General features: G+C 60.5%; 44 protein-coding genes (1 of these 44 running past the window's edge). 22 read left to right on the top strand and 22 right to left on the bottom strand.

What is annotated here, in order from left to right:
- A protein-coding gene (locus tag J4E42_RS00215; RefSeq protein ID WP_207284257.1) for a fused MFS/spermidine synthase crosses the window boundary here: on the top strand, positions 1-2,098 show its 3' portion. Its footprint begins 416 nt before the window's first position; only the last 2,098 of its 2,514 coding nucleotides appear in the window; its start codon lies beyond the left edge, outside the window; its stop codon occupies positions 2,096-2,098.
- A gap of 117 nt (positions 2,099-2,215) precedes the next feature.
- Here the strand turns inward: J4E42_RS00215 and J4E42_RS00210 are convergent, their stop codons facing one another.
- Positions 2,216-2,887, bottom strand: coding sequence for a DUF3313 domain-containing protein (locus J4E42_RS00210; protein WP_008030171.1), 672 nt, complete (start codon positions 2,885-2,887; stop codon positions 2,216-2,218).
- A 213-nt stretch (positions 2,888-3,100) separates the two neighbouring features.
- On the opposite strand from J4E42_RS00210, the gene J4E42_RS00205 reads away from it, so the two are divergent.
- Entirely contained in the window at positions 3,101-5,455 is a 2,355-nt protein-coding gene (locus J4E42_RS00205; RefSeq protein WP_207284256.1) for a tetratricopeptide repeat protein, read from the top strand.
- Positions 5,456-5,571: 116 nt separating this feature from the next.
- On the opposite strand, the gene J4E42_RS00200 is transcribed toward J4E42_RS00205, so the two are convergent.
- From J4E42_RS00200 to J4E42_RS00185, 4 genes are all read right to left on the bottom strand, one after another.
- Positions 5,572-6,540, bottom strand: coding sequence for a hypothetical protein (locus tag J4E42_RS00200; protein WP_207284255.1), 969 nt, complete (start codon positions 6,538-6,540; stop codon positions 5,572-5,574).
- Positions 6,541-6,629: 89 nt separating this feature from the next.
- Positions 6,630-7,109, bottom strand: coding sequence for a DUF934 domain-containing protein (locus J4E42_RS00195; protein WP_207284254.1), 480 nt, complete (start codon positions 7,107-7,109; stop codon positions 6,630-6,632).
- The gene (locus J4E42_RS00190) at positions 7,106-8,779 is read right to left on the bottom strand and encodes a nitrite/sulfite reductase (protein ID WP_207284253.1); all 1,674 of its coding nucleotides are present in this window, start codon (positions 8,777-8,779) and stop codon (positions 7,106-7,108) included. The genes J4E42_RS00195 and J4E42_RS00190 overlap by 4 nt, the downstream gene beginning before the upstream one ends.
- A 125-nt stretch (positions 8,780-8,904) precedes the next feature.
- Positions 8,905-9,966 carry a glycosyl hydrolase family 18 protein gene (locus J4E42_RS00185; RefSeq protein ID WP_207284252.1) on the bottom strand — a complete coding sequence of 354 codons (1,062 nt, stop codon included), beginning with the start codon at positions 9,964-9,966 and terminating at the stop codon, positions 8,905-8,907.
- 303 nt (positions 9,967-10,269) lie between these two features.
- On the opposite strand from J4E42_RS00185, the gene ccoN reads away from it, so the two are divergent.
- Positions 10,270-11,697, top strand: coding sequence for a cytochrome-c oxidase, cbb3-type subunit I (gene ccoN, locus J4E42_RS00180; RefSeq protein WP_207284251.1), 1,428 nt, complete (start codon positions 10,270-10,272; stop codon positions 11,695-11,697).
- A 14-nt stretch (positions 11,698-11,711) separates the two neighbouring features.
- Entirely contained in the window at positions 11,712-11,933 is a 222-nt protein-coding gene (locus J4E42_RS00175; protein ID WP_192416470.1) for a cbb3-type cytochrome c oxidase subunit 3, read from the top strand.
- 94 nt (positions 11,934-12,027) lie between these two features.
- Here the strand turns inward: J4E42_RS00175 and J4E42_RS00170 are convergent, their stop codons facing one another.
- Together J4E42_RS00170 and J4E42_RS00165 are read right to left on the bottom strand one after the other, a co-directional pair.
- Positions 12,028-12,522 (bottom strand): hypothetical protein, encoded by a 495-nt coding sequence (locus J4E42_RS00170; protein WP_008042914.1) that lies wholly within the window; start codon positions 12,520-12,522, stop codon positions 12,028-12,030.
- A 69-nt stretch (positions 12,523-12,591) separates the two neighbouring features.
- The gene (locus tag J4E42_RS00165) at positions 12,592-13,359 is read right to left on the bottom strand and encodes a helix-turn-helix domain-containing protein (RefSeq protein WP_207284250.1); all 768 of its coding nucleotides are present in this window, start codon (positions 13,357-13,359) and stop codon (positions 12,592-12,594) included.
- Between the two features lie 78 nt (positions 13,360-13,437).
- Between J4E42_RS00165 and J4E42_RS00160 the strand changes: the two genes are divergently transcribed.
- On the top strand, positions 13,438-14,130 hold the full coding sequence (locus J4E42_RS00160; RefSeq protein ID WP_207284249.1) for an aspartate/glutamate racemase family protein: 693 nt from the start codon (positions 13,438-13,440) through the stop codon (positions 14,128-14,130).
- 1 nt (position 14,131) lies between these two features.
- Here the strand turns inward: J4E42_RS00160 and J4E42_RS00155 are convergent, their stop codons facing one another.
- From J4E42_RS00155 to J4E42_RS00145, 3 genes are all read right to left on the bottom strand, one after another.
- Positions 14,132-14,653, bottom strand: a complete 522-nt coding sequence (locus J4E42_RS00155; RefSeq protein WP_207284248.1) for a GNAT family N-acetyltransferase — start codon at positions 14,651-14,653, stop codon at positions 14,132-14,134.
- Positions 14,654-14,826: 173 nt separating this feature from the next.
- A complete protein-coding gene (locus J4E42_RS00150; protein WP_207284247.1) occupies positions 14,827-15,807 on the bottom strand; it encodes a LysR family transcriptional regulator in 981 nt (326 codons plus the stop codon).
- Between the two features lie 75 nt (positions 15,808-15,882).
- Entirely contained in the window at positions 15,883-16,323 is a 441-nt protein-coding gene (locus tag J4E42_RS00145) for a carboxymuconolactone decarboxylase family protein (RefSeq protein WP_008030139.1), read from the bottom strand.
- Between the two features lie 201 nt (positions 16,324-16,524).
- On the opposite strand from J4E42_RS00145, the gene J4E42_RS00140 reads away from it, so the two are divergent.
- The 4 genes from J4E42_RS00140 (at position 16,525) to J4E42_RS00125 (ending at position 20,021) form a co-directional block, all read left to right on the top strand.
- A complete protein-coding gene (locus tag J4E42_RS00140) occupies positions 16,525-17,958 on the top strand; it encodes a PLP-dependent aminotransferase family protein (protein ID WP_207284246.1) in 1,434 nt (477 codons plus the stop codon).
- A gap of 122 nt (positions 17,959-18,080) precedes the next feature.
- A complete protein-coding gene (locus J4E42_RS00135) occupies positions 18,081-18,374 on the top strand; it encodes a putative quinol monooxygenase (RefSeq protein ID WP_008042903.1) in 294 nt (97 codons plus the stop codon).
- A 300-nt stretch (positions 18,375-18,674) separates the two neighbouring features.
- Complete coding sequence (locus J4E42_RS00130; protein WP_008030133.1) at positions 18,675-19,085, top strand: cupin domain-containing protein; 411 nt, start codon at positions 18,675-18,677, stop codon at positions 19,083-19,085.
- Positions 19,086-19,310: 225 nt separating this feature from the next.
- Positions 19,311-20,021, top strand: a complete 711-nt coding sequence (locus J4E42_RS00125) for an ATPase (protein WP_207284245.1) — start codon at positions 19,311-19,313, stop codon at positions 20,019-20,021.
- Between the two features lie 162 nt (positions 20,022-20,183).
- Here the strand turns inward: J4E42_RS00125 and J4E42_RS00120 are convergent, their stop codons facing one another.
- Positions 20,184-25,088: an NAD-glutamate dehydrogenase gene (locus J4E42_RS00120; protein WP_207284244.1), complete on the bottom strand. Its 4,905-nt coding sequence runs from the start codon at positions 25,086-25,088 to the stop codon at positions 20,184-20,186.
- Positions 25,089-25,591: 503 nt separating this feature from the next.
- Here J4E42_RS00120 and J4E42_RS00115 point away from each other — a divergent pair.
- From J4E42_RS00115 to J4E42_RS00070, 10 genes are all read left to right on the top strand, one after another.
- Positions 25,592-25,945 (top strand): hypothetical protein, encoded by a 354-nt coding sequence (locus tag J4E42_RS00115; protein WP_207284243.1) that lies wholly within the window; start codon positions 25,592-25,594, stop codon positions 25,943-25,945.
- 276 nt (positions 25,946-26,221) lie between these two features.
- Positions 26,222-27,181 carry a MoxR family ATPase gene (locus tag J4E42_RS00110; RefSeq protein WP_008030123.1) on the top strand — a complete coding sequence of 320 codons (960 nt, stop codon included), beginning with the start codon at positions 26,222-26,224 and terminating at the stop codon, positions 27,179-27,181.
- 5 nt (positions 27,182-27,186) lie between these two features.
- Positions 27,187-28,131 (top strand): DUF58 domain-containing protein, encoded by a 945-nt coding sequence (locus tag J4E42_RS00105; RefSeq protein ID WP_008042897.1) that lies wholly within the window; start codon positions 27,187-27,189, stop codon positions 28,129-28,131.
- Positions 28,128-28,622, top strand: coding sequence for a DUF4381 domain-containing protein (locus J4E42_RS00100; RefSeq protein ID WP_008030120.1), 495 nt, complete (start codon positions 28,128-28,130; stop codon positions 28,620-28,622). Before J4E42_RS00105 ends, J4E42_RS00100 begins: the two co-directional genes overlap by 4 nt.
- Positions 28,615-29,694, top strand: a complete 1,080-nt coding sequence (locus J4E42_RS00095) for a VWA domain-containing protein (protein ID WP_008042895.1) — start codon at positions 28,615-28,617, stop codon at positions 29,692-29,694. The genes J4E42_RS00100 and J4E42_RS00095 overlap by 8 nt, the downstream gene beginning before the upstream one ends.
- Positions 29,691-31,427: a VWA domain-containing protein gene (locus J4E42_RS00090; protein WP_207284242.1), complete on the top strand. Its 1,737-nt coding sequence runs from the start codon at positions 29,691-29,693 to the stop codon at positions 31,425-31,427. Before J4E42_RS00095 ends, J4E42_RS00090 begins: the two co-directional genes overlap by 4 nt.
- Positions 31,424-33,064 (top strand): BatD family protein, encoded by a 1,641-nt coding sequence (locus J4E42_RS00085; protein WP_207284241.1) that lies wholly within the window; start codon positions 31,424-31,426, stop codon positions 33,062-33,064. The genes J4E42_RS00090 and J4E42_RS00085 overlap by 4 nt, the downstream gene beginning before the upstream one ends.
- A 268-nt stretch (positions 33,065-33,332) precedes the next feature.
- Positions 33,333-34,577, top strand: coding sequence for an exonuclease SbcCD subunit D C-terminal domain-containing protein (locus J4E42_RS00080; RefSeq protein WP_207284240.1), 1,245 nt, complete (start codon positions 33,333-33,335; stop codon positions 34,575-34,577).
- Positions 34,574-38,215, top strand: a complete 3,642-nt coding sequence (locus tag J4E42_RS00075; protein WP_207284239.1) for an SbcC/MukB-like Walker B domain-containing protein — start codon at positions 34,574-34,576, stop codon at positions 38,213-38,215. The genes J4E42_RS00080 and J4E42_RS00075 overlap by 4 nt, the downstream gene beginning before the upstream one ends.
- Positions 38,212-38,808, top strand: a complete 597-nt coding sequence (locus tag J4E42_RS00070; RefSeq protein ID WP_207284238.1) for a glutathione S-transferase — start codon at positions 38,212-38,214, stop codon at positions 38,806-38,808. Before J4E42_RS00075 ends, J4E42_RS00070 begins: the two co-directional genes overlap by 4 nt.
- A gap of 99 nt (positions 38,809-38,907) precedes the next feature.
- On the opposite strand, the gene J4E42_RS00065 is transcribed toward J4E42_RS00070, so the two are convergent.
- The 9 genes from J4E42_RS00065 to J4E42_RS00030 form a co-directional block, all read right to left on the bottom strand.
- A complete protein-coding gene (locus J4E42_RS00065) occupies positions 38,908-39,165 on the bottom strand; it encodes a hypothetical protein (RefSeq protein WP_008030107.1) in 258 nt (85 codons plus the stop codon).
- Positions 39,162-39,374, bottom strand: coding sequence for a hypothetical protein (locus tag J4E42_RS00060; RefSeq protein WP_008030105.1), 213 nt, complete (start codon positions 39,372-39,374; stop codon positions 39,162-39,164). Before J4E42_RS00060 ends, J4E42_RS00065 begins: the two co-directional genes overlap by 4 nt.
- 115 nt (positions 39,375-39,489) lie before the next feature.
- Positions 39,490-39,615, bottom strand: a complete 126-nt coding sequence (locus J4E42_RS29370; protein WP_008030104.1) for a hypothetical protein — start codon at positions 39,613-39,615, stop codon at positions 39,490-39,492.
- A 211-nt stretch (positions 39,616-39,826) separates the two neighbouring features.
- Complete coding sequence (locus J4E42_RS00055; protein ID WP_008030101.1) at positions 39,827-40,006, bottom strand: hypothetical protein; 180 nt, start codon at positions 40,004-40,006, stop codon at positions 39,827-39,829.
- A gap of 155 nt (positions 40,007-40,161) precedes the next feature.
- A complete protein-coding gene (locus tag J4E42_RS00050; protein ID WP_207284237.1) occupies positions 40,162-41,331 on the bottom strand; it encodes a lactonase family protein in 1,170 nt (389 codons plus the stop codon).
- Complete coding sequence (locus J4E42_RS00045; protein WP_207284236.1) at positions 41,324-41,620, bottom strand: DUF5629 family protein; 297 nt, start codon at positions 41,618-41,620, stop codon at positions 41,324-41,326. The genes J4E42_RS00050 and J4E42_RS00045 overlap by 8 nt, the downstream gene beginning before the upstream one ends.
- A 201-nt stretch (positions 41,621-41,821) precedes the next feature.
- The gene (locus J4E42_RS00040; protein ID WP_207284235.1) at positions 41,822-43,396 is read right to left on the bottom strand and encodes an aldehyde dehydrogenase (NADP(+)); all 1,575 of its coding nucleotides are present in this window, start codon (positions 43,394-43,396) and stop codon (positions 41,822-41,824) included.
- Positions 43,397-43,406: 10 nt separating this feature from the next.
- On the bottom strand, positions 43,407-44,399 hold the full coding sequence (araD1, locus tag J4E42_RS00035; RefSeq protein ID WP_207284234.1) for an AraD1 family protein: 993 nt from the start codon (positions 44,397-44,399) through the stop codon (positions 43,407-43,409).
- Between the two features lie 142 nt (positions 44,400-44,541).
- Complete coding sequence (locus J4E42_RS00030) at positions 44,542-45,864, bottom strand: MFS transporter (protein ID WP_008042870.1); 1,323 nt, start codon at positions 45,862-45,864, stop codon at positions 44,542-44,544.
- 193 nt (positions 45,865-46,057) lie between these two features.
- Here J4E42_RS00030 and J4E42_RS00025 point away from each other — a divergent pair, with 193 nt between their 5' ends.
- The 3 genes from J4E42_RS00025 (at position 46,058) to J4E42_RS00015 (ending at position 53,675) form a co-directional block, all read left to right on the top strand.
- Positions 46,058-47,794 carry an IlvD/Edd family dehydratase gene (locus J4E42_RS00025; RefSeq protein ID WP_207284233.1) on the top strand — a complete coding sequence of 579 codons (1,737 nt, stop codon included), beginning with the start codon at positions 46,058-46,060 and terminating at the stop codon, positions 47,792-47,794.
- A 185-nt stretch (positions 47,795-47,979) separates the two neighbouring features.
- Entirely contained in the window at positions 47,980-48,699 is a 720-nt protein-coding gene (locus tag J4E42_RS00020; RefSeq protein WP_008030085.1) for a FadR/GntR family transcriptional regulator, read from the top strand.
- Positions 48,700-48,977: 278 nt separating this feature from the next.
- On the top strand, positions 48,978-53,675 hold the full coding sequence (locus J4E42_RS00015; RefSeq protein WP_207284232.1) for a dermonecrotic toxin domain-containing protein: 4,698 nt from the start codon (positions 48,978-48,980) through the stop codon (positions 53,673-53,675).
- 64 nt (positions 53,676-53,739) lie between these two features.
- Here the strand turns inward: J4E42_RS00015 and J4E42_RS00010 are convergent, their stop codons facing one another.
- Positions 53,740-56,124, bottom strand: coding sequence for an RND family transporter (locus J4E42_RS00010; protein ID WP_008042857.1), 2,385 nt, complete (start codon positions 56,122-56,124; stop codon positions 53,740-53,742).
- Between the two features lie 28 nt (positions 56,125-56,152).
- A complete protein-coding gene (locus J4E42_RS00005) occupies positions 56,153-57,226 on the bottom strand; it encodes a YCF48-related protein (protein WP_207284231.1) in 1,074 nt (357 codons plus the stop codon).
- Between the last annotated feature and the right edge of the window lie 445 nt (positions 57,227-57,671).

Raw genomic sequence — 57,671 nt, 5'->3', positions numbered from 1 at the left:
GTTGATGGGCGGCACCTTGCCGGTGCTGGTGCGCTCGCTGGCCACTGACCCGCTAAATCTGGGCAAGGCTGGCGGCCAGCTTTACGCGGCGAACACCGCCGGGGCCATCGCCGGCACCTTGCTTGCCGCGTTCGTGCTGATTGCCACCCTCGGCGTGCGCGGCAGTGCCCTGGCCGCCGCGATGCTGAACCTGCTGGCCGCCGCCGGCGCCTTGTGGTTTCAGCGTCACCGTTCACTGCCGGCCGTTGCGCCGGCGAAACACACGTCGAGCAAAGCGCCCGACCGACTGGCCTTATGGCTGTACTCGATTGCCGGCGGCGTGGCCCTCGGTTATGAGTTGGTCTGGTCGCAATCGATCGTGCAGTTCATGAGCACCCGCACCTACGCCTTTGCCGTGGTGCTGGCGACGTACCTCACCGGGCTGTTTCTCGGCAGTGTGCTGCTGGCCCGTCGGGTGGAGCGCATTCGTGATCCCTGGGGAGTATTCGGTTTGCTGATCGCCGGCGCCGGGCTGGTCGCGTTGCTGGAAATCGCCCTGCTCGGTCGCTGGTTGGTGGTCGCGCAAAGCCTCGCCGAAGCCTGGGTGTTGTCGCTGGGTGCGAGTGAGTTGCCGGGCATGAGCGCGCGGTTTGCGGTGGCGGCGTTAAGCATCGTGTTTGTGCCGACGCTGTTGTTGGGCGCGGCGTTTCCCCTGGCCCTGCGCCTGAGCGTTGGCCGCGAGCGGATCGGCCAGGATGTCGGCGCTGTCGTGGCGTTCAATACGCTGGGCGGGATTGTCGGGGTGATGCTCTGCGGGTTTGTGCTGATTCCGTGGCTGGGCCTGGTACGCACATTGGGGCTGTTGGCCATCGTCGCCGCCGGGATCGGGTACTTCGCGGTGCGCAAGGGTCACGGGGTCAAGAAAGGTCGGCGCCAAGCGGTGGTGGCTATCGGCTTGTTGTCGGTGGCGGTGGCGGTATTTACCCCGGTGAACAAACTCGCCAGCCTGCTCCCCGGTGCTCGCAACGCCACGCTGGCCTTCTATGAAGAAGGCCGCGGCGGGACCGTGGCGGTGGTCACCCAGGGCAAGGGGCAGAAAGCCTTCCAGCGCTTGTACATTCAAGGCGTGTCCAACACCGGCGACGCCATGCCGTCCCTGCGTTACATGCGCATTCAGGCGCTGCTGCCGCTGCTGATCCACAACGGCGAACCGCGCTCGGCGCTGGTGATCGGCTTTGGCACCGGCATCACCGCGGGCGCATTGACCCGTTATCCGGGGCTGGAACACCGGGTGGTGGCCGAGTTGCTGCCTTCGGTGGTCAAGGCTGCGCCGCTGTTCAAAGGCAACTTCAATGCCGCCGCCGATCCCGGCGTTGACGTACGCCTGCGCGACGGGCGCCAGGAGCTGCTGCGCAACCCGCAGCGCTATGACTTGATCACCCTTGAACCGCCACCGCCCTCCGCGGCCGGCGTGGTCAATCTTTACTCCAGGGACTTCTACCAACTGGCTGCCAGTCGCCTTGAGAAACAGGGGCTGGTCGCGCAGTGGCTGCCGCTGCCCACGCAGAACATCGACGATTCACGCGCCCTGGTGCGCAGCTTTCTCGATGTTTTCCCGTACGCCAACGTGTGGACCAGCGAGTTCCACGAAATGCTGCTGGTGGGTTCGATGGAGCCGATTGCGCTGGATGCGGCGAAAATCAGCGAGCGTTTCCAGCAGGACAGCGTGCGCAGCACGTTACAGGACGTGGGCATCGGTTCCGCCAACGCCTTGCTCGCCACGTGGGTCACCGATCGCACAGGGCTGGAGCGTTTCGCCGCCGATGCCCCGCCGGTGACCGACGACCAGCCGCGTATCGAATATGCGCCGTGGGTGCGGGCCAAAGAGATCAGTCGGGTGCTCCCCGCCCTGCTGGACTTGCACGTCGCGCCACCGTTAGTGAATGCCGATGCGGGATTCATCGAGCGGATGAATGCGCACCAGCAGCGCTTGATGCAGTTCTATCGGGCGAGCCTGCATGCCTATGACGGCGACCGTGATGCGTGGGCCAGGGATATTCGCGAGGTGATGCGCGGGGATGGGGGGAATCCGTATTACCGGTGGTTTGTCGGGGAGTGATGCGGCGTGTGTGAGTCCGCCATCGCGAGCAGGCTCGCTCCCACATGGATTGTGTGTCGATCACAAATCCAATGTGGGAGCGAGCCTGCTCGCGATGAGGCCCTCAGCCCCGATACATTATTTGGATTTGAGCTTCAGATACGACTGATGCATATCCGCAGCCCAGCCATCGATCACGCCTTTCACGTCATCGGCCTTCATCACCTGCGATTCGTTTTCCAGCGGTTTGCCGGTGCCCTTGCGCACGACCTGGGCCACAACTTTATTGCTGCCGCCGTCCAGGAACACCGCTTCGGTGGCCAGGTCGGTCTGTTGATCACGAATACCGCTGGCCGTACTCACCGCCGCTGCCACCAGCGCAATCGGGATCACTTCATAAGGCTTCAGCCCTTCGGTCTTGCTGCTCACGGCAGTGATCGCGGCGCGCACCACAATCACACCCGGGCCAGGGCCTGAGGCCAGCGGCAGGGATTTGCCGATTTCGCGTTTGAGCGCCTGATCGTAATAACTGGTGATTCCGTTCAGGGTGGTCTGAGGGATTTTTGCCGTCGGCTGAGGCTTGGGATACAGCTGGGTCGGCTCGATGTACACGCTTTGGAATTTCTTGATGTCAACTTTCGGATCGATCCAGCGCATCACTACGGCACCCGAAGGTGACTTGGCTTCCTGGAGTTGGCTGTAATTTTTGAGGAAGCCTGAATACTCGTCTGGCTCGACCTTTTTGCTGGCGCAGCCAACTACGCCGATCGAGGCAATACACAATGTACTCATCATCAATGCAAGCTTCATGCGGTAACTCCTGTAGGGCGGTCGACTACGGTTTGGAAACGGTTTAACAGGTATAGCTAATGCAGCGCGTTTTGTTGTGCAGAATCACAACATTCATCTATCGCCGCGCAGAGGATCACACCTGTCATTTGACAGACGCCCGGCATCCGTCAAAGCTGCATCGAGCTAGAACGCGCGCCTGACGGCAAACGCACCCGGACTATGGAAGTCGCAATGCCGAAACATAAAAATAAAGCAGCCGCCCCAAACCCTGATTCGTCACCGACTTCGTTTTCTCGTTATCTGTTTCCCGTTCTCATCAGCGTGCTGCTCCTGGCGATCGCGGGCATTGGCTGGTTTCTGTTCAGCAGCCAACCGGCCCCGGTGACCTATGCGCCGCCGCTCAGTACACCGGTCATTGCTCCTGAAAAACCCGTGGTCGCCGCGCCGGCGAAGATGGTCGATGAGCAACAGTGCCAGGCTTGCCACAGCGAACAAGTGAAGGACTGGCAAGGCTCGCATCACCAATTGGCGATGCAGGAAGCCAGCGCCGGGACGATGCTCGGCGACTTCAACAACGTTACCTTCAAGGCCGAAAACGAGACGACCCGGTTTTCGCGCAAGAACGACGAATTCTGGGTCAACACACCGGGCATTGATGGCAACAACGCTGACTTCAAGGTCGCCTACACCTTTGGCATCGCGCCGTTGCAGCAGTATTTGATTGAAGTCGGTGACGGTCGGTTGCAGGCGTTGGGCGTCGCCTGGGATACCGAGAAACACCGCTGGTTTCACCTCTATCCGGGCCAGGGTGTGAATTTCAAGAACCCGTTGCACTGGAGCAAGCCGAGCCAGAACGCCAATTTCATGTGCGTCGAGTGCCATACCACCGGCTACAAACGCAACTTCGACGCGGCTAAAAACACCTTTGACAGTCAGTGGAACAGCCTTGGCGTGGGTTGTCAGGCGTGCCACGGCCCGGCGTCCAGCCACCTGGAATGGACCGCGAAAAAGACTGATCTGATCCACGCCGGTTTCGCCGTCGACCTCAAAGACAAGGACGCGACCGTCGAGATCGAAACCTGCGCCCGCTGCCACTCACGGCGCGCGCCGCTGGGCGATGGCTTCACCGTTGGCAAGCGGCTGATGGATGACTATCTGCCCAGCCCCCTGACCCGCGAGTTGTATGCGCTGGATGGCAAGATCAAGGACGAAGTGTTCGAACACGGCTCCTTCGCCCAGAGCAAAATGTTCGACAAGGGCGTGCGCTGCAGCAACTGCCACAACCCCCACAGCAACGAACTCAAGGCACCGGGCAACGGCGTCTGCCTGCAATGCCACAACAGCGCCGGCAAAACCTCGGTGGCCGGTGTCGAGGGCAAGGGCTTGCAGGCGAAAAACTACGATTCTGTCGAGCACACCCGCCACGTCATGGGGCAACCGGGTTCGCAGTGCGTGGATTGCCACATGCCCGGCAAGTTCTACATGGGCAATGACTTTCGGCATGACCACAGCTTCAGCATTCCCAACCCTGAGCGGGCGAAAAAACTCGGCACGCCGGACGCCTGCCTGACCTGCCATCAGGGCAAGGCCGGTGACAAAATCACTGAACAATTCAAGCTCTGGAACACCGCAGCCACCGCCCCCCAGGCGCCGCGTTACGACGAAAGCCTGTGGCTGATTCGCAACGGTCAGCCCGGCGCGGCGCAAGCCTTGTACGAACAGCTGCAACGCAGCAACCTGCCGGCGATCCAGCGCGCAACGCTGCTGGCCGAGTTGCCGCTGTACCCCAGCGAACAGGCGTTGAAACTGGCGACTCAGGACTTGCGCAACCCGGCACCGCAAGTGCGTGAAAGCGCCGTTCGGGCGATCAGCGCGTTCCTCCCGCCGCCGGAGCGCGCACCACTGCTGACACCGTTACTGGGTGACCCGGTCAAAGCGGTACGCATCGCTGCCGCCCGGGATCTGCTCAGCGTCGCCCGCGACGGTTTGGGCAGCGCTCAGGCGAACTGGAACGCCGCCATCGCCGAGTATGAGGCTGTGCAAAAGAGCCTGGCCGAACGTGCAGAAGCCAACCTCAACCTCGCCATGCTGTATCAGGCCAGCGGTCGCAGCGCTGAAGTTGAAGCGCTGCTGCGCACGGCGCTCCAGCGCGATCCGGACTTTTACCCGGCGCTGGTGACGCTGGTGCAGTGGCTCGAAGCCAGTGGGCGTAGTCAGGAGGCACAGGCCCTGCTGGAACAGGGCATCAAGGAGCATCCGGACGCCGCTTTGCTGCTGCATACCCAAGGGTTGTCGCTGATACGAGCGGGCAAAACGGCCCAGGCCATGCCAGTGCTGCGCAAAGCCGCCGGGCTGGAACCCCAGAGCGCGCAGTTCGGCTACGTGCTGGCGGTGGCGCTGCATGACAGCGGCAAGGTCGATGAGGCCTGCGAGGAACTGGAACGGTTGTTGAAGGTACAACCGGCGAACCGCAATGCGCGGTTATCGTTGATCCAGTACTACCTGGAAAACGGACAGGAGCCCAAGGCCCAGGTGCTGTTGCAGGGCTGGAAGAAGATGAACATGGGGGATCCGGCGTTGAAGTGATCCGAGGGTTGATTCGAGGGCCCCTTCGCGGGCAAGCCTCGCTCCTACAAGGATTACGCAATACCTGTAGGAGCGAGGCTTGCCCGCGAAAGCGTCGCCACGGTCTTAACCTTGCGTCACCACGAAGAACCACTCTTCAACGCCAACTCCCGCCGACTGTTCGCCCGCATCGCCTTGATCAACGACACCGTGCCCACCAACAGAATCGCGGCGCCGAACAGGAAGTCGATGTTGTACAACTGGAAGTCCTCCAGCGGTCCCACCAACAGCACGCGGATCGCGCCGATACTCACCAGTGTCGCGAGAAAATCGATGCCCGGTTCGTCACGATAAAACACGTGCATCAGCGGCAGGCAGATCACCAGCAACAACAGCAGCACAATCACCTTGAACGAGCCTTTGCGCTCGACACTGAAGGCGCACTCATTGGCCGCGTAGGGCTTGTAATCGTCCTCGCGAACCAATGAATTTTTCTCGTTGATGTACTCGACCCGGTTGTACTTTTGAATCGGTGTGAAGGTATTGGACATCTCCATGAGGGTGGTGATGCGTTTGAACTTCAGGTCGATCCGTTCATTGCCCTTGAGGATGTACAGCACCGGTTTGTAGCCGTAGCGCCAGGTGTCGAACGGAAACGCCGCCGCCCGACCCTGCACACCGATGGGCCGGGATTCAAGCTCGGCGTAGGCGCTTTTGTCGAGCGAAGAGAGGTTGCGACTCAGCGGTTTGATCCTGACCTGCTCAAGGAAGATCGGCGTGACGCCGTAGGACCATTGAAGAGGTTCCAGGCGCAGGCGCAACTCGTTGCGGCCGAGGTCATACCGATCGAAAGTGCGCTCGGAGACGATGACCGCGCCCGAGAGCATGAAATCGCCCCGTACGTTGTTGGTGATGCGCAGGGTCAGGTGATCCTTGCCCAGCGCCGCCGCATCGCTGGCTGGTGGCGTACCGCACCAGGCGGAACTGTCGGCTGACGCCCCGAGTTGCCCGTCACGGTTCTCCTGGAACAGGTACACATAACTGCCCCACAGGGCCGCCATCAGCAACACTGCGACCAGCCCTAAAACTTTCTTGCCCGCGCTCAAACCAGACTCCTTTCTTTGACCCGCTTCCTTATGAGGCGCGGACTCTATCAAAACGAGGTCCCCGGCCAAAGCAAAAACTCGTGTGGTTTTCAGCGGCGCCGAAACAACGGTCGAGGCTCGATCACCGAGCGGCCATACAACACGCTCATGCCGGCGAGGCCCTTGAGCGCGTCCTCGGCGGACTTGTCCTCGCGCACCGCAAAGCTGTCGAACCCGCATTGGCGCATGTGGCTGAGTTGATCGCGCAGGACATCGCCGACCGCGCGCAGTTCGCCGGTCCAGCCCAATCGGGTGCGCAGCAAATACGCCTGGCTGTAACCACGACCGTCGCGAAAACTCGGGAAGTCCAGCGCAATCAGCGGCAGTTGGTCGAACCACGGTTTGAGGCTTTCCACCTCATCGTCCGGCCCCAGCCACACGCCCTGCTGCCCGGGTTCCTCCAGCCAGCAGGCCAGCGGCACTATCACCGGACCTGAAGGTAATCCGGTGGCTGGATCCCTGACCAGGGTCCACGGATCGGCGCTATCGATCCGCGCCACACCGGCCTCCAGTCGTAGCAGATTGTTCATGCCGACACCTCCAGCAACTTCGGATAGACCGCCTCTTTGAACGGCTCCAGACCAAGGCGCTGCAACGTGTCGACGAACAGTTCCTCACTCTCGCGGTAACGCACGAACGTGGCGATGATCCGCTCGATCACCTCGGGCACCTCAGCCGCGCTGAAGGACGGGCCGATGACTTTGCCCAACGCGCTGTTCTTGCCCTGAGCGCCGCCGAGGGTGATCTGGTACCACTCGCTGCCGTTCTTGTCGACGCCAAGAATGCCGATATTGCCGATGTGGTGATGACCGCAGGCGTTCATGCAACCGGAAATGTTGAGGCTGATGTCGCCCAGATCGTGCAGATAATCCAGGTCGTCAAAACGCGCCTGAATGCCTTGCGCAATGGGGATCGACTTGGCGTTGGCCAACGCACAGAAGTCGCCGCCGGGGCACGCGATGATGTCGGTCAGCAAACCGACATTGGCACTGCCCAACCCGTGCTCGCAGGCCACACGCCAGAGCGCGAACAGGTCCGACTTCGGTACGTCCGGCAGGACGATGTTCTGTTCATGGGCAATTCGGATTTCGCCGAAACCGAATTGCTCGGACCACGCGGCCACGGCATCCATTTGTTCGCCGGTGACATCTCCCGGCGGCGAAGCACTGCCCGGTTTGGTCGACAGCACCACACTGGCGTAGCCCGGCACCTTGTGCGGCTGGACGTTGCGCGAGACCCAGCGGGCGAATGCACTGTTTTCGGCCAGGCGGGTGCCGAACTCCAGGTCGGTACTGGACAGCGAACGGTAATCCGGCGGCACGAAGGCACTGGCGACACGCGCATATTCATCGCCGGTCAACTGCGCCGGACCGTCTTTGAGATGCTGCCACTCCTCCTCCACTTCCCTGGCGAAAGCGTCGATCCCGAGTGCCTTGACCAGAATCTTGATCCGCGCCTTGTACTTGTTGTCCCGCCGACCGTGGCGGTTGTAGACCCGCAGCACCGCTTCGACATACGACAGCAAATGCTGCCACGGCAAGCCTTCGCGAATCTGCAGGCCAAGAATCGGCGTGCGTCCCAAACCACCGCCAACGATCACCCGCAGGAGCATTTGTCCGTCGGCGCCGGGGTAAAGATAAAGACCGATGTCGTGCATCATGATCGCCGCGCGGTCCTGTACGGCCGAGCAGATGGCGATCTTGAATTTGCGTGGCAGGAACAGGAACTCCGGGTTGATCGTCGACCATTGGCGCAGGATTTCCGCCAGCGGTCGCGGGTCGATCAACTCGTCCGCCGCAACTCCGGCGAAGGCTTCGGTGGTGATGTTGCGCACGCAGTTGCCGGACGTCTGGATCGCGTGCATTTCTACCTGGGCCAGGCGTTCGAGGATTTCCGGCACCTGGGCCAGTTCGATCCAGTTGAACTGCATGTTCTGGCGGGTGGTGAAGTGGCCGTAGCCACGGTCGTAATCCCGGGCGATGCTCGCCAGCGTACGCATCTGTTGCGCACTGAGCGTGCCGTAGGGAATGGCCACGCGCAGCATGTACGCGTGTTTTTGCATGTACAGGCCGTTCTGCAAGCGCAACGGCAGGAATTCCTCTTCGCTCAACTCGCCTGCCGTAAAGCGTTCGACCTGATCACGAAACTGCGCAACCCGCTCGAAGACCAGCGCCCGGTCATAGTCGTCGTACTGATACATGTGGCTACCTCATCAGGATGGGACGGGCTCTGTGGCTCGTTTTCGATGAGGCGACTATGAGGGGCACCGGAAAAACATTACAGATTCAGGAGACTTCAAAAAAACCATATCAGTTTTATGGATCACTACAGAGGTTGTTTCGACATCTCATCAACGATGGGTGCGTAAATCCTTTTGAAGCGCCAATCGTACGAATCACCGGCCTTGTTGGTGCCACACTCCCAACTGCACGACCACGTCATCAAGCCTCTGATCCCGTTGCCGTCTTTTACCAGTCGCTTGAGTGCATTTTTCACAAAAGCGGGATCAACTACATACCCGTTGGCGGCGGCATCGATACTGCTGGGCAAGCCGATAACGAATTTGTCGGCAGGGATTTTGGTGAACCCATAAGTACCTGTTACCAATGCGGTGGTCAGGTAGTAGAGGAACTCTTCCTTGCGCACGCCATCGTTTTGCGCCAGCCAGGGTGGATTAAGGCCTGGCACATAAAGCCCATCACCGTTCTGGTTGTAGTATTGCGGGGCAATGAAGTCGTAATGGTCCTTCAGCGCAGTCAGATACGGTATGTATTTCCCGTCCGCAAGCAATTCGATAAATTCGCCTTCGGCCTGCCCTCGAACGTTCCTGCCGCTTTGTGTCAAGTGCGGGAACTCTGGCGCCATGCTGATGATGAAGTGTTTACCCTCTTTCCCGTAGTGTTCCCTGACCAGTTTAAGCGCCGCCGGAATCACCTTATTGTTATCGGCAAAGTCGATAGCAGTCTGCTCCAGATCGATGTCCAACCCATCAAAACCATAGACTTCCGCCAATCGGATAATTTCAGCGGCAAACGCCTGTTCCTGACCATTACGCAGCTCAATGTGGGCATCGGCGCCCCCCAGTGAAATCAGCACCGCGCGACCTTGCTTGTTGAGTACGCCGACCTGACGCCGAAACTCCGCATCGGTTTGATTGTATGGCTTGAATGTCGGGATACCGGCCCCCTTCATGAACGCGACGGCCACAACGTTGTATTCGACGGGGATGTCTTCCAGTTGCACTTCCCCCGTCAATCCGCCTTGATACCCGGCACTCGGCCCCCAGTTATGCCAAAAACCCATGAATATCTTTTTACCGCGAACATCGGGCATCACAGACGCGTCATCGGCAGGCGCCTTGGGGCCTGTATAAGTGAAAGTTGTCATTGGTTCACCCTTGAGTTCAGAACATCCTGTATGAAAGTGCCCTCCTGATCGCCATGACCGGCAGGGCTGACTTGCCTTGAACGCAACCACTGGAACTCACCACTACCCAATGCGTCAGCGGGTTTATTAAACCGCTGGATTCAATCCGCCGATACTGTCAACTCTGACAGGTACGGCGCCTTTATCTGATCCGTATTAATTGCGCTTTCCTGAATCTGTTTTGTTTTCGATGAGGTTTCTACAGTTCACGGCATGCCAGTCCGGGTGGCCTGGCAAGACTTTGCAACCGTGGAAGCATTGACCATGAGCACAGCAACAATCGGACAGGCCTATAACTACAAGGTCGTCCGCCAATTCGTCGTGGCGACCATTTTCTGGGGCGTCGTGGGGATGGCGATGGGGGTGTGGATCGCCTCGCAACTGGTGTGGCCCGAGATGAACCTCGACCTGCCTTGGACCTCGTTCGGGCGTTTGCGTCCGCTGCACACCAGCCTGGTGATTTTCGGCTTTGCCGGCAGCGCGCAGTTCGCCGCCAGTTATTACGCAGTGCAGCGTACCTGCCAGGTGCGGCTGTACTCGGACACCCTCGCCGCCTTCACCTTCTGGGGTTGGCAATCGGTCATCGTGGTGATGCTGATCACCCTTCCGCTGGGCTACACCACTACCAAGGAATACGCCGAGATCGAGTTCTCCGGCGCGGTGTGGATGACCGTGGTCTGGGTGGCGTACGCCATCGTATTTTTCACGACGGTGGTGCAACGCAAGACCCATCACATTTACGTCGGCAACTGGTTTTTCGGCGCGTTCATCGTGGTGATCGCCATGCTGCACGTGGTCAATCACCTGTCGATTCCGGTGGACTGGTTCAAGTCCTACCCGGTGTATTCCGGCGCCACCGACGCCATGGTGCAGTGGTGGTACGGGCACAACGCGGTGGGGTTTTTCCTGACGACCGGGTTCCTCGGGATGATGTATTACTTCGTGCCGAAACAGGTCGGGCGGCCGGTGTACTCCTATCGCTTGTCCATCGTGCATTTCTGGGCGTTGATCACCCTGTACATCTGGGCCGGCCCGCACCATTTGCACTACACCGCGTTGCCGGACTGGGCGCAGTCGTTGGGCATGGCCATGTCGTTGATCCTGCTGGCGCCGAGCTGGGGCGGGATGATCAACGGCATGATGACGCTCTCGGGCGCCTGGCATAAATTGCGCACCGATCCGATTTTGCGTTTTCTGGTGCTGTCGCTGGCCTTCTACGGCATGTCGACCTTCGAGGGGCCGATGATGGCGATCAAAACCGTGAACGCCCTCTCCCACTACACCGACTGGACCATCGGCCACGTGCACGCCGGCGCCCTCGGTTGGGTGGCGATGATCACCTTCGGCGCGGTCTACCACATGATTCCGAAAGTCTTCGGCCGCGAGCAGATGTACAGCACGCCGCTGATCAACCTGCATTTCTGGCTGGCGACCATCGGCACTGTGCTGTACATCGCCTCGATGTGGGTCAACGGCATCACCCAGGGCCTGATGTGGCGCGCGATCAACGACGACGGCACGCTGACCTATTCCTTCGTCGAAGCCTTGCAGGCCAGTCATCCCGGATTTGTAGTGCGGTTTGCCGGCGGTGTGTTCTTCCTCAGCGGCATGCTGTTGATGGCGTACAACGCCTGGCGCACCGTGCGGGTTTCCGACGTGGCGATGGCTGAACGTGATGCACGGATTGCCTGAGGCGAGGAGCTGAGATGTTCGAGATCGTGTTGAATATCGTGGGTGTTGCGGGGCTTTGGCTGGCGGTCGAGTACTGCCTGAAGCAGCAGACGGCAGAAAGTCTGGAGGAAGCGAGCCTGATCCCGTTTGCCGATGACCCGGAGGTGGCACGACGGGTGGAGTTGGCGACGGGGAAAGTGGTGAAGGCGGTTGCGCCGGAAGTGGCAAAACCGGGATGGGTGAATCTGGATATGTGATTCGAAGCTGATGACCCCATCGCTGGCAAGCCAGCTCCTACAAGTGCGACGCATCCCCTGTAGGAGCTGGCTTGCCAGCGATGGCGGTCTCGGATCAGCCGCGATCTCTAGGGATCAGATTCTGCAACTGCTGCGCCAGAAAATTCGCGTCGAAGGCAAAGGTGTCCGGGTCCTTCAAACCATTGGTCTTGCGCCATTGCCAGTTGTTGGACGGCGGCAGGCACACCAGCGAAATGCTGCCATACCGCGCGGCGGTCAAACCCATCACCGCCAGGGAAATCTGCCCACCGGTACCCATCACATCCGGCACGAACTCCACGGGTTTGCCGGCGATCACGATGCCCAGTTTCTCGGTCTTGAACGTTGACGTCTCGACCGGAACACTCGGCCCCGAAGCGACATACGCCTCACGGCTGACTTCCAGCAGGTTCGGCGCCCGGACCGGTTCCAGCCATTGCTGGATCTGATCAAACAGCTCGCCAATGCGCGTCGCCCACACGGCCGATTGCGACTCGAATAGTTGTTTTTTGTGCGCTTCGCTGTCTGCGTAGTGGCGAAGCATCTCGCCCAGTTGTTGTACGTCGTCCATTGCGGTGTTCCTTTGTTGAAACAGTGCTGCGGACTTTGAGCATGGCAGATGCACGCGGCGGGCGTACGACTAAAAGCGTGAGCGGTATTGGCTGGGGGTCATGGCGAGGAATTTGCGGAAGGCGCTGCCCATGTGCGACTGGTGGGCGAAACCGGCATCAAGGGCGATGTCAGCCAGGCTCAGCCGGGTGTGCTCGATCATCCGCCGTGCCGCCTGAAGTCGTACTTCAACGAGGTAAGCGTGCGGTGTCAGGCCGATGGCCCGGGTAAAGTCGCGCAGAAAGCGCAGCTCGTTCTGGCCGTAGGCCGCCGCCAGTTGTTGCAGCGTGAGGGGCAGATGGAATTGTTCTGCGATCAGGTCCAGCACTTGGGCGAGTGCGGCTGGCGCGGGCCGATGAGCCATTTCGACCTGCGGTTGCGCCAACCCCACAAATCCCAGGGCACATTGCTCCAGTGCCAGTAGGTCGGGTTTTGGCGCCAGCAACAAACGCCGCACTTCGCGCGCCAGGCTCAGCGCCTGTCGATTGCCGCAAGACTGTACGCGATGGCCAATGGCGGGCAATTGCTCATCGGCAAATGATTCGTCCAGCTGCATCAGCAAGTATTCGCCACCGCTGGACGATTCGGAAAACACTTCGACGCCCACCGGGGTATACGCCAGAACACCGGGCAACGTATCGAAATCCACCCGCCGATCCGAGTCAATCGCGTGCACACCCTGCTGGCGCTCCAGCGTCACCCCAAGGGTTCGCGACTGCGCCGGATCGCGGGCGCTGTATGCGGCACGGGGCAGAAGTTGCAAGCTGACTTTAGCGCCCGGCAGCCTTTGGCTCAGCATGTGAAATTTCCTGATAGAAAGCCGTGAAGCGCCACAGGATACTCCCAGACAAAGGGTTGCCATCAACAGGAGCACGCCATGCGCACCATCGGCCTTATCGGCGGCATGAGCTGGGAGTCCAGCGCCGAGTATTACCGCCTCATCAACCAACAGGTACGCGACCGGCTCGGGCCGTTGCGTTCGGCGAAACTGCTAATGTACAGCGTCGACTTCGGGCCTGTCGAACAGGCCCAGCATGCCGGTCGCTGGGATGATGCGGCGCTGATTCTGGTGGATGCCGCGCGGCGGCTGGAGGCTGGCGGCGCCGATTGCGTGGTGCTGTGCACCAACACCATGCACAAGGTCGCCGGGCAGATTCAGGCGGCGATCAACATTCCGTTCCTGCACATCGCCGACCCGGCCGGACAGGCGGCGGTGGATGCCGGTGCGCTGAACGTCGGGTTGCTGGGGACTGCGTTCACCATGGAACAGGACTTTCTCAAGGAACGCCTGACGTCGATGGGGTTGACCGTACTGGTGCCGGACGCCGGGGAGCGTCAAGCCGTGCACCGGATCATCTACGACGAGTTGTGCGTCGGGGTGATCAGTGAGGTGTCACGCCGGATTTATCAGCAGGTGATCGAATCCCTGAGCCAGCGCGGCGCCCAGGTCATCATCCTCGGCTGCACCGAAATCGGCCTGCTGATCAAACCCGAACACAGCACCCTGCCCCTGCTCGACACCACCGAATTGCATGCGCAGGCGGCGGTGACGTTCGCACTGGGCGAGTGAATCAACCGGCCTTGGGCGTGCGGCGCAGACGCGCCATGCTCAAGGTGTCCACCAACACTCCGTCACGCACGGCGTAGTCCCGAAACAAGCCTTCGGTTTCAAAACCAAACTTGCGGTACAAACCGATGGCTGCTTCGTTGTCGGCGTACACCGACAGCTCGACCCGTTGCAGATTCATCCAGTTGTCGGAGATGTCCAGCGCGGTGGCCAGCAGCTTCGAGCCAACACCCTTGCCCTGCCACGCCTCAGAGACACCCATGCCGAAATTGGCAGCATGACTGCGGCGGATGCGCGAAAACTGCTCAAGACCGATGTTGCCGATCACCCTCCCCTGACTCAGCGCCACCAGTTGCACATGCCGTTCGTTGCCCGGATCCAGGCGTTTGCGCCAGACCTCGATGGACTGAAACGGCATTTGCAGCACTTGCCGGGTAATCGCTGGCTCGTTGTAAAGCGCGGTGATGCCTTCGAGGTGGGATTCGTTGAAGCGTTCAAGCGTAATGACAGCGTCAGTGACGGGCATGGGTGATTCATCCTTGATACAGACATGGCCGCTCACTCTACAACGCAATCTTCCAGCATGGCGAATACCAAATGTAGGAGTGAGCCTGCTCGCGATAGGGCCATAACATTCAACATCGATGTTGACTGTCCGGACGCTATCGCGAGCAGGCTCGCTCCTACAGTTGGTATTGGTCAGGCTTCGAACCACTCCCGGCGCTCATTGAAGGTGTTTTGAACCAGTTCGACGATCATCTGCACCTGCGCCTCATCCTGCGACTGCGCATTGACCGCCATCCACACCTGGCGCTGCATCGGCGGGCCAAACAACCCCGGCAGAGCGATCAGACCACGGTCGAAATGGCTCATGTAACCAGGCAGCAAACCGATACAGGCGCTGCAACGGATCATCTCCAGCATCAGCTCATAGGCATGCAACTGCACCACCCCGGCGAGGCGCTGATCCACCAGCGCATTCCACGGCACAAAGCTCTCGACCTGACGATGAGGCTGCCATTGCACCAGCAGGAAATCAGCGAGGTCATCGAGGTTGTCCGGGCGTGACGCAGTGCGTGAATAACGCTTGGCAATGTGCGGCAGGTAGTCGAGCCGCGCCAGACGTCGCGGCTCGCCGACGGCAAAACTCGGGCCCGGCAGCGGTGAATCGGTGCCCGCCAGCCACACCACCACATCGGCGCTGACGGCGCGCAGGGCCAGCTCGCTGTCGAGGGAGATGATCTCCAGACGCACACTGGCGTTGCGGCGCAGCAAGGCCACCAGGTCGCGACCGAGGATGTCATGCAGGATCGATTCGGCGACGGCCAAACGCACCAAGGGCTGTTCGATCACCGGCAAGTCGCGTTCATGGGCCAAGGCAATCAACTGCGCCTGAAGTTGCAAGCCTTCACGACTGAGGGCGACCCCATTGTCGCCATGGCTGAACAGCGAGCACTGCAGGTGCGCTTCGAGTTGCGCCAACTGCTTGCGCAGCAACGTCGCCTTGATGTTGAGACTGCGCGACGCCTGCATGAAACAACCGCAGCGGGCACTGACCATGAACGCTTGCGCCAGTTGCGGGTCAAGCGCGGCGGCCTGCGCATGTATGGATGACGAGGTGTTTACCGGCGAGCGGTATTCGGCAGGGCTCTGGCGCCCGGCGGTTTCCATGAATGACATCAATGACTCCCTGTCGATCTGTCCTTTAAAAACCTCATCCTGCGCAACGTTCATGAACCTGATGTGACAGCGTCATCACGCGCTGGGGGACTGGCGGAAACTCACCGCCAGGCGATTCCAGCTGTTGATGGTGGTGACGGCGATGGTCAGGTCGACCATTTCGCTCTCGCTGAACTGTTCCCGGGCCTGGGCGTAGACGTCGTCCGGCACATGGCTTTGCGAGAGCAAGGTGACCGCTTCGGTCCAGGCCAGCGCCGCGCGCTCGCGTGGGTTGAAAAAGCCGCTGTCGCGCCAGACCACAATCGAATACAGACGCCGGTCGGTCTCGCCGAGGCGTCGCGCGTCCACCGAGTGCATGTCGGTGCAGAAGGCGCAGCCGTTGAGCTGCGAGGCGCGGATCTTGATCAGGTGCAGCAGCGCCGGCTCGATGCTCAGGTTGCTGGTCAGCGCCTCCATGGCGATCATCGCTTTCATCGCTTTGGGCGACGCGCTGTAGTAATCCAGACGGGAAGTCATGGCGTGCCTCGTGGATTGATAGATGTTTTCACGGTAAGCGCTGATGCGCCGGCGTTACAGATCCAATTGCGCGAAATACCGGTGGACCACTCCGAGCAGACCAATCCGCGCTTTTTCCCCCACGCAACTTCTGCACGGCGGCGCTTGCGCGTAATCTGGCGCGACGCACACGCGCCTTAACCGCCCAGGAGCCCCGCCGGTATGGAACTTCATGTTGTCATCAACGGCCGCAAGGACCTGGCAGGCCAGTTGTACAACCAACTGCGCAGCGCCATCGAATCCGGTCGCCTGGCAGCCGGGACGCAACTGCCGCCCAGCCGTCTGCTGGCCGAACAGCTGGGCATCTCGCGCAAGACCATTTCCGACACGTACGCGCAACTGACCTATGAAAACTTCCTGACCGGGGTGATCGGCAAAGGCACCTACGTCAATGCCCGGACGGCCAAAGCGCAGCCCAAGCAAAGCCATTCGCAGTTGGCAAGCGCCGAGGTCATCGAGTCGTGGCGCAATTTACCGGTGTTTTTGCGTCACCCGACGCTGGAAGGCTCGCTGCGTTATGACTTCATCGGTGGCGCCACCAGCAAGGGCCAGTTTCCGCAGGACGATTGGCGGCGCTGTACCTCCCACGCGCTGCGTCAGATGTCCGGTTCCAAAGGCTTCTACAGCTTGCCTGAAGGCCTGCCGGCGCTGCGCAATGCGATCGCCCGGCACATCGCGTTTTCCCGTGGGGTGAATTGCCAGGACGAAGACGTGGTGGTGTGCAACGGTGCGCAACAAGCGCTGGACCTGATCTCCCGCGTGATCACGCGCCCCGGCAGCATCGTCGCCATGGAAGACCCCGGTTACCCGCCCGCGCGCCTGCTGTTCGGCAGCCACGGCGCCACGGTGATCGGCGTACCGGTCGACGCAGACGGCATCCAGGTCGACCAAATCCCCCTTGGCACCCGGCTGATTTATGTCACGCCGTCCCACCAGTTTCCGCTCGGCATGCCGATGAGCCAGGCACGTCGCGTGGCGCTGCTGGAGCGCGCCTACGAGTTGGGCGCGATCATCATCGAGGACGATTACGACAGTGAATTCCGGTACGAAGGCCGGCCCACTGACTCGCTGCAAAGCATGGATGAGCGCGGGATCGTCGCCTACGTCGGGACCTTTTCGAAAACCCTGCTGCCGGAACTGCGCCTCGGCTACGCGATTTTGCCGCCGGCGATTCTCGAAGCGGTGATCCGCGCCAAGCAACTCACCGACCTGCACACCTCCACCCTGCCCCAATGGGCGCTGGCCAAATTCATTGCCGAAGGTTGCCTGCTCAAGCACATCCGGCGCTGTCATACGATCTACGCCGGGCGTCGCGAACGCATCCTCGCGCGTATCGCCGGTGACCTGTCTCCCTGGCTCGAAGCGATCCCGAGCACGGCGGGTTTCCACATGGTGCTTATGTGCAAAGTGCCTATCGATATGCCATTGCTGATCGAACTGGCGAAAAAGGTCGAAGTCGGGCTGTATTCCATCGATACCTTTTACTACCAGCGGGCCCCGCAGGCTGGGCTTCTCATGGGGTTTGGCGCCATCGAAACCCTGGACATCGACACCGCGCTGGACCGTTTGCGCGACATTTTTCAGCAAATCGCCTGAGCGATTGGTCTGGGTTTTTATCCGGCAATTGGCTATTGGCGGTCCGCAAGCGCAGGCCTATCCTCGTAAGCGTTATCCCTCAATGAGCAGGATTCGTCCGGCCTGATTCAGGAGTGTGAGCAATGTCCAACGAAGTGATCAACACCGTAAAGGTGCAGGCCGCAGCCGGCCGCTCGGACGAACTGGGTAAGCAACTGCAAAAGATTGTCGAAACCCTGCGTGAACAACCGGGCTGCGAATCCTATATGGTCGACCGCTGCCCCGAGGACAGCAACCGCTGGAACGTCAGCGCCCGCTGGCAATCGGAAGCGGCCATGCAATCGCATTTCAACACCCCACAGGCGCAAGGTTTCATCGACCTGATCGATTGCCAATTGGCGAACGCCGTGGACTTCAACAGCTTCCCGATCCGTTAACCCCCCCCCTGTAGGAGCCGGCAAGCCGGCTCCTACAGGCGATCCATTCACCGCGGTGTACCTGATGCACTGCGGTGATGCGATCGCCGGCAAGCCGGCTCCTACAGGCGATCCATTCACCTCGGTGTGCCTGATGCACTGCGGTGATGCGATCGCCAGCAAGCCGGCTCCTACAGGTTTTGCATTGCCTTGCGTAAATCCGGATTGGTCCCCTGACCTTCTGCCGAATTGGCTGTTTGATTGCGGTCACTGGCGGACTAACGTTGTTTGCGACAACTAACCCCCCGCAGGTGATGAATCATGAAAGTTTTGCGTTTATTGGCCACCCCGCTTGCCGTCCTCGCCCTGAGCGTTTCTGCCTCGGCATTCGCCCATGATCCTTCGGAAAAAGTCACGATTCTGCAAGATGAAGTACTGAAGAACGTCCCGGGCAAAAAGGCGCTGATGATCGAAGTCGACTACAAGCCGGGCCAGTCCTCCATCGCCCACAAGCACGAAGGCACCGCAATGGCGTATGTGATTTCGGGCTCGATCACTTCCCAGGTGAAAGGCGAGCAACCGAAAACCTACAAGGCTGGCGAGTACTGGTATGAAGCCGCCGGTTCGGAGCATCTGGTCTCGAAAAATGCCAGCGCAACCAAGCCGGCCAAACTCCTGGTGTTCATGGTGTTGTCCCCCGACGAGAAAGTGCTGATCCCATTGGAAAACTGATAGCTGAACGTACAGCCATAAATAAACAGGCCCGAATCGAAAGTTCGGGCCTTTTTATTGCCCGACGCAATTAACCGGCAACTTTTAAACCAAACAATACTATTGGTCACCTGACAAGCTCATGAATTGGCTATTTCATTCAGCCGCCACAGGTTTAGTCTGAAGTCACTGCCGACACCGGCAACTTTAACTTCCGACTCAAGTTGTTTCACTGGAGAAACACCCATGAAACTTGCACTTGTCAGCACCTTGTCGTTTGCCGCTGTTTTAACCGGTTGCTCAATTCCCACTGCACCGACGGCAGTTTCTTCACTCGACGGTCTCTTCAGCGCACCCGTCGGCCGCAGCAACGCCACCCATGTCGCCAACGGCGGTCAGGTCTCGCTGGGCATCGTCTACAGCCGCAACACCCAGACTAACCGCGCCTACCTGCAGGACTATCAGGCCAATGCCGGCACCGGTTTTGGCCAGAGCCTGCTGGTGCAACCGATACATGATGCCTATGTCGCCACCTCCAAACCCGATCTGGCGGTGGATTGGGTCAAGGCCTCGTTGCAGCGCCAGTTCGGCTCGGTCACGGTGTACCCGGACATGCAAAGCCTCAGGGCGGCGAAACCGGACGTGGTCGCGATTGTCGACACCCGCAGTCAATTGATCACCTCGCGCAGTTCGGATATCAAGGCCGATGTAAGTGCAGACTTTTATGATGCCAACTTCAATTACATCGGGACTGCGCAAGGGCATGACGCCAAAGCATTGAGCCCGGTGTGGGCGGACTATAAACGCAGCGAAGAGATCGTGGCGGATATTAATGAACAGCAGAATGTGCAAGTTCGGGCATTGCAGAAGTTTGACCAGTCGCTCAGTAATTTATTGACCAGGCCGACAGATAAAGTGTCGATGATTGATAACACATCAGTTCAGAAGTTGTATTGAGACGGATGGCCCCATCGCCGGCAAGCCGGCTCCTACGGTAGAAATGCGAAACTTTGTAGGAGCCGGCTTGCCGGCGATGGGGCCCGCCAAAACACCACAAAACATTCAGACAAAAAAAAGCCCCGCATCTCTCAATGCGGGGCTTTTTCATTCAGCGACTGATCAGGCCGCCGGTTCCAGCTCGGCACTGGCAGTGACAGCAGCGGCAGGCACCACCGCTTGGCCGCTCAACGCCAGGTCCAGCAACTCACGGTTGGCTACCGCATACATCGCGTAGTCAGTGCCGCTCGCTGCACGGATTTCCACCAGCATGGCGCGCCAGCGTTCGATCATGCCTTCGTTCTCTTCCATCCACAGCGCCAGGCGTGTTTCCACATCCTGAGTGCCGCCGCCCTGTTGCAGGACAGAGATGGTGATCGCACGTTGCTGCCAGTCGACGTCATCGCGGAACGCTTCACGGGCCAGGGCCTGCCAGTTGTTTTCAACCGGCAGAGCGCTGATCTGTTGCAGGTACCAGGTGACGTCCAGCGCGCTGCCCACGGCGAAGTAAGCTTTCGCCACGTCCGCAGGGTTCTGGCCGGTCACGTCGGAGGCCTCGATGATCGGCAGCAGCGTGTACAGGTGCGAAGTACCAGCCACCATGCGCGCCAGCAACTCCGGCACACCGGCTTCGACGTACGCCTGATAACGGGACTGCCAGTTTTCGTGGATCTCGCCGCTCAGCAGTTCGTCGAGCTTGAGACCCAACTCCTTCAGGTGCGGACCGAAGTGCGCAACGTCACGGGCAGCGTTCTGCTCGTTGCGGCGGGCACGCAGGAACCAGCGCGTAGCGCGACGGCCCAGACGCATCAGCTCGTCCATCAGCTCCAGTTGTACGTCAGCGGAAACCTGGTAATCCAGGGCTTCGATCTGACGGAACCAGTGCGGGAGATGGAAGATGTCACGCACGATCACGTACGCACCGGCCACGTTCGCCGGGCTCATGCCGGTCGACTCTTTGAGTCGCTGAACGAAGGTGATGCCCATGTGGTTCACCAGATCGTTGGCGATCTGGGTGCTGACGATCTCGCGCTTCAGGCGGTGACGACGCATGGCTTCGGAGAACTTGCTCACCAGTGTTGGCGGGAAAGCAGTTTCCATGTCGCGGGTCAGGTAGTCGTCGTCCGGTACACGGGAGTCCAGCAACTGCGCCTTGAGGTCGATCTTGCTGTAGGAGATCAGCACCGACAGCTCGGCACGGGTCAGGCCGTGGCCTTCCGCGAGGCGTTCGTTGATCGCGTCTTCCGACGGCAGGAACTCGATGGCACGATCCAGCTTGCCACGGCCTTCCAGATCGTTCATCAGGCGCTTGTATTCGGCAATCCGCACGAAGGCACGGCGGGCCGCCAGGGACAGGGCCTGAGTCTGCTTGTAGTTGTTGCCCAGCACCAGGTTGCCGACTTCGTCGGTCATGCTCGCCAGCAACTGGTTACGTTGCTTGTCGGTCATGTCACCGGCGTGAACCACTTCGTTCAGCAGGATCTTGATGTTCACTTCGTGGTCGGAGCAATCCACGCCACCGGCGTTGTCGATGAAGTCGGTGTTGGAACCGCCGCCATTGAGGCCGAATTCGACACGACCCAATTGGGTCATACCGAGGTTACCGCCCTCGCCCACGACTTTGCAGCGCAGTTCGTTGCCGTTCACACGCAGTGCATCGTTGGCCTTGTCGCCGACATCGGCGTGGCTTTCGCTGCTGGCTTTGACGTAAGTACCGATACCGCCGTTCCACAACAGGTCTACCGGTGCCTTGAGCAAGGCATTCAGCAGTTCGGTCGGGGTCAGCTTGTCGGCCTGAATGTCGAAGCGCTCTTTCATCTGCGGGGAAATCGCGATGCTTTTCGCACTGCGCGAGAAGATCCCGCCGCCTTCCGACATGATGCTGGTGTCGTAATCCGACCATGCCGAACGTGGCAGATCGAACAGGCGCTGACGCTCGGCGAAGCTGTTCGCCGGCTCAGGGTTCGGGTCGATGAAGATGTGCAGGTGGTTGAACGCTGCGACCAGTTGCAGCTTGTCGGACATCAGCAAGCCGTTACCGAACACGTCACCGGCCATGTCGCCGACGCCCACTACCGTGATGCTGTCTTCCTGGACATTGATGCCGCGCTCGCGGAAGTGACGTTGTACGCCAACCCATGCGCCTTTGGCGGTGATGCCCATTTTCTTGTGGTCGTAACCGGCGGAACCACCGGAGGCGAACGCGTCACCCAGCCAGAAGCCGTAGTCGATGGCGATGCCGTTGGCGATGTCGGAGAAGGTTGCAGTGCCCTTGTCCGCAGCGACCACCAGGTACGGGTCATCGTCGTCATGACGCACGACGTTGGCCGGCGGTACCAGTGCGCCGTCTTTCAGGTTGTCGGTGATGTCCAACAGGCCCGAAATGAAGATGCGGTAGCACGCGATGCCCTCGGCCGCAATCTCGTCACGGCTGCCGCCCAGTGGCAGGCGACGCGGCAGGAAGCCGCCCTTCGCGCCGACCGGCACGATGACCGAGTTCTTCACTTGCTGGGCTTTTACCAAGCCCAGGACTTCGGTACGGAAGTCTTCTTCACGGTCAGACCAGCGCAGACCGCCGCGAGCCACGTTGCCGAAGCGCAGGTGCACGCCTTCGACGCGAGGCGAGTAGACGAAGATTTCGAACTTCGGAACCGGCTTCGGCAGCTCTGGAATCTGGTGCGGATTGAACTTGAAGCTGAAGTAGGACTTGTTCTGACCGTGGGCATCGGTCTGGTAGAAGTTGGTCCGCAGGGTCGCTTTGATCAGGTCGAGGTAGCGACGCAGGATGCGGTCTTCGTTCAACACCTGGACGTCGTCCAGTGCTGCCAGAATCGCGTGTTCCAGACGCTGCTGCTTGTCTTCCAGATCATCGGTGGCCAGCTTGCGCGCCAGGTAGAAGCGGGTCTTGAACAACCGGGTCAACTCGCGAGCGATGTCGGTGTGGTTGTTCAGGGTGCTGGCGATGTAGCCGAGGTCGAAGCCCAGGCGAATCTGCTTCATGTAGCGTGCATAGGCACGCAGCAGCGCAACATCGCGCCATGGCAGGCCGGCGGTCAGTACCAGACGGTTGAACGCATCGTTCTCGGCATCGCCACGCACGATGTGGACGAAGGCGTCCTGCAAGGTGTCGTTGAGTTGCTGGATGTCGAGTTCCAGGCCTTCGGCGGCGGTGAACGCGAAATCGTGAATCCAGAACTCGCGGCCATTGTTGTGACGCAGGCGATACGGGAACTCACCCAGCACACGCAGGCCGAGGTTTTCCAGAATCGGCAGCACGTCGGACAGGGCCAGCGGGGTATCGGCGTGATACAGCTTGCAGTGCAGCTCGCGCTGGCCGGAGACCTGACCCAGTGGCTGATAGAAGCTCATCACCAATGGATTTTTTTCGTTCAGGCTCAGCAGGTGCTGCATGTCGACCACAGCCGAATGCGCAGCGAAACGCTCGCGATAACCGGCCGGGAAGCCTTTCGGGAAGTCCGCCAGCACGTTGGTGCCGTGGGCTTCGCCGAAGCTTTCCACCACCAGGCTGGCGTAGTCGTCCTGCCAGCTGCGGCAGGCCTGGATCACTTCGTTTTCCAGTTGCAGCGGGTCGATGTCCAGACGGTTCTTCGGATCGACGCGCAGAATCAGTTGCACGCGGGCCAGTACGGACTCGGAGAAGAAGGTCCAGAACTCGCAGTCCGAGGCTTTCAGGCGATCCATCAGCACTTGCTGGATCTTCTGGCGCACTTCGGTGGAGTAGATATCACGTGGCACGTAGGCCAGGCAGTAGCAGAAACGGCCGTACGGGTCTTTGCGCAGGAACACGCGAATCTTGTTGCGTTCCTGGATCTGCACGATCGACATCACGGTGCTGAACAGCTCGTCGACCGGGGTCTGGAACAGGTCATCACGCGGCAGCACTTCGACCACCTGCGCCAGTTCCTTGCCCAGGTGAGCCTTGGCCTGGAAGCCGGAACGGCGTTCGATCTCTTCGACCTTGCGGCGGATGTACGGAATGACCCGCACGCTCTCGCCATACACCGACGAGGTGTACAGGCCCATGAAACGGCATTCCTTGATGACCTTGCCGTCGGCGTCGATCTCGCGGATCGACACGTAGTCCGGGTAAGCCGGACGGTGTACACGGCTTGGGTGCGCAGCCTTGGCGAACGACAGCAGGGTCGGTTCGCGCAGGTAGTTCACGGCGTAGTCTTCGATGCGCAGGTCATCGTAGGTCAGGCCGGTACGCAGCAGCTTGGTCAGGCCGAGGAAGGAATTCTGGTCGTAAACGATGTGACCGCCATCGGCTTCATCCTGAACCACGAATTCTTCGTAGCCGAGGAAGGTGAAGTGGTTGCCCACCAGCCATTCCAGGAAGCTTTTGATTTCAGCTTTTTCTTCGCCGTCGACCGCAAATTTGCTGTTGTCGAGGCCGGTCAGGATTTCCTGGACCTTGGCTTTCATCGGCTCGAAATCGGCAACCGCGACGCGGACTTCACCGAGAACCTGTTCCAGCTCTTTGCTCAGGACATTCAGTTCTGCGGTGTTCGCGCAACGGTCGATTTCCAGGTACATCAGGGATTCTTGCAGGATCCCTTCGCCCTGGGTGCCTTTAGGCAGGATTTCCAGCAACTCGCCTTTGCTGCCGCGACGCACGCTCAGCACAGTGGTTTGCAGGGTATGAATGCTGTAGCCGCGACGGTTCAGCTCGGTGCGCACCGAGTCCACCAGGAAAGGCAGGTCGTGGTGCAGCACTTCGACCGCGGTGTGGGTCGACTGCCAGCCGTGGCGTTCGTAATCAGGGTTGAAGACGCGAACCTGCGGTTGCGCGTGATCGAAGCGCTCAAGCAGGCGCCACGCAGAAAGGGTGCAGCCGGCGAGGTCGGACAGCCGACGCTGGGTCAGCTCGTCAAGGGAAATGATGCCGAAGAATTGTTCAGCGAACAGCGCCACTTGTGGCAGTGCCTGTTCACTGATGTGCTGCGCCAGTGCCGCTTGCAGTTGGTGCTGGAAGTCGGCTTTGCTGGCTGCGGTGAAGAACGCCATCTGTGGTACTCCGCTTGGGCTTGTTATTGATGGAAGCGTCGCGTGCAAAACCCCTTTCGGGGCGATCCGTCACCCGGTTCCTGATTCTCGGGCAGAGGAAACAGGGTGACAGGTGGGTGAAGCTGGACGAGACACTCAGGTCACATTCACCTTCCATGAATGGGCATCTGCAAAAACGACTGGCAGATCGACAGCGCAATGTCTTTACAGGTGCTCATCCGTTGCGCAGCTTAACCAGTGCGGCAAGGCCCGTGCTTGCAGCGCTGCGACATATTCGGTCATCGGCACGCAGCCAACGCCCTGCGTATCGGACAACACTAGCAGCCGTGTAGGAAATTGGGCGTTTTATGCCCGGATTTACAGCACCTTCGTGCCAGAAATGACCAACAGCGCCCCGAATGTTCACGTCACATTCTCTGACAGTCAGCCGAGCAGAAATTCCCGAGGGCTGGCAGAATTGCCTTTTGTTGTGTTCACAACGCTCGCCGAGCCAGGAAATACCCATGAAAATGACCACCGCCCTGTTGATCGTCAACCCGTGTGACGAGGAAGAAGACAACATGGCCATGCTCGCCTGCCACAGCGATCAGGGTGAAATGTTCCTGATGAGCCGCTACCCGGACGAGGACGAGCTGGAGATCACCCTTGATGGCGAACCTTCGACGCTGGACGGCGTGAAAGTGACGCTGAGCCCTACCCGCTTGCTGATCGAAATCGCTGCGGCGGATGCGGATGCGTTGAATGGGGATGATTCGCTGGAGATTACGCACAGCACGAGTGTGAGTGATCTGGCGGAAGTGGAAGAAACCTTGCAGAACATCCTTAAGGGGACCGGGACTTACATCAGCGAGATTTGATGTTGCCTGGACGGGCCTCTTCGCGGGCAAGCCTCGCTCCTACAGGTTTAGGCCGAGCGCAATATCGCGGCTGCCCTGATCCTGTAGGAGCGAGGCTTGCCCGCGAAGGCGTCCGCAAAATCGCCACATTCCCCGAAACAACATCGATAACCCACCTCCTGCGCACATTTGCACAAAATGCCGTTAGTCGCCGCCCCCCGCGATAGATTAAAGTAACGCCCCCAGCCCTGGCGTTATTCGAACGTCTTCGGTCACCCTTTCCAGGAACAGTCATCGATGGAACATCGTGAAGCGCTGCTCGCGCTGCGAACCTTTCTTTCAACGCAGATTCTCGGCCAGGAAAAACTCATCGAGCGCTTGCTCATCGCCCTGCTTGCCGACGGCCACATGCTGGTCGAGGGCGCTCCCGGCCTGGCCAAGACCAAGGCCATCAAAGAACTCGCCGAAGGCATCGAAGCCCAGTTCCATCGCATCCAGTTCACCCCTGACCTGTTGCCTGCCGACATCACCGGCACGGAAATCTATCGCCCGGAAACCGGCAGTTTCGTGTTCCAGCAAGGCCCGATCTTCCACAACCTGGTATTGGCGGACGAAATCAACCGTGCCCCGGCCAAGGTTCAGTCGGCTTTGCTTGAAGCCATGGGCGAGCGTCAGGTCAGCGTCGGGCGCAGCACCTACGAGCTGTCGCCGCTGTTCCTGGTGATGGCCACGCAAAACCCGATCGAGCAGGAAGGCACTTATCCGCTGCCCGAAGCGCAGCTGGACCGCTTCCTGATGCACGTGAAAATCGGCTTCCCGGACGCCACCGTCGAACGCCGCATTCTGCAACAGGCCCGTGGCGAAGCCTTGAACGGTGAAACCAAACCGGAGCGCCGGGTCAGCCAGCAGGCCATTTTCGCCGCCCGCAAGGAAATCCTCGGTCTGTACATGGCCGACGCCGTGGAGGAATACCTGGTGCAACTGGTCATGGCCACGCGCACGCCGGCCAAGTTCGACCCGGAGATGGCCGAGTGGATCGCCTACGGCGCAAGCCCGCGTGGTTCGATTGCCCTCGACCGCTGTGCCCGCGCCCACGCCTGGCTGGCCGGTCGCGACTTCGTCAGCCCGGAAGACATTCAAGCGGTGCTGTTCGACGTGTTGCGTCACCGCATCATTCTGTCCTTTGAAGCCGAAGCCGCTGGCATCGACCAGGACCGGGTGGTCCAGCGGATTCTCGACGTCGTAGCCGTCGCTTGACCCCGATGAACGTCATTCTGCCGCCCGAGCCGGGCATCCGCGTCAGCCTCGCCGAGCTGATCGAGATGCGCCATCGCGTGCGTGAAGTGCAGCTGTTCTCCACGCCGAGCCAGCGCAGCCCGCTGATCGGCCTGCACCACTCCAAGCTGCGTGGCCGTGGCGTCGACTTCGATCAGGTGCGGGTCTATCAGGCCGGCGACGACGTGCGCAGCATCGACTGGCGCGTCACCGCCCGAACCCAGGAACCGCACACCAAGCTGTTCCACGAAGAACGCGAGCGGCCGATTTTCATCATGGTCGAACAGAGCCGACGGCTGTTTTTCGGTTCGGGGCTGATGTTCAAATCGGTGCTCGCCGCCCAGGCCGCCAGCTTGATCGGCTGGGCCGCGCTCGGCCATAACGATCGGGTCGGCGGGCTGGTGTTCGGCGATAACGAACACTACGAAATCAAGCCCCGGCGCAGCAAACAAAGCCTGCTGCAATTTCTCAACCGGCTGGTGCGTGTCAATCAGTCGTTGCACACCGAAAGCGAGCAGAACCGCGATGCCCTCAACCTGGCCTTGCGTCGTGCCCGGGAGGTGCTGCGCCCCGGCAGCCTGGTGATCGTGATCTGCGACGAGCGCGCACTGACTGAGGGTTCCGAGCAGCAACTGAGCCTGCTGTCGCGCCATTGCGACCTGTTGCTGCTGCCACTGTCCGACCCACTGGACCACGCCCTGCCCGCTGCCGGCCTTTTGCGCTTTGCCGAACGCGGCGCGCAACTGGAACTCGACACGCTGAATTTCGACCTGCGCCAGACCTACCGCGCCCAGGCCGAAGCACGCATTGCCCATTGGGAATTGCTCGCGCAAAAACTGCGGGTGTTGTTGATGCCCCTGAGCACCCAGAGCGAGATGGTCGAACAACTGCGCGAGTACCTGAACCCGCAAAAACCGGGGAAATATCGATGAGCAGCCTCGATCAACTGCAACCGCTGATTTCCCCGCCGCCGATTGGCTTCTGGCCACCGGCACCGGGCTGGTGGTTTTTGCTGTTGTTACTGCCGCTGATCGGCTTCGGCCTGTGGAAGGCCCGGCGTTTCCTGCCGAACAAGCGCCCCATCGTGCGCGCCGAACAACCGCTGGACCCGGTGCGCATCGCCGCACTGGCCGAACTGGCGCTGATGCCCAAGCCCTACGACGGCGCACCGGCCGGTGCCTGGCTGCAGCAACTCAATGGCTTGCTCAAACGCCTGTGCCGCAACCATTACCCCTACAGCCAGAGCCACACCCTCAACGGGCGCAAATGGCTGGCGTTTCTCGACAACCGTTGCCCGGCCGCCGGGCTGACGCGCTGGATGGTACTGGTCGAAGGCGCCTACAAACCCGAATGCAAACTCGACGACAAGGCCATCGCCGGCCTGACCCAAGCCGTCGACACGTGGATTCGCAAACATGTTTGAGTTCGCCTGGCCGTGGATCTTCGCCCTGCTGCCGCTGCCGTGGTTGATGCGCATCGTGCTGCCGGTGGCCGACAGCGGCGAACCGGCGCTAAAAGTCAGTTTCCTCAGTGACCTCGAAGGCCTCGCCCGGCGCCGTGCCCGGGCCAACTTGCCAGCCTGGCGGCAACAAGCGCCGTTCATCCTGCTGTGGCTGTTTTTGCTGATCGCCGCAGCGCGCCCGCAATGGCTCGGCGAACCGTTGCCGATTGCCGCCAGTGGCCGTGACCTGCTGGTGGCGGTGGACGTTTCCGGTTCCATGGATTTCCCTGACATGCAGTGGCAGGACGATGAGGTCAGCCGCCTTACGCTGGTGCAACATTTGCTCGGTGATTTTCTGGAGCGACGCGAAGGCGACCGTGTCGGCCTGATCCTGTTCGGCAGCAGAGCGTACCTGCAAGCACCGCTGACCTTTGACCGGCGCACCGTGCGGGTCTGGCTCGACGAAGCGCGCATCGGCATCGCCGGCAAAAACACCGCCATCGGCGACGCCATCGGTCTCGCGCTCAAACGCCTGCGCCTGCGTCCGGCGCAAAGTCGTGTGCTGATTCTGGTCACCGATGGTGCTAACAACGGCGGCGAAATCGACCCGTTGACCGCAGCGCGGCTGGCGGCCAAGGAAGGCGTGAAAATCTACCCGATCGGCATCGGCGCCGATCCCGAGCAAAGCGGCACCGCAGGATTCCTCGGCATCAACCCGAGCCTGGACCTCGACGAGCCTGCGCTGAAAGCCATTGCCGCCGCCACGGGCGGCCAGTATTTCCGCGCTCGCGACGGCAAGGAACTGCAAACGATCAAGGAAACCCTCGATCAACTGGAACCCGTGACCCAGCAACCGACCCAGGCCCGCCCGGCGCAGGCGTTGTATCACTGGCCGTTGGCGATGGCGTTGCTGTTGAGCCTGTTGCTGGTGGCGCGCGAACGCTGGCCGGATAACCCGTTGCAGCGCCTGTTTACCAAGGATCTGTTCTTGCAAACGCAATTGCCTGACTGGCGCCAGCGACTCAAGCGCCTGCGCCTGCGGAGGCGCCGATGAGTGCGCTGTGGCCTTACTGGTTCCGCCCCTGGTGGCTGCTGCTGTTGCCGCTGCTCGGCTGGTTGCTCTGGCAACTCTGGCATCGACAGAAGCGCGCCGGGCGCTGGCAGATGATTCTGCCGCCGGCTTTTCATTCCGCGCTGCTCAGTGGCGGCAACGGTCGCGACAGCAAATTGCCGTGGGTCGCCCTCGGTGTGGCGTGGATGCTGACGATTCTGGCGCTGTTGGGGCCGAGCTGGGAGCGCGTCGAGCAAGCCAGCCAGAAACCCGCCGACCCGCTGGTGGTGATCCTTGAGCTGACCCCGGAGATGCTCGCCACCGACGTGACGCCAAACCGACTGGAACAGGCCCGGCGCAAGCTGTTCGACCTGCTGCAAAACCGCAGCGACGCCCAGACCGCCATCGTCGTCTACGCCGGCAGCGCACACACGCTGGTGCCGCTGTCGGATGACCTGTCTACCAGCCGCAATCTGCTGGAGGCGCTCAAGCCGTCGTTGATGCCCCAGACCGGCCATCGCGCCGATCTCGCAGTGACCAAGGCCCTTGCGCTGCTGAGTCAAGGCGCGCTGGGTGACGGCCGGATTCTGCTGATCGGTTCGTCCCTGACTGAACTGGAACGCGAAGGCATTCAACAGGCATTGGACGGCAAGTCGACCCGGTTTTTGATGCTCGGCATCGGCACCGCCGAAGGCGCGCCGATCACTCAGGAGGACGGCAGTTTCCTCAAGGATGATCAGGGCGCGATTCTGGTGCCGCACCTCGACGAGCCGAACCTGAAAGCGTTCGTCAACGGCCTCGATGGGCGCTATCGCCACGCGCGCTTGGACGATGCTGACCTGCGCGCCCTCGGCTTGCTCGATGGCCCGCGCAACTTGCGCAATGACGGCCAGACCCTGCGTCTCGATAGCTGGGCCGATCAGGGTTATTGGCTGTTGTTGCCGCTGTTGCTGTTGGCGGCCTGCGCCGGGCGACGCGGCTGGTTGCTCTGCCTGCCGCTGCTGTTCCTGTTGCCGCAGCCGAGCTATGCCTTCGACTTCGAAGACTTGTGGTTGCGCCCTGACCAGCAAGGCCTGCATCTGTTGAAAAAGAAGCGTCCGGCCGAGGCCGCGCAGCATTTCCAGGATCGGCAATGGCAAGGCGTGGCGCTCTACGAGGCCGGCGACTACAGTGGCGCCGCCCAGCGGTTCGCCGAAGGCAATGATGCCCACGCCCACTACAATCGTGGCAACGCCCTGGCCAAAGGCGGTGAGTTGGAAGCCGCGCTGGATGCTTACGATCAGGCACTGGAGCGGCAACCGGATCTGCGCCCGGCGCAGACCAACAAGGCCTTGGTGGAAAGCTTGATCAAGCAGAAAAATACGCCGGCACCCGTTGAACCGGACAAAAACGAAGGCGACGAGGCCGGGACCCCGCAGGAACCACCGCCGGGCGCAGCCACCCAACAGTCGAACAGTGGCGAACCGAAGTCCGATGCCCAGACCACGGCACCCGATGCAGAACAGTCGGATACGACACCGGCGCGCCCCGGCACCAATGAGGTGCCCGGCAGCGAGTTGGGCGACGAACAAAGCACCACCCCGCCGTTGCGCCCTGCCAGCGATACCATCGATGGCGAACAGCGCCAGGCGCTGGAACAATGGCTGCGCAAGATCCCGGACGACCCGGGCGAATTGCTCAGGCGCAAATTCTGGTACGAACAGCAGCAACATCAGGATCAGGAAAAAACCCGATGACCCGCTTCACCGCTTTCATGCTTGCACTGTTTATCTGGACCGTTCAGGCCCAGGCTGCGCAACTGGTCGCCAGTGTCGACCGCAGTCGCCTGAACTCCGGCGAAACGGTCGAGCTGACCCTGGAGTCCAACGATGTCACCCAATTCGGCAAGCCCGACCTGACGGCGCTGGAGCCGCTGTTTGAAGTGCGCGGCACCCGCCAGGTCAACCAGTTGACGACCCTTAACGGCGGCAACGGCGCCACCACCCGCTGGATCATCACCCTGCTGCCTCGCCAGAACGGCAGCGTGGTGATTCCGTCGCTGCAACTGGGCGATGTGCAGAGCCAGCCGATCACCTTGCAAGTGGTCGAGAGCGAAACCCAGGACAGCACGCAAAAACTGGCCCCGGTATTCATCGACGCCAGCCTCGATCAAAACAGCGTGTACGTGCAGGCCCAGGCGCTCCTGACCTTGCGCATCTACCATTCCGTGTCGCTGTATGACGACAGCAGCCTGACTCCGTTGCAGATTCCCGATGCGCGCATCGAGCAGTTGGGCGAGTCGCGCACTTACGAAAAAGACATCAACGGCCTGCGCCATGGCGTGATCGAATTGCGCTACGCGATCTACCCGCAACACAGCGGCCAGTTGACCATTCCGGCGCAGGTTTTCAGCGCCACGCTGGTGGACGCGCAGCCGGCCAAGGACGTCGAGTCCCAGGTGCCGAAATCCGGCAAATTGATGCGTGTCAGCTCGGTCGAACTGCCGCTGACCGTCAAGCCGAAACCTGCCACTTACCCGTCTGACGTGCCTTGGCTGCCGGCCCGCAGCCTGACCCTGAGCGAGAGCTGGAATCCGGAACCGGATCACACGCAAGTGGGTGACTCTCTGACTCGCAGCCTGATTTTGGAAGCCGAAGGTTTGGCCAGTTCACAACTGCCGCCATTGCCGGCCACCGACGTCAACGGCTTACGGCGCTATCCGGATCAGCCGGTGCTGGTCAACCAGAATAGCGAGCGCGGCCTGATCGGCAGCCGCGAGGACCGTGAGGCACTGGTGCCTGTCCAGCGGGGGAACGTCGAGTTGCCGGCTGTGGATGTGGTCTGGTGGAACACCTTCGAAGATCATCTGGAACACAGCAGCCTGCCGGCGCGGACGCTGCAAGTGGTGAACAATCCTGGCTTGATGGTTGATACCCCGGCCGGCACGCCGCTGGTCATTTCCCCTGCCGACAATGAAGCGCTCTGGTGGTGGAAACTCAGCACCGTCATTCTCGCCTGCACCACCCTGCTGGGTTTCGGCCTCTGGTGGCGTGCCCGCTGGCAACCGGCGATCCTGCGCGCGGCCCAGACAGGCCCGAGCCCGCGTACCGTGCTCGACGACCTCAAGCGCGCCTGTCAGGCCAACGACTCCCACGCCACCCGACAGGCCCTCGACGCCTGGGCCCGGCAACAACCGGAAACCCTGGCCGACATGGCGGCGCGTTTCGTGCCGTTGTCGGACGCGCTGGATGGTTTGAACGGGGCGCTGTACAGCGAGACCGGCCAGCATTGGCAAGGTGAAGAGCTGTGGCGCGCGATCAAGGCAATCCCGATTGCCGAGCGGGTTCAAGACCCGGTCGGCGACAGCGGCCTGCCACCGCTCTACCCGAAGTAACCCCAATCCTGTAGGAGCCGGCTTGCCGGCGAAGCGATCCCGAGTTCCGCGTCGCGCTCAAGGCCGCCTTCGCGGGCAAGCCTCGCTCCTACAAGGCCGGGGGCGGCGCGAATCCCTGTAGGAGCCAGGCTTGCCGGCGAAGAGGCCCTTGAGGTTGTGGTGGCCAGTTCCTGCAGTAGGTTTGGTGTCGCTTTACCCGTAAACTCTCTCCCCTTTCGCCGCTGTCAATTTCCTCGCGGCCATCACTCTATTTCCTACGGAGCTCGCCTTGCGTCTGTTTCACACCTCCGACTGGCACCTTGGGCAGAACCTGCACGGCCAGGAACGCGATTTCGAGCACGGCTGTTTCCTCGATTGGTTGCTGCATCAACTGAAACTGGACCAGCCCGATGTGCTGTTGATCGCCGGCGATATCTTCGACACGGTCAATCCACCGGTCAAAGCCCAGGAACGCCTCTACGATTTCATCGTCAGCGCCCACGAACAGCAGCCGAAGCTGACCATCGTGATGATCGCCGGCAATCATGATTCCGGTTCGCGCATCGAATTGCCTGCACCGTTGATGCGCCGTTTGCGCACGCATGCGCTGGGTCGTGTGTTGTGGCTGGATGACGGCCAGCTCGACGCCGAGCGCCTGCTGCTGCCACTGCCGGACGCCAAGGGCAAAACCGTCGCCTGGTGCCTGGCGTTGCCATTTTTGCGACCTGCCGAAGTGACCGGCGCGCACCTGGGCGACAACTACCTGCGCGGGATTGGCCAGGTTCACGAATGGCTGATCGAAGCCGCCAACGCCAAGCGCAAGAAAGGTCAGGCGCTGATTGCCATCAGTCATGCGCACATGGCCGGCGGTTCGGTGTCCGAAGATTCCGAGCGCAGCCTGATCATAGGTAACGCCGAAGCGCTGCCCGCCAGCCTCTTCGGCCCGAGCATCAGCTACGTTGCCCTTGGCCACTTGCACAAACCGCAGAAGGTCAACGGTGAAGAGCGCATTCGCTACAGCGGCTCGCCGATTCCATTGTCGTTCTCCGAAATCGGTTATCAGCATCAGATTCTCGACGTCCAGCTCGACGGCGAAACCCTGGTCAGCGTCGAACCGAAACTGATTCCCCGCGCCGTCAACCTGCAACGTATCGGCCCGGCACCTCTGGCCGACATCCTGCTGCAACTGGCCGACCTGCCGAACATCGACTTGCTCGCCGACACTCAGCGTCAGCCGTGGCTGGAAGTGCGGGTGCGCCTCGACGAGCCGCAACCCGACTTGCGCCATCAGGTCGAAACCGCGCTGCAAGGCAAAGCCGTGCGCCTGGTGCGCATCGCCGCTGAGTACGCCGGCAACGGCAGCCGTGATGGCCTCGATGACGGTGCGACCCTGGTTGAACTGGATCAGCTCACGCCCCAGGAATTGTTCAGCCGCGCCTGGCAGGACAACTACGGCAGCGAGGTCGATGAGCAAACGCTGAAGGACTTCGCCGAGCTGTTGCAAGACGTGCAGATGGAGAGCGAACAGCCATGAAAATTCTCGCGATCCGCCTGAAAAACCTCGCCTCCCTGGCCGGGCCGTTTGAAATCGACTTCACCGCCGAACCATTGGCCAGCGCCGGTTTGTTCGCCATCACCGGGCCGACCGGTGCCGGTAAAAGTACCTTGCTCGATGCCTTGTGCCTGGCGCTGTTCGGCGCCGTGCCGCGGCTGAGCAACGCGCAAGTATCGGCCAAAGCGCCGGACGCCGACGGTGAAATCAGCACCGGTGACCCGCGCACATTGCTGCGTCGCGGTACGGGCGAAGGCTATGCCGAAGTGGATTTCGTCGGCATCGATGGCCGTCGCTACCGCGCGCGCTGGGAAGCCAATCGCGCCCGGGAAAAGGCCGGCGGCAAGCTGCAACACAGCCGTCAGAGCCTGCGCGACATCGATCTGGATCAACTGCTGGCCAGTCAGAAGGTTGAATTCAAGGTCCAGCTCGAAGCAGTCCTGGGCCTGAACTTCGAGCAATTCACCCGTGCCGTGTTGCTGGCCCAGAGCGAATTCAGTGCGTTCCTCAAGGCCAACGACAACGAACGCAGCGAACTGCTGGAAAAACTCACCGACACCGCGCTCTACACGCGTCTCGGCCGTCGCGCCTTCGACAAGGCCAAAGAGGCCCGTGAAGCGCACAAGCTGTTGCAGGATCAGGCCACCGGCGTCACGCCGCTGTCACCCGAAGCCCGCACAGAACTGGATGAACGCTTCAACGAAGCACAGCAGCAATTGAAGACTCAACAGGCGCAACTCAAACAGTTGGAGTTGCAGCACACCTGGCTGAAAGAGCTGCGCCAATTGCAGGACGAGCAGCTCAGCGCCACCGAGCAACTGACCAGCGCCCGGCAGGACTGGGAAAACCTGGCCAGCGAACGCTTGAAGCTGACGCGACTGGAACAACTGGCACCACAACGGCACCAGTTCGCCCGCAAGACCGAACTGACCGCCCAGCTCACGCCGCTGGCCGCGCAGATCCAGCAGCACACCGGGCAAGAACAGGATCTGCAAACCCGCCAGACGCAACTCGAACACAGTCTCAGCGCAGCGCAAACCGCGCTGATCGAGGCGCAAAGCCAACACACTTCAAGCGCGCCACTGCTGCGTCAGGCCTTTGAGGCGCAAAGCACCCTCGCCCGCCTGATCAAGGACACCGGCCTCAGCGCCGACCTCAAGCAGCAAGCAGAACGGGCCTGCTCCGAAGGCCAACAGACGATTCAAGGTTTGCTTGAGCAGCAGAACCGGGTTGCCGAGCGCCTGCAACGGATTGCCGCCGAACTTGAGCAAAGCACCCATCTGGCGCCGCTCAGCGATGCCTGGAACGCCTACCGCGACCGCTTGCAACAATTGATGCTGATCGGCAATCGATTGAACAAGGGGCAGGCGGAACTGGCCTCTCTGGAGCAGAACGCCACCCATGCCGCCGAGGAATTGGCGGCGCAAAAACAGAATCTGGAAGTGCTCTACAAAGAGGCCGGCGCCGAGCCTGATGCGGTGGCCGAACAGATCCAGCTGCTGGGCACTCTGTTGCAGGACAACCGCAAGCAACTGCGCGCCATTGAAGAGCTGACGCGGCTGTGGACTGGCCAGCAGGAACTGGACAAGCGCATCGCCGAATTGCAGCAACGTCAAACCGTTGCCCAGCAGGAGCGCGACCGTCTGACCCAGGACGGGGTGAAAACCAAAAACGAATTGACCGTGGCCGAACAGACCCTGACGGTGACCCGCGAACTGCTGGAACGTCAGCGTCTGGCACGCAGCGCCAGTGTCGAAGAACTTCGCGAGCAATTGCAGGACGATCAGCCGTGCCCCGTCTGCGGCAGCCCGGACCATCCTTATCATCAACCGGAAGCGCTGCTGCAAAGCCTCGGCCGCCATGATGAAAGCGAACAGGCCAACGCGCAAAAAGCGGTGGATTCGCTCAAGGAAAAACTCACCGACCTGCGTACCGAAGTCGGCGGCGTGATTGCGCAACAGAAGGAGTTGCTGCAACAGCAGGAACAACTGCTCGCTCAGCAACAAAGCCTGGCCCCGAGCCTCGATGCGCACCCGTTATCCGCGCAGCTTTTCACCCAGGACAGCGCCAAACGCGATGCCTGGTTGAACCAGCAAAACAGCCAGTTGAACCAAAGCATCACGCAGGACGAACAGCGCCAGACCGCCCTGCTCACCCTGCAACAGGACGCCACGCGCCTGCAACAGCAACTGCGCAACGCCGAATCCGCGAGTCAGCAGGCGACCCAGCATCTGGCCAACCAGCAACGCGAGTTGAGCAATGACCGTCAGCGCCTGGACGAAGAGCTGATCGCGTTCAGCACCCTGCTCCCGGCCGACACACTGGACGCCTTGCGCAACGAACCGGCTGCTACCTTCATGCAGCTCGACCGGCAGATCGCCCAGCGCCTGGAGCAACTCGACCAGCAACGCGATGAACTGAGCGAACAGCTACAACGCCAGCAGACGCTGGAGAAGGAACAGGATCGTCAACTGACCCGCGTCCAGCAGCTGGAAACCGCTCAGCGCCAGTTCACCACGCTCACCGAGCAGCAACAGGCTTGCCAGCAGCAACTGACGCAACTGCTCGGTTCCCACAGCAGCGCCGAACACTGGCAACAGCAACTGGATCAAGCCGTCGAACAGGCGCGCAATGCCCAGGCGACCGTCAGTCAGGAACTGCAATCGGTGCGCACGCACCTGGTGCAACTGGCAGCGGAACTGAAAGCGCAGCAAGACCGCCTGCTCGCCCTTGAAAGCGAAGATCGTGAACTGGGCCTGAAGATTGCCGACTGGCGCGCCTTGCATCCGGAACTGGATGACGGCGGCCTTGAGCAGTTGCTGAGCGTCGACGACCAACAGGTCAGCGAATTGCGTCAACGGTTGCAGCACAACGAAAAATCCATCGAACAAGCCAAGGTGTTGTTGCAGGAACGCGACAAGCGTCTGGCCAGTCATCAGGCGCAGCACAACGGTAATCTCGATGCCGCGCAACTGGACACCGCCCTGACCGAACTGCAAAACCAGTTTGCCGCCAGCGAGCACCGTTGCGCCGAACTGCGCGCCGAACAGGCCGAGGACCAGCGCCGGCAGAACGCCAATCAGGCCCTGGCGCAACAAATCGCCGACGCTTACAGCGAGTATCAGCGCTGGGCGCGCTTGAATGCCTTGATCGGCTCCGCGACCGGCGACACCTTCCGCAAGATCGCCCAGGCCTACAACCTCGACCTGCTGGTGCATCACGCCAACGTGCAGTTGCGGCAACTGGTGCGGCGCTATCGCCTCAAACGCGGCGGCAGCATGCTGGGCTTGCTGGTGATGGACACCGAGATGGGCGACGAGCTGCGCTCGGTGCATTCGTTGTCCGGTGGCGAGACGTTCCTGGTGTCGCTGGCCCTGGCATTGGGCCTGGCATCGATGGCGTCGAGCACGCTGAAAATCGAATCGCTGTTCATCGACGAAGGCTTCGGCAGCCTCGACCCCGAATCCCTGCAACTGGCGATGGACGCCCTCGATGGCTTGCAGGCTCAGGGCCGCAAGGTCGCGGTAATTTCCCACGTCCAGGAAATGCACGAACGGATCCCGGTGCAGATCCAGGTCCACCGTCAGGGCAACGGCCTGAGTACCCTGGAGGTGAAATGACCACGCTGTACTCCTTCCGCCGCTGCCCGTACGCCATGCGGGCGCGGATGGCCCTGCGTTACTCGGACGTTGCCGTGAACATCGTCGAGGTCAGCCTGAAGGCCAAGCCTGCCGAGATGCTCGCGCTGTCGAGCAAAGGCACGGTGCCGGTGCTGAGCGTCGACGACCAAGTGATCGATGAGAGCCTGGCGATCATGCACTGGGCATTGGAACAGAACGATCCGCAGGATTGGTTGCTCAAGGATGATCCTGTGGGGCAAGCGCAGATCGCGGCGCTGATCGAAGAGAACGATCAGGTGTTCAAGGTGCATCTGAATCGCTACAAGTACGCCGAGCGTTATCCCGAGCAGCCAATGGCGTTTTATCGCAGCGAGGGTGAGGTGTTCTTGCGCAGGCTGGAGGCGTTGCTGGAGGGTCGCGATTACTTGCTGGCGGCGCATCCGAGCCTGGCGGATGTGGCGTTGATGCCGTTCGTACGGCAGTTCGCCCATGTCGATCGCGAATGGTTCGGGCAGACGCCTTACGTGCGGTTGCAGGCGTGGTTGCAGCGATTCCTGGAATCGGACCTGTTCACATCAATCATGAAGAAATAACCGCCCCCCGTGTAGGAGCGAGGCTTGCCCGCGAAGGGGTCATCAAGACCGCCAAAAGCTTCGCGGGCAAGCCTCGCTCCTACAGGGGGTGGTGGCGTATCAGGCGAACACTTCACACATCTGCAGCACCGAGCAATCGACCTGGAACGGCCCGAAGAAATCGCCTTGGCGTTTGATCGGTGGATTACCGGCCAGCAGGCCCATGGCCTTTTCGGTTTCGATGCTGCGAGCGAGGTTGTGATTGGCTTCGATAGCGCGAGCCACGGAACCTGCCGAGGCTTGTCCGATGCCCAACAGTGATGAGCCATTGGTCATGAACGCCAGGAAGGCGATGACCCAGAGTTTGCCCCCTTTCATGCCCCTGTCACTCCCGCCACGTCTGCGTGATCGATCACGGCGTTTTGTGCGCGGTGCTCGAACTGAATGGCGGGATAAGCGACCTGAATCGGTGCGTCGATTTCGTGTTGCGATTGCGCGGTAATGCTGACAACCAACACCAGCGCCACGTAAAGACCGATGGCCAGGTAGGCGCCGTGTTTGGCAGAAGTGAGGATTGCGCTGGCCATGGTGTTCTCCGTGGGCATGTTTCAGTGCCCACAGAATCGATCAAAAAAGCTGTGATAACCACTCAGGGTTATCCATAGTCACCATCAGCTTCGTTGATCATTAAGCCAGTCTATTTCAGCCTTCGATAAAACTCATCATGCGCTCTCGGGCAGCGTCAGGCTCGCCTGGAACGGGCGTTGCGGCAGATAAAATGGGGGTTGAATAGAGGAATAGAAGTACCACGGCCAGACGCATCGCCATGCTGTCGATCCTTTTTATAGTAGAAGGAGTCAATAAATCAGCGTCAAATTTAAACTCATGGCCATGTGATATCAAGCGCAGCATTAATAGCAATATGATGCTGTCGTAAACGCGTTATGCAGGAGCGACATCACTCAGGCTTTCTCGAAGCTTTTCAGCTTGATCCGCGCAAGTGACTTCGCTCCTGCATAAAGGGTGCAGGGCTTGGCTTTCAGGCTTGGGTTTTGTGATCCAGGGCTGCGTAGAAGTTGGCGCTCTGTTGCAGGTATTTCTGGGTGTAGCTCTGGGCGTGGGATTTTTTGTCGCTGATTTCAACGTTGGCGCTGGCTGGCAGCGCAACGGTGGCAGAGATGGCGGATGCGGCGATGACAGAGAAGAGATTGAAGTTCATGGCGGTATTCCTCGGATTCAGTTGGCTTGCTTGCCCGGTGGGGCCGTGAAGCAAACTTAACTGCCGAGGCTGACGCCTTGAAATCTTTTGTAGCAGTAGCAGATATCAGCGTCATTAATAGAAGGATGCAGGCCCCATCAATCGGGGCCTGCGGCCTATTGACGCACCAGGAACTTCAGATCGCTCGGGGCATCCATCGGCAGTTTCTGCACGGTTTTACCCAGCAGGCCGCTCTTGGCATCGCGTTCGACGACGACAATCTGGTTGCTCTTCTGATTGGCGATCAGCACAAACCTGCCACTCGGATCGAGGCTGAACTCGCGCGGGTGATCCCCTTCCACCGAACGGCGTTGCAGCTCTTTGAGGTGCCCGGTCGCCGGGTCAATGGCAAACACCAGCAACTGATTGGCAGTGCCACGGTTGCTGACGTAGAGGAACTTGCCATCCTTTGATGCATGCAACGCTGCGGCGGCTTTGTCCGACGTCGGTTGCCCGGCCGCCAGATCGACCATTTGCGTTTGCTCAAGCGTGCCGTCGCGGTAATCGAACACCGCGACCTGCGCGCTCATTTCCAGGGTCAACCACGCGTGTTTGCCATCGGCACTGAACAGCAAATGCCGTGGTCCGCTGCCGGGCGGCAACTGGACCGACGCGGGTGTAGCCGCGATCAACGGCAAGTCCGGGTTGGCCTTCGGATCGAAGCGATAGACAAAGATCTTGTCCGCGCCCAAATCATTGGAGAACACAACCTTGCCATCCGGCGAGGACACCGTCGAATGCACATGCGCCGACATCTGCCGCTCGGGGTTGACCCGGCTGGACGGATGACTGCTCATTTGCACCACGGTTTTGAGCATGCCATCGGCGCCCACCGGCAACACCGCCAGCGTGCCGCCCGGGTCTTCAGCCACTGAATAATTGCTGACGAACAGGTGGCTGGCATCGCCACTGAGGCTCGAATGGGTCGGCTCGTTGCCCAGGCTCTGGACCTGATTGATCAGGCGCAGCGCATGGGTTTTGGCGTCGATCGCATAACTGCTGACGCGCCCGACCGGGTCTTTTTGTCCCGGGCCGTTTTCGTTGACCACGAACAGGTGACGTTGATCGTTGGACAGGGTCAACCAGGACGGGTTTTCGCTGTTGACCACTTGCAACGGCTTGGCGTCGAGCTGCCCGGTGGCGCTGTCGAAATTCAGGCGATAAATGCCCTGGCTTTGCCCTGCGGTGTAGGAACCCACGAGCAATTGATAGTCGTCGGCGGATGCGGCCTGAACACCCATTGCGCCGATGCTGCCGGCGATCAACAACGGCCAGAGGTTACGCATCCTCTTGTTCGTCGTCTTCGTTGTCGCCGCTGATGACGTCGCCGAGGCAGACCAGGCGGTGTTCGCCGCCGTCGTCCTTGATCAGCCAGCTCTGCAATGTGGTATCGAAGGTCGCCGCCTCGATTTGCGCTGGGGTGAACTCCCAATGTTTGGCCGCTCGACCATCCATGCATTCGATGTGCAGATTGTCGTCGACATCAAGGGCGAATTCGAAGGCATGCAAGCCGTCGATTTCCACCATTCCGCAGTGTTCGAGGGCGTTGAGCAAGGTGTCGGTTGGGGCAGTCATGGCAGTCAATCTTTGAAGGGGAAAGACGCAATGATAGCGCAATGTGGGAGCGGCTCAGAGCCGACCACAAAACTCCCACACCACACAGAACAAATGTGGGAGCGAGCCTGCTCGCGATAGCGGCGGCACATTCAACATCAATGTGCCTGACAGTCCGCAATCGCGAGCAGGCTCGCTCCCACAGGGATTTATGTTCAGCCGTTAGAGCGCATCACGCGACGGCTGTCCATCCACCAGCCGCTGAATGCGCAGCGGGTTGCCATTCTTCAACGCCTCCGGCAGCAGGCTGTCGGGGTAGTTCTGGAAGCACACCGGCCGCAGGAAGCGGTCAATCGCCAGCGTGCCCACCGAGGTGCCACGCGCATCGGACGTCGCCGGGTAAGGCCCGCCATGGACCATCGAATCGCAGACTTCCACACCGGTCGGATAGCCGTTGAGCAGGATTCGTCCGACCTTCTGTTCCAGCAACGCCGTCAATTCGCCGAACTGCTCGAAGTCTGCCGGTTCGCCAATGATCGTTGCCGTCAGTTGTCCGTGCAGGCCATTTAAAGCAGCGCTGAGTTGCGCCTGATCCGCCACCTCGACAAACACCGTGGTCGGGCCGAAGACCTCTTCCTGCAGCACTTCATCGCCGTCGAGCAACAGACTGACATCGGCCTTGAACAGCTGCGGCTGCGCCTGATTGCCTTGCTGAGGATTACCCGCCAGGTGCGTCACGCCCGGGTGCGCGAGGAGTTTTTGCAGGCCTTGGCCATAACTGCTCAACGTCCCGGCATTGAGCATGGTTTGCGCAGGCTGATCGTTGATCAACCCCGCCACCTGCTGCACAAACGCACTGAACTGCGCCGAGCGAATGCCGATCACCAGACCGGGGTTGGTGCAGAACTGGCCACAGCCTTGCACCACCGAAGCGGTCAGGTCACGGGCCACGCTTTCAGCACGAACGGCCAGGGCCTGGGGCAAGACGATCACCGGGTTGATGCTCGACATCTCGGCAAACACCGGGATCGGTTGCGCACGCGCAGCGGCCATGTCGCACAACGCCCGCCCGCCCTTGAGCGAACCGGTGAAACCGACTGCCTGAATCGCCGGGTGCTTGACCAGCGCTTCGCCGACCCCGCCGCCGTAGATCATGTTGAACACACCGACCGGCATGCCGGTTTTTTCCGCAGCGCGCAGGATTGCATCAGCGACCTGCTCGGCCGTGGCCATGTGACCGCTGTGCGCCTTGAACACCACCGGGCAACCGGCGGCCAGGGCGGAAGCGGTGTCGCCGCCGGCGGTGGAAAATGCCAACGGGAAATTGCTGGCGCCAAACACCGCAACCGGACCGAGGCCGATGCGGTACTGACGCAGGTCGGGACGCGGCAACGGCTTGCGCTCCGGCAGCGCCAGATCGATCCGCGCGCCATAGAAATCACCACGCCGCAGCACCTTGGCGAACAGGCGCATCTGGCCGCTGGTGCGACCGCGCTCGCCTTGAATGCGGGCGGCAGGCAGCGCGGTTTCGCGGCAGACCACGGCGACAAATTCATCGCCCAACGCGTCCAGCTCATCGGCAATGGCATCGAGGAACTGCGCGCGGCGCTCGGCACTCAGGCTGCGATAAGCGGGGTACGCGGCAGCGGCAGCCTTGGCGGCGGCATCGACTTCTTCCGGCGTGGCCTGATAGAAATCGTGAGGTAACGCCTCGCCGGTGCTGGCGTCGACGCTCTGGAGTTTGACGGTGCCGCAGGCACTGCGCTGGCCGCCAATATAGTTGTGACCAAGAATCATGGGTTGCTCCTTAAAGAATGCCGATGGTGCCGGGCTCGAAGGCCGCTTCAACCGGTGCAATGCCGTTGATCAACGGCGCACCGAACTCGGCCTGACTGATCTCGAACACATCCCCCGGCCGGGTGCGAATGCCGTCGGCAAAGGACAGGGTCGCGGTGCCGAAGAAGTGAATGTGCACGTCCCCCGGACGCAGGAACTGGCTGTATTTGAAATGGTGGTATTCGAGGTTTTCCAGGCTGTGGCACATGTTGGCCTCGCCGGTGAGAAACTCGTTCTGCCACAGCACTTCGCCGTCGCGCAAAATGCGGCTCGTGCCCGCCAGATGCTCCGGCAGCTCACCGACCCGAAGCTCCGGCCCGTAACTGCAACTGCGCAGTTTGGAATGCGCCAGGTAGAGGTAGTTCTTGCGCTCCATGACGTGATCGGAAAACTCGTTGCCCACCGCATAACCGAGGCGATACGGCTTGCCGTCGTGGCCGATGACGTAAAGACCGCTGAGCTCGGGTTCTTCTCCGGCGTCTTCGGCAAACGGCGGCAGCGGGAACGATTGACCGGGGCGAACGACGATGCTGCCGTCACCTTTGTAGAACCATTCCGGTTGCACACCGGCCTGGCCCGCTGCCGGTTTGCCACCCTCCACGCCCCATTTGAAGATGCGCAGGGTGTCGGTCATCGTTGCTTCGTCGCCGGCCTGCTGATGCATCTTGTCCCGCGCCGAGGCGCTACCCAGATGGGTCAGGCCAGTGCCGCTGACGAGCATGTGTGCCGGGTCCGGATGGTCCAGCGGCGGCAGGATACGCAGTTTCGCCAGCAGTTCTGCATAGTCGTGGCTGATGCCCAGGCCCAGGGCATTCACTTGCTGCTCAAGGCTGACGCCCGCCTCGATCGCCGCCAACGCAAGATCACGAACCGTGCGCGCGTCCTGCACCTCACGGACCAGACCGTCCTCGACCACGCCAACCCGGCGCTCGCCGTTAAACAATTCAAATTGAACCAAACGCATGAATTTTCTCCTGTAAGCAATTCTCAAAAACACCGCAGAACCCTGTAGGAGCCGGCTTGCCGGCGATAGCGATCGGCCTGTCGACAATGATGTTGAATGTGCTGACGCCATCGCCGGCAAGCCGGCTCCTACAGGGTTTGCGTCAGATGCGGGAAGCGCCACGTGCGCTGGCTGCAAACTGGTCCGCCGGCAGAACGTGTTTACGCTCCAGCAACCGATAAACCACGCCGGTCAAAATCAGCCCGAACACCATCACACCCGAGAGGAAATACAGCCCCGAAGCCAGGTTGCCGGTGTATTCCTTCAGTGCCCCGATCACGAACGGACCGATGTAGCCACCGAGGTTGCCCACCGAGTTGATCAGCGCGATCCCCGCCGCCGCACTGGCGCCAGCGAAGAACCGGCCCGGCAAGGTCCAGAACACCGCGGTGCAGGAAAACAGGGCGAACGCCACCAGGCACAGCGCCGCCAGTTGCAGCACCGGCACCGTCAGCCAGGCACTGAGAAACAGGCCGATAGCCCCCAACACATACAGCACCGCCAGATGGCCGTAGCGATCATTCAAACGGTCGGAACTGCGCGGGATGATCAACAGACCGATGATCCCGAAAATGTACGGCACCGACGACACAAAACCCGTCACCAGATCAGTGCCACCGAACTGCTTGATCAGCGTCGGCAACCACAGGCCCAGGCCATAAATGCTCAGGGTGACCGGCAGATAAAACAGCGCCAGCAGCAACACGCGTTTGTCTTTGAGGGCATGCAACGGATTGCCGTGACGGGTCTGGCCGTATTCCTCAAGGTCCTTTTTCAGTTCGCCGGCCAGCCAGTCTTTCTCGGGCTGATCCATCCATTTCACCTGTTGCGGACCGTCAGGCAGCCAACGCAGCACCGGCCAGGTCAGCAGGATCGCCGGGGAACCGATGACGATGAACAGCCACTGCCAGCCGTGCAATCCGAGGATGCCGTCCATGCCGAGCAGGCCGCCGGACACAGGGCCGGTGATCAGCATGGCGATCGGTTGGGAGAGGATGAACAGCCCAAGAATCTTGCCGCGATGGCGAACCGGGAACCACTGCGTGATGTAGTACAGAACGCCCGGGAAGAACCCGGCTTCGGCGGCGCCGAGCAAAAAGCGCATCACGTAGAAGCTGTGCGCCCCTTGAACGAAGGCCATGCCGATGGTGATGGCGCCCCAGGTGACCATGATCCGTGCAAACCAGCGCCGCGCGCCGAAGCGTTCGAGCATCAGGTTGCTGGGGATTTCCAGCAGGAAGTAACCAATGAAGAACAGCCCGGCACCGAGGCCGTAAGCCGCATCGCCGATACCGATGTCGGCGCCCATGTGCAGCTTGGCGAAGCCCACGGCGGAGCGATCCACATAGGCGATCAGGTACAGCAGGATCAGGAAGGGAATCAGTTTCAGCGTGATGCGACGAATAAGCCGCAGTTCCTGGCTCATGAGATCGGTCTCCGATTGTTGTTGTTATAGAACCTCGGGGGACGCCTCTCGCCAAAAACTGCCAGGGCCTTCCCTCCGTTGGAGCGGACTATATAGTAATACTATTTATGCAACAACACTTCCAAACAGATCGAATTGCGCTTATGTTACGCCTCAGCCAGAACAATATAGTCATACAATAAGAGAATCGATCATGTCTGATAAGAAACCCACCCTGCGCTCCGCCCAATGGTTTGGCACTGCCGACAAGAACGGCTTCATGTACCGCAGCTGGATGAAGAATCAGGGCATCGCCGACCACCAGTTCCACGGCAAACCGATCATCGGCATCTGCAACACCTGGTCGGAACTGACCCCGTGCAACGCGCATTTCCGCCAGATCGCCGACCACGTCAAACGCGGCGTGATCGAGGCCGGCGGTTTCCCGGTGGAATTTCCGGTGTTCTCCAACGGCGAATCGAACCTGCGCCCGACCGCCATGTTTACCCGCAACCTGACGAGCATGGACGTCGAAGAAGCGATTCGCGGCAACCCGATTGACGGCGTGGTGCTGCTGACCGGTTGCGACAAAACCACTCCGGCGCTGTTGATGGGCGCGGCCAGTTGCGACGTGCCCGCCATCGTCGTCACCGGCGGGCCAATGCTCAACGGCAAGCACAAGGGCCAGGACATCGGCTCGGGCACCGTGGTCTGGCAGCTCAGCGAACAAGTGAAAGCGGGCACCATCTCCATCGATGATTTCCTCGCGGCCGAGGGAGGCATGTCCCGCTCCGCCGGCACCTGCAACACCATGGGCACCGCATCGACCATGGCGTGCATGGCCGAAGCACTCGGCACTTCCCTGCCCCACAACGCCGCGATTCCGGCGGTGGATGCACGCCGTTATGTGTTGGCGCACATGTCCGGCATGCGTGCGGTGGAGATGGTTCGCGAAGACTTGAAACTGTCGAAAATCCTTACCAAGGAAGCCTTCGAGAACGCTATTCGGGTCAACGCCGCCATCGGTGGTTCGACCAACGCCGTGATCCACTTGAAAGCCATCGCCGGCCGCATCGGCGTGGAGCTGGAGCTGGATGACTGGACCCGCATCGGGCGTGGCATGCCGACCATCGTCGACCTGCAACCTTCCGGGCGCTTCCTGATGGAAGAGTTCTACTACGCCGGTGGCTTGCCTGCGGTGTTGCGTCGCCTCGGCGAAGCCAACCTGATTCCCAATCCAAATGCCTTGACCGTCAACGGCAAGACCCTCGGCGAGAACACCAAGGACGCGCCGATCTACGGCCAGGACGAAGTGATCCGCACTCTCGACAACCCGATCCGCGCTGACGGCGGCATCTGCGTATTGCGCGGTAACCTGGCGCCACTCGGCGCGGTGCTCAAACCGTCCGCCGCCACGGCTGAGCTGATGCAGCATCGCGGGCGGGCGGTGGTGTTCGAGAACTTCGACATGTACAAGGCGCGGATCAACGATCCGGAGCTGGACGTGGATGCCAACTCGATTCTGGTGATGAAAAACTGCGGGCCGAAGGGTTATCCGGGCATGGCTGAAGTCGGCAACATGGGCTTGCCGGCCAAACTGCTGGCCCAGGGCCTGACGGACATGGTGCGTATTTCCGATGCGCGCATGAGCGGCACCGCGTACGGCACAGTGGTGTTGCACGTAGCACCGGAAGCGGCGGCCGGCGGGCCTTTGGCAGCGGTGAAGGAAGGTGACTGGATCGAACTCGATTGCGCCAACGGGCGTCTGCACCTGGACATTCCGGACGCCGAACTGGCGGCGCGCATGGCCGATCTGCAACCGCCGCAGCAGATGATCCTGGGTGGATATCGCCAGCTATACATCGACCATGTGTTGCAAGCGGATCAGGGCTGCGACTTCGACTTCCTGGTCGGTTGCCGAGGCGCCGAAGTCCCCCGCCACTCCCACTAACCGCATCTATCCCCTGTGGGAGCGAGCCTGCTCGCGATAGCGATTGAACATTCAACATTAAAGTTGGCTGTCAGTCCGTCATCGCGAGCAGGCTCGCTCCCACATTTGTTCATGCCTACCTCAAGATTGCGCCGCGCCTGCTATCATGCGCAGCACCTCCCCCGCACAGGATCGCGCCGTTCCCCATGGATTACCGCAAACCCTCCGACCGCAAAAGCATGCACTCGCGCATTGTCCAGGAACTGGGCATGCAGATCGTTTCGGGACGCTTCAAACCGGACGACAAACTGCCCGCCGAAGCCCTGTTGTGCGAGGAGTACGCGGTCAGCCGTCCGGTGCTGCGCGAAGCCACTCGCGTGTTGGTCGCAAAAGGCCTGGTGTATTCCCGTCCGCGTGTCGGCACGGTGGTCAAGCAGCGCAAGGAATGGCACATGCTCGACCCGGACGTGCTGCACTGGCTGATGCAAAGCAGCCCGCAGAATCAGTTCTTCGATCTGCTGACCAGCGTGCGCAGCATCATCGAACCGGCAGCAGCGGCCCTCGCCGCGCAATTCGCCACCGACGAAGACATTGCCTCTATCGGTGAAGCCTACCAACGCATGGAAGCCGCGCCGACGCCTGAAGCCCTGTTGCAACCGGACCTGGATTTCCACAGCCGCATCGCCGACGCCACTCACAACGACCTGCTGGCGAACCTGTGCAACATGCTGTCGGTGGCGATTGCCGAAGCGTTGAAGCATTCCAACCAGCGGCCGAACCTGCATGAATTGGCGTTGCCACGGCACAAGGCGATTCTCACCGCCATCGAGAACCGCGATGCGCTGGGTGCACGGCATGCAACGCTGGTGCAACTGGACGATGCACGCAGTGCGCTGAATGTGGTGCTGGGCGCCGATCCCTCATAAAAACGATCCCCTTGTAGGAGCCAGCTTGCTGGCGATGGCGGTGGGTCAGTCAACACATTTATCGTGTGAACAGACGCCATCGCCAGCAAGCTGGCTCCTACAAGGGTTACGTTGATCTTCAGATGTAAAAAGGCCGCAACCCTGGTTGCGGCTTTTTCGTTTCTGGTCTGAACGTCGGCCTTAGCCTATCGCCTCGCTCCCTGTGCGGTACCCGGCTACCGCACATCCCTTTCGATTCGGTTTTACGTTGAGGAACCACACATGCAAAGGATTGCATCATGCCCACACCTGCATCACCACCCGCCGCCGCAAGCGCCACCGACATCATCGCGTGGGCGGTTCACACCCGATTTAATACCCGACCGACCTTACGCTCGCAAACCGCCCGCCTGCTCAAGGACGGCATTCTGGAAAAATACCCGCAACTGGCGTTCGACCCTGAGCGAACCAAAATTGCCCAACCGATCCCGGATGGCGCCTGGCGGCTGAGGCTACTTTTGGACGTGGTACTCGACTACCTGGCCAGCGGCGCATTCCCCGATCTCAGCGAGCAATACGGTCGCAGCTGTTTTTTGACAAACCGTGTCCCCGCGCAACTTACCGTCGACAACACGACATCGCGACTGCCCGACCTGCAAGTGATTGCGCAGGTCATCCGTGAATTACCCGACATTTTCTACATCGGCACTCAGGAATCATTGACCGCCTGTTGGAACGAACAGGACGACAGCGGCGTCAGTCGCTGGCAATGGCTGGGGAACCTGCTCGCCGGCGTGTTGAAAACATCCGCGATGCGCCTCGCAGCAAGTGATGCCGAGCAGGCCGGGATTCTATTGGAGCTGGCCCGCCAACCCGACAACCGCGAACGCCTTCTGCGTCCTTGGGCCAAAGGTGCAATTGAAGCCTGCACGCTGCAAGTCACGCTGAGCAGAGGCGACATGTCGTTCACACTGCAGGTGCCGGATATCCTGGTGATTTGCGGCGAAACCCATTTGTTGTGCAGCGTGACCGGCAACATCGAATCGTTCCCGTCCCTGCAAGCCTTCGGTGCCGCATGGGGCGCGCGGTTTCAGCAAGACTTCACGGCGGACTCCATCACCTGGAAACGTTTTGCTCCGGACGGCAACATCTTTGATACCCAGGCAGCTCTGCTGCTGAACCGGCAACTGGAAGATTTGGAGTCGCTCAAACTGCCCGCACACGAAAACGTGGCCAGCCTTGAAAAGCGTTTTGATGCGATCACCGATGTCGCCGCACTGTTTATCGGCAGCGACAACCACCCGACGCACCTTCACGCCCTACAGACAACGATTCCCGAGTGGTTGCAGGGCGCCAGCGCCACTGATCGCATGGCCTGGCGTAAACACACGTTGTCGATGGCCAGTGTCAAACAGCAGACACAGGGGCGCTCGTTGCCCGACGACGTCGTTGACCTTCGCACATTCGCCAGAAATGCGCTGCATGAGCAAATGCTCAAAGACCAGCCCTTGGCACCCGGCTACAAGTCCGATGAACTGGAACTGACCTTTCACGTGCCTGTCGGCGACTTGGGCAGCGGCTACCTCGAACCCGTCAAAATGTCCCTGACCGACCTGGCGATAAAAAACCTGGCCGGCAAACCCAAGGGCCGGATGACCCTTCGTCACACCGAAAACCAGCTGATTCAAGACTGGACCACCGAGGCCTATTTGCTGGATCTGGTGAGCCGCGTTGATGTCGGAAAACATTACCCCGAGTACATAGAAGCGCAGTTGCTTGGCAACACTCCCGAAGTCAAAGAGCGGCTGCGACTCTTCGGCCTGGAACTGAGCCTGCATTTACCGCTGCGCGCCCTTGAGCATTCGATCAAGGGCGAACATGGCTTCACCTCCCTGGGCTATCGATATGTCGATGCAGTGTTCCAGCCGTTGGCCGCCGAGCGCATTGTCGAGGAACAGTCCGTCGTCATCAGGCCATTGGCGTTTCAACGCAAGGCCGGGGCCACGAGTGATGTGGTCAGCAACATGTTCATCATTGAGCCGAAAGACCTGAAGTCGGACGGCCCGCATATTCTTTACCGACCGCTGTATTCAGAACCTCTGCACCAATACTCCAGCCGTCAGGACTTGCTGAGTGCCATTGCGCAAACCGGCCCGTTGCAAACCAGCGTGCTGACCTGGCTGCCGGATCGCGCACGGCCGATCTACGACAACAACGGCTTCACCGAACCGCACATTGTCCACTTCCATGCAGGGGACGAATTCACACTGCCTGAAAAGCCCCAACCGGCGATTCTGGCCGGCGACGAAGCGGTTGGCGGCTGGCTCACCGCGCTGGAAGAAGGTCGATTGCTGGCCAGTCTGTTCGTCAGCAATGCACGCACACTGATCGATCTGGCGGATCGGCAATCGGTGTCGAATGCCGAGAGCCGCTGGGCGATCATCCTTGAGGGTGGCTGGCTGGTGTTCAACAACCTGATTCTGCCGTTGTTGCGCGGCCCCGCCATGGTGGTGGGCTGGATGCTGCAAATCGCCCACAGCCTGATCAACGATCTGCCAGCGCTGGACAGTGATGACCCGAAGGCGCGGAATCAGGCATGGATCGATGTGCTGTTGAACATTGGCCTGTTGGTTCTGCATGTCGCTCGAGAGGAAGGATCCCCGGCACTTTCCGACAGCGCAGCGACGCCAGTTCCGGATGCCCTCGCCTCCTTGCGCCGTCCTGCGCAGACATTTTCATGGCCCGCCGAATCGACTATTACCCAGGACACTCCGGGCCTGCCCTCCGAGCCGCCGGGCAGTGGCAAGACCCTGCTCGACTTCAACCAGTCGAGCGCGCGCGATTCGGCAGCGGCCCGACTGTTCAACACGTTACGGGAGGTTCAGGTGCCATGGCCGACACCTCTGCCAGAGCCCGTTACCACCGGCGTCTTCAAAGGTTTGTACCGGATCGGCAATCTTTGGCACGCCACCGTCGCCGGCCTGCTGTTTCGCGTGAGTATCGTGCCCGGGTTCGGTGAGGCGTATCTGATACATCTGGAGCACCCGGATCATCCCGGCATCAAGCTCAAGACCAATGGAGCGGGCCGCTGGACTCTGGATCAAGGGTTGAAACTGGTTGGCGGCGGGCGCAATGCACGGATCAACGCCCGGCGAGAAATCACGCAACAACGCATCAGTCTGCTGGAACTCAATCGTCAGGAATTCGTGGATCAGCAAGTGCGGGTGCAGAAGCGCGTCGACATTGCCGAAAACCTGATGCAGCTGAAAAAGAACGACGCCGCCAGTACAGAGCTCGATCGCGCCACGTACAGGCAACGGTTCGTTGATGAGCTGGACAAACAGACCGAAAGCTACGCCACGCTGCTGGCCGAGAAAAGAGAATTGGCCGAGTTGACCAAATCCGATCCCGATCCTGTGCAGTTGTGCAACCTGTCGGAAAACATCATCAACAACGCCCGCAAACGGATCGTCATTGCTGACTGGGAGCGCGAGGCTGTCAATCAAACGTATGCGGACTTGAGAAATGGCGTCGGGCATTTGCATGACGCGTTGATCCGCGAAGGCGACGCGGTACTGGATCGCTACTTTGAGTTCATGCGCAAAACCTCCGACATCAACGAATCCATGATCAAGCTTCTGGACCAGGTAGACAGCCGACTGCAGGAACTCAAGCAGATCCCTCGCCAGGGCATCGAGTACTGGAAACGACTGACCGGCAACAGGCCCGAAGATGAAATGACGGCACTGCGCGTCAAGTGCTATCAGCTGAGTATTTTGCGCCTGCTCAGCCTCAAGGCCCTCGGAAGCAGCACCATGGGTGTGCTCGAACACACCCTCAGCCCATTACTGCTGCTGTCTCGCTCGCATGCCGAACTGCAAACGGAACACACCTACACCAACAGCGACCGGATCTCCGTTCTGGAGAACCTGGTCGATCAGTACAACAAGGCACAGGACGGCCTTGAGGCGATAGGCATTTTCAGCACAGATGAACTGCAGGCACACCCCTTCAATCGTCTGCGCGAGCTCATTCACCAACTGCGTATCGATGCCGAACGACGTCTTGCGGAAGCGCTTCAACTGTTGCCGCAACCGGAGGAGCCTTCAACATCAGCTTCCGGCCCCAAGCCGCCGGTGAAGCGTCCCTATTCATGGTCCAGCCGCAAGCGGGTGATCAAAACCGCTAAAGGCACATTAATCGGCGATCTTCGACAACGGGTCGCTCACCAGGAAGGAGACATTGTCGACATCAACCATCCGTTCGAAGAAAGGCCACTGGCTTCGTTCCATGAGCACGAGCCCAATGTCTGGGTAGAAATCGTCGATGCCAGACCCGCAGCTACCAAGGCAACGCCCCCCTATCAGCAGCTCAAGGGCGATGCCCGCAAGGCGTTGGCCGATGTCGATAAAAACGTGCAGAAGATCGAGGGTTACGCGCAGCGCGCCAGTTCTCCCAAGGAAATCGAAGAACAGTTGCAACGGGAAGCACAAAAACTGATCGGGTACGCCGATGGACTGGAACAGCACGAAAGTCCTCCGGCCAACCGCGAAACAGACGTTTCGCTGATCAGCGGACTCCGCGACAAAGCGCTTATCCTCGACAACAAGGCCACTGAACTTCGCACCCGCATGACCCTCGCCCGGCCGCCCAATAGCGAGGGGGTGGAGTATCTGCTGCAGCACAAAGAAATTTTTGCGCGAATCAACGGCAACCGGGTTCAGCTGAAAACCGGGCGGCGTGACTTCATGCAAGAGTACGCTTTGTTGAATAAAGACAATCAACCCTGGTGGTACGGGCATTTTCACTACGCCAACGCGGATGATGCCAAGGCTGACTACACCCAGGCGCACTTGAAAACCAGGGAGCAACGCTTCGAAACCTATGAATCGGCCATGGCCAAGGCCAAGGACCCGAAGCAGAAAATCGAAATTCATCACGGAATCATCAGCAAGGAACTGGCGAACAGCGATTTTCTACCGTTGCAACCCCGCTGAGTTTTTCAATCGCCCATAAAAAAGCCGCAACCCAAGGTTGCGGCTTTTTGGTTTTGCCTGAGGTTTAGTGAGCGAACAACGAGTTACCCTTCTGCCCCGCCAGTTTCTCCGGTTTGATCAGGAAACGAGCCAGCGCCGGCAGCAGCCACAACGCGCCGAACATGTTCCAGAGCAGCATGAAGGTCAGCATCAGGCCCATGTCGGCCTGGAACTTGATGGCTGAGAAGATCCAGGTGCACACGCCGATCGCCAGGCACAGGCCGGTGAACAATACGGCTTTACCGGTGGACTTCAGCGTCTGGTAATACGCCTCTTGCAACGGCAGACCGGCACGCAGGAAACTTTCCAGGCGGCTGTAGATGTAGATGCCGTAGTCCACGCCAATCCCCACGCCCAACGCCACTACCGGCAAGGTCGCGACTTTGACGCCGATGCCCATGAAAGCCATCAGGGCGTTGCCGAGTACCGACGTCAGCACCAGTGGCAACACGATGCACAAGGTCGCCGCCCAGGAACGGAAGGTGATCATGCACATGGTTGCGACGCAGATGTAGACGAGGATCAGGATGGTCAGCTCGGATTCCTTGATCACTTCGTTGGTGGCCGCCTCGATGCCGGCGTTACCCGCCGCGAGGATGAACTCCAGGCCTTCCTTGTTGTTTTCCTTGGCGAAGTCCTGCACCGCATGAACTGCGCGATCCAGCGTGGCAGCCTTGTGATCGTTGAGGAACACCAGCACTGGCGCCAGGGAGCAACTGTTGTTGTACAGGCCGTCAGCGCGGGCGATGGAGTTGTTCAGCACGTCCGGGTTGCGCGACAGGGTTTCCCATTTCAGGTTGCCCTCGTTCATGCCCTTGATCATCTGCTTGGACACAGTCACCAGCGAGATAGCCGACTGCACGCCCTCGGTGTTCTGCATCTTCCACATCAGTTCGTCGATGGGTGCCATCGCTTCATAGCGCGAGCAACCTTCGGACTTGGTCTTGACCATCACCACCAACACGTCGGAACTGGTGGAGTAGTTGCTGATGATGAAGTTGTTGTCCTTGTTGTAGCGCGAATCCGGACGCAGCTCTGGAGCACCTTGATCGAGGTCGCCGATTTTCAGGTTCTGGCTGTACCAGAGGCCGCCACCGAAGGCCAACAGGGCCAACACGATCGACACCGGGGCGACTTTCGGGCTGGCGAAGTTGGACAGCAGGCGCCAGAACGGGTGTTCGCGGTGCGCGTCTTTCTTGCTGCGCTCGACGGCGCGCTTGCTGATGCCGACGTAGGAAATTGCCACCGGCAACAGGATCAGGTTGGTGAACACGATCACCGCCACACCGATGGATGCGCCGATGGCCAGTTCGCGAATCACGCCGATGTCGATGATCAGCAATGTGATGAAGCCCACCGCATCTGCAAGGATCGCGATCATCCCCGGCAGGAATAATTGGCGGAAGGTGCGCCGCGCCGCAGTCAACGCGTTGTCGGCCTCACTGGACTGCAAGGCGATACCGTTGATCTTTTGCACGCCGTGGGAAATGCCGATGGCGAAGATCAGGAACGGCACCAGCATCGAGTACGGATCCAGCCCGAAGCCGAAGAAGTGCATCAGGCCGAGCTGCCAGATCACCGCCACCAGCGTCGTGCTCAACACCGCCACGGTGCTGCGCATGCAGTTGGTGAACCAGTACAACAGAATCAGGGTGATGACGAAGGCGACACCGAAGAACATCACCACCATCACCAGGCCATCGATCAGGTCGCCGACTTTCTTGGCGAAACCGACGATGTGGATCTGCACGTTGGGGTTCTGTTTCTCGTACTTGTCGCGGATCTTTTCTTCCAGCTCGTGGGAGAACTTGCGGTAGTCCAGGGCCAGCAACTTGCCTTGGTCCTGCGGGTCCGGGTAGGACTCCAGCAGCGGGATATCGACGATGCTCGACTTGAAGTCGTTGGACACCAGACGCCCGACCTGACCGGACTTGAGCACGTTGTTGCGCAACAAATCGAGGCTTTGCTGGGAGCCGTTGTAGCTCTGCGGGATCACTTCACCCCCGGCGAAGCCCTCCTCTGTCACCTCGGTCCAGCGTACGCTCGGACTCCACAGCGACTTGAGCCCGGAACGGTCGACGCCGGAGATGTAGAACACCTCGTCGTTGATCTGACGCAGGGTCTCCATGTACTCCTTGGAGAAGATGTCGCCGTCGGTGGCTTCAACCGAAATGCGAACGGTGTTGCCCAGGTTCGCCAGGTCGTTGCGGTGCTCCATCATCTTTTGAATGAACGGATGCTCGAGCGGGATCATCTTTTCGAAACTGGTGGACGGCCGAATCAGCGTCGCTTGCCAGAACAGGAAAATACTCACCAACAGACAGATCACGATCACTGCCGGGCGGTTGTTGAAAATCAGGCGTTCAAGAAACGTCGCCTTGTCTTGGTGATGGCTGCTCAAGGATGTCATAGACCCGCCTTCTTATTATTTGCCCGGCTCATTTGGACGACCCGTTTTTTCCATTCTCTGCACCGGCGCCGGTTGGCGAGGTGACGCGAACGCCGCCCTGTCCTGCCAGAACCAGATTGCCGTCGCCCGCCGCAGTCACCGCCGAAACGGAAATGCGATCCGGACGGTTGAACACGCTGAAGGTTTCGCCGTTGTCGTTGCTGCGGATCACCGAGCCACCGTTGCCGACGATCACGATGGAACCATCGTCGAGCAAGGTCGCACCGGACAGGCCGAACTCCAGCGCGCCACGGGTGGCTTTCAACTCGACCGGCTCCCAGGTGGCGCCGAAATCGGTGGAGCGGAACAGGTTGCCCCGCAGCCCGTAGGCCAGCAGCGTGTTGGCCTCGGCGGTGCCGATCACGCCGAACAACGAGCCTTCATAGGGGCCTTCGAGTTTTTCCCAGGTCTGCCCCCAGTCGGAGGAACGGAACATGCTGCCCTGCTCGCCGACGATGAACAGCCCGGCATCCTTGATCGCTGCAATGGCGTTGAGGTGGTACTGGTCTTCGTTGTCCAGGCGGTCGCTGGCGTCTTCCCAGGTCTTGCCGCCGTCGGTGGTGGCCACCAGCGCGCCGTAAGCGCCCACGGCAAAGCCGTTGCTGGCGTCCTGGAACCAGACGTCGAGCAGGGGCGATTCGCGTTTCAGGTCTTCATATTGTTTGGTCCAGGTGACGCCGCCGTCCTCGCTGGCGAGGATCTGCGCATCATGCCCGACGGCCCAGCCGTGTTTGTCGTCGACAAAATAGACCGAGGTCAGCAGTGCCCGGGTCGGCACCTTGGCCTGGGTCCAGGTCGCGCCCTGGTCATCGGAATACAGGATGTGCCCGCGATCCCCGACGGCCACCAGGCGCTTGCCGGCGTGCACGACGTCGAGCATCAGGCTTTTGCTGGCTTTGGCGGATTCAACGGAATAGACAACGTCGGTGGCTGGCGCCGCATTGGCCAGCGCAGGTGCCGATAACACGGCACAGCCCAACAGCGAGAGCGCTGTAGCCAGCAATGCGAATTTGCGCAGTGCCGGCGGGCGGCAGATACCCACACCCATGACAGGCTCACTCATAGACCTTCCCCCATTATTATTGTTAGGTCGTTCAACCTTTCAGGGCGCCGTAAGGGGTGCTCATCGGGATTGGATGGTTAGGAGCATAGTCCTGAAACCCGCAATCCAGAGCCCCTTCGGAAGCTGGCTTATCCTATCGGGGTTTGGAAAGGTCTGACAATCGACGCCACGTTATCTTTTGTTAACCTGGGGGGATGGGGGTTTTTCTGAATGTTGGGGTATCAGGTGGGGTGATTCGGGGTTTGTGGTTTGTGGTTGGTGTTTTGTGTACATATCCATTTTTGCGGTAACGGCTTCTATTGGTTCCGCTCTTACAGCGGGTCACTTGGAGAAGCGCCAAGTAACCAAGCGCTCTTGCCCCTTTCGTTCGGTGCCTCGCCCAGGCTCGGCATGCCCTCGCTCCGGTCCTGCTCCGTGGGCCCGCCGCCATCGGCCATCCATGGCC

The organism is Pseudomonas sp. FW300-N2A2 (assembly GCF_017351735.1).
Lineage (GTDB): Bacteria > Pseudomonadota > Gammaproteobacteria > Pseudomonadales > Pseudomonadaceae > Aquipseudomonas > Aquipseudomonas migulae.
Note: the sequence above shows the minus strand (reverse complement) of the source record. Positions and strands in the feature narration are given on the sequence as shown.

What these genes read in the sequence shown, in the direction of transcription:
- J4E42_RS00060 (WP_008030105.1), bottom strand. Translation starts at nt 39,374, where the DNA reads ATGGCCAGCGCAATCCTCACTTCTGCCAAACACGGCGCCTACCTGGCC.
- J4E42_RS00140 (WP_207284246.1), top strand. Translation starts at nt 16,525, where the DNA reads ATGGAACTTCATGTTGTCATCAACGGCCGCAAGGACCTGGCAGGCCAG.
- J4E42_RS00065 (WP_008030107.1), bottom strand. Translation starts at nt 39,165, where the DNA reads ATGAAAGGGGGCAAACTCTGGGTCATCGCCTTCCTGGCGTTCATGACC.
- J4E42_RS29370 (WP_008030104.1), bottom strand. Translation starts at nt 39,615, where the DNA reads ATGGCGATGCGTCTGGCCGTGGTACTTCTATTCCTCTATTCAACCCCC.
- J4E42_RS00100 (WP_008030120.1), top strand. Translation starts at nt 28,128, where the DNA reads ATGAGCAGCCTCGATCAACTGCAACCGCTGATTTCCCCGCCGCCGATT.
- J4E42_RS00085 (WP_207284241.1), top strand. Translation starts at nt 31,424, where the DNA reads ATGACCCGCTTCACCGCTTTCATGCTTGCACTGTTTATCTGGACCGTT.
- J4E42_RS00170 (WP_008042914.1), bottom strand. Translation starts at nt 12,522, where the DNA reads ATGGACGACGTACAACAACTGGGCGAGATGCTTCGCCACTACGCAGAC.
- J4E42_RS00115 (WP_207284243.1), top strand. Translation starts at nt 25,592, where the DNA reads ATGAAAATGACCACCGCCCTGTTGATCGTCAACCCGTGTGACGAGGAA.
- J4E42_RS00205 (WP_207284256.1), top strand. Translation starts at nt 3,101, where the DNA reads ATGCCGAAACATAAAAATAAAGCAGCCGCCCCAAACCCTGATTCGTCA.
- J4E42_RS00040 (WP_207284235.1), bottom strand. Translation starts at nt 43,396, where the DNA reads ATGATTCTTGGTCACAACTATATTGGCGGCCAGCGCAGTGCCTGCGGC.
- J4E42_RS00015 (WP_207284232.1), top strand. Translation starts at nt 48,978, where the DNA reads ATGCCCACACCTGCATCACCACCCGCCGCCGCAAGCGCCACCGACATC.
- J4E42_RS00005 (WP_207284231.1), bottom strand. Translation starts at nt 57,226, where the DNA reads ATGAGTGAGCCTGTCATGGGTGTGGGTATCTGCCGCCCGCCGGCACTG.
- J4E42_RS00090 (WP_207284242.1), top strand. Translation starts at nt 29,691, where the DNA reads ATGAGTGCGCTGTGGCCTTACTGGTTCCGCCCCTGGTGGCTGCTGCTG.
- J4E42_RS00150 (WP_207284247.1), bottom strand. Translation starts at nt 15,807, where the DNA reads ATGTCATTCATGGAAACCGCCGGGCGCCAGAGCCCTGCCGAATACCGC.
- J4E42_RS00030 (WP_008042870.1), bottom strand. Translation starts at nt 45,864, where the DNA reads ATGAGCCAGGAACTGCGGCTTATTCGTCGCATCACGCTGAAACTGATT.
- J4E42_RS00055 (WP_008030101.1), bottom strand. Translation starts at nt 40,006, where the DNA reads ATGAACTTCAATCTCTTCTCTGTCATCGCCGCATCCGCCATCTCTGCC.
- J4E42_RS00045 (WP_207284236.1), bottom strand. Translation starts at nt 41,620, where the DNA reads ATGACTGCCCCAACCGACACCTTGCTCAACGCCCTCGAACACTGCGGA.
- J4E42_RS00105 (WP_008042897.1), top strand. Translation starts at nt 27,187, where the DNA reads ATGAACGTCATTCTGCCGCCCGAGCCGGGCATCCGCGTCAGCCTCGCC.
- J4E42_RS00020 (WP_008030085.1), top strand. Translation starts at nt 47,980, where the DNA reads ATGGATTACCGCAAACCCTCCGACCGCAAAAGCATGCACTCGCGCATT.
- J4E42_RS00175 (WP_192416470.1), top strand. Translation starts at nt 11,712, where the DNA reads ATGTTCGAGATCGTGTTGAATATCGTGGGTGTTGCGGGGCTTTGGCTG.
- J4E42_RS00185 (WP_207284252.1), bottom strand. Translation starts at nt 9,966, where the DNA reads ATGACAACTTTCACTTATACAGGCCCCAAGGCGCCTGCCGATGACGCG.
- J4E42_RS00160 (WP_207284249.1), top strand. Translation starts at nt 13,438, where the DNA reads ATGCGCACCATCGGCCTTATCGGCGGCATGAGCTGGGAGTCCAGCGCC.
- J4E42_RS00125 (WP_207284245.1), top strand. Translation starts at nt 19,311, where the DNA reads ATGAAACTTGCACTTGTCAGCACCTTGTCGTTTGCCGCTGTTTTAACC.
- J4E42_RS00155 (WP_207284248.1), bottom strand. Translation starts at nt 14,653, where the DNA reads ATGCCCGTCACTGACGCTGTCATTACGCTTGAACGCTTCAACGAATCC.
- J4E42_RS00010 (WP_008042857.1), bottom strand. Translation starts at nt 56,124, where the DNA reads ATGACATCCTTGAGCAGCCATCACCAAGACAAGGCGACGTTTCTTGAA.
- J4E42_RS00135 (WP_008042903.1), top strand. Translation starts at nt 18,081, where the DNA reads ATGTCCAACGAAGTGATCAACACCGTAAAGGTGCAGGCCGCAGCCGGC.
- J4E42_RS00110 (WP_008030123.1), top strand. Translation starts at nt 26,222, where the DNA reads ATGGAACATCGTGAAGCGCTGCTCGCGCTGCGAACCTTTCTTTCAACG.
- araD1 (WP_207284234.1), bottom strand. Translation starts at nt 44,399, where the DNA reads ATGCGTTTGGTTCAATTTGAATTGTTTAACGGCGAGCGCCGGGTTGGC.
- J4E42_RS00130 (WP_008030133.1), top strand. Translation starts at nt 18,675, where the DNA reads ATGAAAGTTTTGCGTTTATTGGCCACCCCGCTTGCCGTCCTCGCCCTG.
- J4E42_RS00120 (WP_207284244.1), bottom strand. Translation starts at nt 25,088, where the DNA reads ATGGCGTTCTTCACCGCAGCCAGCAAAGCCGACTTCCAGCACCAACTG.
- J4E42_RS00165 (WP_207284250.1), bottom strand. Translation starts at nt 13,359, where the DNA reads ATGCTGAGCCAAAGGCTGCCGGGCGCTAAAGTCAGCTTGCAACTTCTG.
- J4E42_RS00075 (WP_207284239.1), top strand. Translation starts at nt 34,574, where the DNA reads ATGAAAATTCTCGCGATCCGCCTGAAAAACCTCGCCTCCCTGGCCGGG.
- ccoN (WP_207284251.1), top strand. Translation starts at nt 10,270, where the DNA reads ATGAGCACAGCAACAATCGGACAGGCCTATAACTACAAGGTCGTCCGC.
- J4E42_RS00025 (WP_207284233.1), top strand. Translation starts at nt 46,058, where the DNA reads ATGTCTGATAAGAAACCCACCCTGCGCTCCGCCCAATGGTTTGGCACT.
- J4E42_RS00190 (WP_207284253.1), bottom strand. Translation starts at nt 8,779, where the DNA reads ATGTATCAGTACGACGACTATGACCGGGCGCTGGTCTTCGAGCGGGTT.
- J4E42_RS00195 (WP_207284254.1), bottom strand. Translation starts at nt 7,109, where the DNA reads ATGAACAATCTGCTACGACTGGAGGCCGGTGTGGCGCGGATCGATAGC.
- J4E42_RS00070 (WP_207284238.1), top strand. Translation starts at nt 38,212, where the DNA reads ATGACCACGCTGTACTCCTTCCGCCGCTGCCCGTACGCCATGCGGGCG.
- J4E42_RS00050 (WP_207284237.1), bottom strand. Translation starts at nt 41,331, where the DNA reads ATGCGTAACCTCTGGCCGTTGTTGATCGCCGGCAGCATCGGCGCAATG.
- J4E42_RS00095 (WP_008042895.1), top strand. Translation starts at nt 28,615, where the DNA reads ATGTTTGAGTTCGCCTGGCCGTGGATCTTCGCCCTGCTGCCGCTGCCG.
- J4E42_RS00210 (WP_008030171.1), bottom strand. Translation starts at nt 2,887, where the DNA reads ATGAAGCTTGCATTGATGATGAGTACATTGTGTATTGCCTCGATCGGC.
- J4E42_RS00145 (WP_008030139.1), bottom strand. Translation starts at nt 16,323, where the DNA reads ATGACTTCCCGTCTGGATTACTACAGCGCGTCGCCCAAAGCGATGAAA.